The organism is Gracilibacillus dipsosauri, assembly GCF_003176895.1.
Classification (GTDB): domain Bacteria; phylum Bacillota; class Bacilli; order Bacillales; family Amphibacillaceae; genus Gracilibacillus; species Gracilibacillus dipsosauri.
Window position 1 is genome coordinate 1 of sequence record NZ_QGTD01000009.1, and the last position, 57,057, is coordinate 57,057.

The 57,057-nt window shown below is 36.5% G+C and carries 66 protein-coding genes (1 of these 66 only partly in view); 16 read left to right on the forward strand and 50 right to left on the reverse strand.

All coding sequences use genetic code 11. The annotated features are described in order from the left end of the window. Positions 1-196 precede the first annotated feature (196 nt). From DLJ74_RS11750 to DLJ74_RS11765, 4 genes are all read right to left on the reverse strand, one after another. Positions 197-886 carry an ATP-binding cassette domain-containing protein gene (locus tag DLJ74_RS11750; RefSeq protein WP_109984621.1) on the reverse strand — a complete coding sequence of 230 codons (690 nt, stop codon included), beginning with the start codon at positions 884-886 and terminating at the stop codon, positions 197-199. Further along, positions 883-1,254, reverse strand: coding sequence for a GntR family transcriptional regulator (locus DLJ74_RS11755; RefSeq protein WP_109984622.1), 372 nt, complete (start codon positions 1,252-1,254; stop codon positions 883-885). Before DLJ74_RS11755 ends, DLJ74_RS11750 begins: the two co-directional genes overlap by 4 nt. 1 nt (position 1,255) lies before the next feature. Further along, the gene (locus DLJ74_RS11760) at positions 1,256-2,005 is read right to left on the reverse strand and encodes a hypothetical protein (RefSeq protein ID WP_109984623.1); all 750 of its coding nucleotides are present in this window, start codon (positions 2,003-2,005) and stop codon (positions 1,256-1,258) included. Between the two features lie 139 nt (positions 2,006-2,144). Further along, positions 2,145-2,429 carry a DUF2524 family protein gene (locus tag DLJ74_RS11765; RefSeq protein WP_054787489.1) on the reverse strand — a complete coding sequence of 95 codons (285 nt, stop codon included), beginning with the start codon at positions 2,427-2,429 and terminating at the stop codon, positions 2,145-2,147. Positions 2,430-2,555: 126 nt separating this feature from the next. Here DLJ74_RS11765 and mnmM point away from each other — a divergent pair, with 126 nt between their 5' ends. Beyond that, complete coding sequence (gene mnmM, locus DLJ74_RS11770; RefSeq protein WP_054859629.1) at positions 2,556-3,116, forward strand: tRNA 5-(aminomethyl)-2-thiouridylate-methyltransferase MnmM; 561 nt, start codon at positions 2,556-2,558, stop codon at positions 3,114-3,116. A 37-nt stretch (positions 3,117-3,153) separates the two neighbouring features. On the opposite strand, the gene DLJ74_RS11775 is transcribed toward mnmM, so the two are convergent. Both DLJ74_RS11775 and DLJ74_RS11780 read right to left on the reverse strand, forming a co-directional pair. Beyond that, a complete protein-coding gene (locus tag DLJ74_RS11775) occupies positions 3,154-3,828 on the reverse strand; it encodes an HD domain-containing protein (protein ID WP_109984624.1) in 675 nt (224 codons plus the stop codon). A 9-nt stretch (positions 3,829-3,837) separates the two neighbouring features. Further along, positions 3,838-4,902 (reverse strand): tetraprenyl-beta-curcumene synthase family protein, encoded by a 1,065-nt coding sequence (locus DLJ74_RS11780; RefSeq protein WP_109984667.1) that lies wholly within the window; start codon positions 4,900-4,902, stop codon positions 3,838-3,840. 82 nt (positions 4,903-4,984) lie between these two features. On the opposite strand from DLJ74_RS11780, the gene DLJ74_RS11785 reads away from it, so the two are divergent. Continuing rightward, on the forward strand, positions 4,985-5,500 hold the full coding sequence (locus DLJ74_RS11785) for a gamma carbonic anhydrase (RefSeq protein ID WP_109984625.1): 516 nt from the start codon (positions 4,985-4,987) through the stop codon (positions 5,498-5,500). A 61-nt stretch (positions 5,501-5,561) separates the two neighbouring features. Then, a complete protein-coding gene (locus DLJ74_RS11790) occupies positions 5,562-6,416 on the forward strand; it encodes a C39 family peptidase (RefSeq protein ID WP_109984626.1) in 855 nt (284 codons plus the stop codon). Here the strand turns inward: DLJ74_RS11790 and asnB are convergent. From asnB to DLJ74_RS11820, 6 genes are all read right to left on the reverse strand, one after another. Continuing rightward, positions 6,407-8,311, reverse strand: a complete 1,905-nt coding sequence (gene asnB, locus DLJ74_RS11795) for an asparagine synthase (glutamine-hydrolyzing) (protein ID WP_109984627.1) — start codon at positions 8,309-8,311, stop codon at positions 6,407-6,409. The genes DLJ74_RS11790 and asnB overlap by 10 nt on opposite strands. 248 nt (positions 8,312-8,559) lie before the next feature. Then, positions 8,560-9,762 (reverse strand): methionine adenosyltransferase, encoded by a 1,203-nt coding sequence (gene metK, locus DLJ74_RS11800; RefSeq protein WP_109984628.1) that lies wholly within the window; start codon positions 9,760-9,762, stop codon positions 8,560-8,562. 445 nt (positions 9,763-10,207) lie between these two features. After that, the gene (gene ytkD, locus DLJ74_RS11805; protein ID WP_109984629.1) at positions 10,208-10,702 is read right to left on the reverse strand and encodes an RNA deprotection pyrophosphohydrolase; all 495 of its coding nucleotides are present in this window, start codon (positions 10,700-10,702) and stop codon (positions 10,208-10,210) included. Between the two features lie 16 nt (positions 10,703-10,718). After that, positions 10,719-11,291: a hypothetical protein gene (locus DLJ74_RS11810; RefSeq protein WP_054859632.1), complete on the reverse strand. Its 573-nt coding sequence runs from the start codon at positions 11,289-11,291 to the stop codon at positions 10,719-10,721. A gap of 149 nt (positions 11,292-11,440) precedes the next feature. Continuing rightward, positions 11,441-11,755: a hypothetical protein gene (locus DLJ74_RS11815; RefSeq protein ID WP_054859633.1), complete on the reverse strand. Its 315-nt coding sequence runs from the start codon at positions 11,753-11,755 to the stop codon at positions 11,441-11,443. Between the two features lie 118 nt (positions 11,756-11,873). Further along, on the reverse strand, positions 11,874-12,713 hold the full coding sequence (locus tag DLJ74_RS11820) for an ABC transporter ATP-binding protein (protein ID WP_054859634.1): 840 nt from the start codon (positions 12,711-12,713) through the stop codon (positions 11,874-11,876). 269 nt (positions 12,714-12,982) lie between these two features. On the opposite strand from DLJ74_RS11820, the gene DLJ74_RS11825 reads away from it, so the two are divergent. Next, a complete protein-coding gene (locus DLJ74_RS11825) occupies positions 12,983-14,230 on the forward strand; it encodes a DNA polymerase IV (RefSeq protein ID WP_109984630.1) in 1,248 nt (415 codons plus the stop codon). On the opposite strand, the gene DLJ74_RS11830 is transcribed toward DLJ74_RS11825, so the two are convergent. From DLJ74_RS11830 to DLJ74_RS11850, 5 genes are all read right to left on the reverse strand, one after another. Further along, positions 14,227-15,696 carry an o-succinylbenzoate--CoA ligase gene (locus DLJ74_RS11830; RefSeq protein ID WP_109984631.1) on the reverse strand — a complete coding sequence of 490 codons (1,470 nt, stop codon included), beginning with the start codon at positions 15,694-15,696 and terminating at the stop codon, positions 14,227-14,229. The two genes, DLJ74_RS11825 and DLJ74_RS11830, sit on opposite strands and share 4 nt — an antisense overlap. A gap of 102 nt (positions 15,697-15,798) precedes the next feature. Then, a complete protein-coding gene (gene menB / locus DLJ74_RS11835; RefSeq protein WP_054787497.1) occupies positions 15,799-16,617 on the reverse strand; it encodes a 1,4-dihydroxy-2-naphthoyl-CoA synthase in 819 nt (272 codons plus the stop codon). Further along, positions 16,614-17,426 carry a 2-succinyl-6-hydroxy-2,4-cyclohexadiene-1-carboxylate synthase gene (gene menH / locus DLJ74_RS11840; protein ID WP_109984632.1) on the reverse strand — a complete coding sequence of 271 codons (813 nt, stop codon included), beginning with the start codon at positions 17,424-17,426 and terminating at the stop codon, positions 16,614-16,616. The genes menB and menH overlap by 4 nt, the downstream gene beginning before the upstream one ends. Then, positions 17,416-19,161 (reverse strand): 2-succinyl-5-enolpyruvyl-6-hydroxy-3-cyclohexene-1-carboxylic-acid synthase, encoded by a 1,746-nt coding sequence (gene menD, locus DLJ74_RS11845; RefSeq protein WP_109984633.1) that lies wholly within the window; start codon positions 19,159-19,161, stop codon positions 17,416-17,418. The genes menH and menD overlap by 11 nt, the downstream gene beginning before the upstream one ends. Continuing rightward, positions 19,148-20,551: an isochorismate synthase gene (locus DLJ74_RS11850; protein ID WP_109984634.1), complete on the reverse strand. Its 1,404-nt coding sequence runs from the start codon at positions 20,549-20,551 to the stop codon at positions 19,148-19,150. Before DLJ74_RS11850 ends, menD begins: the two co-directional genes overlap by 14 nt. A 264-nt stretch (positions 20,552-20,815) precedes the next feature. Between DLJ74_RS11850 and DLJ74_RS11855 the strand changes: the two genes are divergently transcribed. Then, positions 20,816-21,757 carry a 1,4-dihydroxy-2-naphthoate polyprenyltransferase gene (locus DLJ74_RS11855; RefSeq protein ID WP_054859703.1) on the forward strand — a complete coding sequence of 314 codons (942 nt, stop codon included), beginning with the start codon at positions 20,816-20,818 and terminating at the stop codon, positions 21,755-21,757. Positions 21,758-21,778: 21 nt separating this feature from the next. Further along, positions 21,779-22,162 (forward strand): hotdog fold thioesterase, encoded by a 384-nt coding sequence (locus DLJ74_RS11860; RefSeq protein WP_109984636.1) that lies wholly within the window; start codon positions 21,779-21,781, stop codon positions 22,160-22,162. Between the two features lie 48 nt (positions 22,163-22,210). On the opposite strand, the gene DLJ74_RS11865 is transcribed toward DLJ74_RS11860, so the two are convergent. Next, positions 22,211-23,266 carry a M20/M25/M40 family metallo-hydrolase gene (locus DLJ74_RS11865; protein ID WP_109984637.1) on the reverse strand — a complete coding sequence of 352 codons (1,056 nt, stop codon included), beginning with the start codon at positions 23,264-23,266 and terminating at the stop codon, positions 22,211-22,213. A 79-nt stretch (positions 23,267-23,345) separates the two neighbouring features. On the opposite strand from DLJ74_RS11865, the gene DLJ74_RS11870 reads away from it, so the two are divergent. Further along, positions 23,346-24,344 (forward strand): potassium channel family protein, encoded by a 999-nt coding sequence (locus DLJ74_RS11870; protein ID WP_109984638.1) that lies wholly within the window; start codon positions 23,346-23,348, stop codon positions 24,342-24,344. 37 nt (positions 24,345-24,381) lie between these two features. On the opposite strand, the gene DLJ74_RS11875 is transcribed toward DLJ74_RS11870, so the two are convergent. Together DLJ74_RS11875 and yugI are read right to left on the reverse strand one after the other, a co-directional pair. After that, positions 24,382-25,728, reverse strand: a complete 1,347-nt coding sequence (locus DLJ74_RS11875; protein ID WP_109984639.1) for a glucose-6-phosphate isomerase — start codon at positions 25,726-25,728, stop codon at positions 24,382-24,384. 188 nt (positions 25,729-25,916) lie between these two features. Beyond that, complete coding sequence (gene yugI / locus DLJ74_RS11880) at positions 25,917-26,276, reverse strand: S1 domain-containing post-transcriptional regulator GSP13 (protein ID WP_054859704.1); 360 nt, start codon at positions 26,274-26,276, stop codon at positions 25,917-25,919. Between the two features lie 316 nt (positions 26,277-26,592). On the opposite strand from yugI, the gene DLJ74_RS11885 reads away from it, so the two are divergent. Together DLJ74_RS11885 and DLJ74_RS11890 are read left to right on the forward strand one after the other, a co-directional pair. Beyond that, complete coding sequence (locus tag DLJ74_RS11885; protein ID WP_109984641.1) at positions 26,593-27,402, forward strand: alpha/beta hydrolase; 810 nt, start codon at positions 26,593-26,595, stop codon at positions 27,400-27,402. 144 nt (positions 27,403-27,546) lie between these two features. After that, positions 27,547-28,722: a MalY/PatB family protein gene (locus DLJ74_RS11890; protein WP_109984642.1), complete on the forward strand. Its 1,176-nt coding sequence runs from the start codon at positions 27,547-27,549 to the stop codon at positions 28,720-28,722. A gap of 16 nt (positions 28,723-28,738) precedes the next feature. On the opposite strand, the gene DLJ74_RS11895 is transcribed toward DLJ74_RS11890, so the two are convergent. The 3 genes from DLJ74_RS11895 to DLJ74_RS11900 all read right to left on the reverse strand — a co-directional run bounded on the left by DLJ74_RS11895 (position 28,739) and on the right by DLJ74_RS11900 (position 30,110). Beyond that, complete coding sequence (locus DLJ74_RS11895) at positions 28,739-29,329, reverse strand: superoxide dismutase family protein (protein ID WP_054787502.1); 591 nt, start codon at positions 29,327-29,329, stop codon at positions 28,739-28,741. 61 nt (positions 29,330-29,390) lie between these two features. Continuing rightward, on the reverse strand, positions 29,391-29,561 hold the full coding sequence (locus DLJ74_RS20465; RefSeq protein WP_181397541.1) for a hypothetical protein: 171 nt from the start codon (positions 29,559-29,561) through the stop codon (positions 29,391-29,393). A gap of 288 nt (positions 29,562-29,849) precedes the next feature. Next, positions 29,850-30,110 carry a phosphocarrier protein HPr gene (locus DLJ74_RS11900; protein WP_054787503.1) on the reverse strand — a complete coding sequence of 87 codons (261 nt, stop codon included), beginning with the start codon at positions 30,108-30,110 and terminating at the stop codon, positions 29,850-29,852. 210 nt (positions 30,111-30,320) lie between these two features. On the opposite strand from DLJ74_RS11900, the gene deoD reads away from it, so the two are divergent. Both deoD and DLJ74_RS11910 read left to right on the forward strand, forming a co-directional pair. Further along, positions 30,321-31,028, forward strand: a complete 708-nt coding sequence (deoD, locus tag DLJ74_RS11905) for a purine-nucleoside phosphorylase (protein ID WP_109984643.1) — start codon at positions 30,321-30,323, stop codon at positions 31,026-31,028. Between the two features lie 276 nt (positions 31,029-31,304). Continuing rightward, complete coding sequence (locus DLJ74_RS11910; protein ID WP_109984644.1) at positions 31,305-31,781, forward strand: divergent PAP2 family protein; 477 nt, start codon at positions 31,305-31,307, stop codon at positions 31,779-31,781. An 84-nt stretch (positions 31,782-31,865) separates the two neighbouring features. Here the strand turns inward: DLJ74_RS11910 and DLJ74_RS11915 are convergent, their stop codons facing one another. The 3 genes from DLJ74_RS11915 to DLJ74_RS11925 form a co-directional block, all read right to left on the reverse strand. Continuing rightward, the gene (locus tag DLJ74_RS11915) at positions 31,866-32,555 is read right to left on the reverse strand and encodes a 3D domain-containing protein (protein ID WP_181397542.1); all 690 of its coding nucleotides are present in this window, start codon (positions 32,553-32,555) and stop codon (positions 31,866-31,868) included. Between the two features lie 92 nt (positions 32,556-32,647). Further along, complete coding sequence (locus DLJ74_RS11920) at positions 32,648-32,959, reverse strand: YuiB family protein (RefSeq protein ID WP_054787504.1); 312 nt, start codon at positions 32,957-32,959, stop codon at positions 32,648-32,650. A 170-nt stretch (positions 32,960-33,129) separates the two neighbouring features. Next, positions 33,130-34,347 (reverse strand): NAD(P)/FAD-dependent oxidoreductase, encoded by a 1,218-nt coding sequence (locus DLJ74_RS11925; protein WP_245902325.1) that lies wholly within the window; start codon positions 34,345-34,347, stop codon positions 33,130-33,132. 319 nt (positions 34,348-34,666) lie between these two features. Between DLJ74_RS11925 and DLJ74_RS11930 the strand changes: the two genes are divergently transcribed. Further along, positions 34,667-35,650: an NAD(P)/FAD-dependent oxidoreductase gene (locus DLJ74_RS11930; protein WP_054859642.1), complete on the forward strand. Its 984-nt coding sequence runs from the start codon at positions 34,667-34,669 to the stop codon at positions 35,648-35,650. Between the two features lie 51 nt (positions 35,651-35,701). On the opposite strand, the gene DLJ74_RS11935 is transcribed toward DLJ74_RS11930, so the two are convergent. From DLJ74_RS11935 to DLJ74_RS11955, 5 genes are all read right to left on the reverse strand, one after another. Then, a complete protein-coding gene (locus DLJ74_RS11935) occupies positions 35,702-36,895 on the reverse strand; it encodes an MFS transporter (RefSeq protein ID WP_425454583.1) in 1,194 nt (397 codons plus the stop codon). Beyond that, the gene (locus DLJ74_RS11940) at positions 36,888-37,304 is read right to left on the reverse strand and encodes a MarR family winged helix-turn-helix transcriptional regulator (protein ID WP_054859645.1); all 417 of its coding nucleotides are present in this window, start codon (positions 37,302-37,304) and stop codon (positions 36,888-36,890) included. The genes DLJ74_RS11935 and DLJ74_RS11940 overlap by 8 nt, the downstream gene beginning before the upstream one ends. Before the next feature lie 268 nt (positions 37,305-37,572). Further along, a complete protein-coding gene (locus tag DLJ74_RS11945) occupies positions 37,573-37,932 on the reverse strand; it encodes a HesB/IscA family protein (RefSeq protein WP_109984647.1) in 360 nt (119 codons plus the stop codon). Between the two features lie 57 nt (positions 37,933-37,989). Continuing rightward, positions 37,990-38,853: a diaminopimelate epimerase gene (gene dapF, locus DLJ74_RS11950; protein ID WP_054787506.1), complete on the reverse strand. Its 864-nt coding sequence runs from the start codon at positions 38,851-38,853 to the stop codon at positions 37,990-37,992. A gap of 10 nt (positions 38,854-38,863) precedes the next feature. After that, positions 38,864-39,112 carry a DUF1450 domain-containing protein gene (locus DLJ74_RS11955; protein ID WP_054787507.1) on the reverse strand — a complete coding sequence of 83 codons (249 nt, stop codon included), beginning with the start codon at positions 39,110-39,112 and terminating at the stop codon, positions 38,864-38,866. Positions 39,113-39,410: 298 nt separating this feature from the next. Here DLJ74_RS11955 and DLJ74_RS11960 point away from each other — a divergent pair, with 298 nt between their 5' ends. After that, on the forward strand, positions 39,411-39,641 hold the full coding sequence (locus tag DLJ74_RS11960) for a NifU family protein (RefSeq protein ID WP_054787508.1): 231 nt from the start codon (positions 39,411-39,413) through the stop codon (positions 39,639-39,641). A 219-nt stretch (positions 39,642-39,860) separates the two neighbouring features. Here DLJ74_RS11960 and thrB read toward each other — a convergent pair whose 3' ends face one another. The 4 genes from thrB to DLJ74_RS11980 form a co-directional block, all read right to left on the reverse strand. Next, positions 39,861-40,778 carry a homoserine kinase gene (thrB, locus tag DLJ74_RS11965; protein ID WP_109984648.1) on the reverse strand — a complete coding sequence of 306 codons (918 nt, stop codon included), beginning with the start codon at positions 40,776-40,778 and terminating at the stop codon, positions 39,861-39,863. Next, entirely contained in the window at positions 40,775-41,836 is a 1,062-nt protein-coding gene (gene thrC / locus DLJ74_RS11970) for a threonine synthase (RefSeq protein ID WP_109984669.1), read from the reverse strand. Before thrC ends, thrB begins: the two co-directional genes overlap by 4 nt. 5 nt (positions 41,837-41,841) lie before the next feature. Beyond that, positions 41,842-43,134, reverse strand: coding sequence for a homoserine dehydrogenase (locus DLJ74_RS11975; RefSeq protein WP_054859649.1), 1,293 nt, complete (start codon positions 43,132-43,134; stop codon positions 41,842-41,844). Positions 43,135-43,317: 183 nt separating this feature from the next. Beyond that, positions 43,318-44,289 (reverse strand): protein kinase family protein, encoded by a 972-nt coding sequence (locus DLJ74_RS11980; protein ID WP_109984649.1) that lies wholly within the window; start codon positions 44,287-44,289, stop codon positions 43,318-43,320. 268 nt (positions 44,290-44,557) lie between these two features. On the opposite strand from DLJ74_RS11980, the gene DLJ74_RS11985 reads away from it, so the two are divergent. Further along, positions 44,558-45,073, forward strand: coding sequence for a phosphatidylglycerophosphatase A family protein (locus DLJ74_RS11985; protein WP_054859651.1), 516 nt, complete (start codon positions 44,558-44,560; stop codon positions 45,071-45,073). 35 nt (positions 45,074-45,108) lie between these two features. Here DLJ74_RS11985 and DLJ74_RS11990 read toward each other — a convergent pair whose 3' ends face one another. The 9 genes from DLJ74_RS11990 to DLJ74_RS12030 all read right to left on the reverse strand — a co-directional run bounded on the left by DLJ74_RS11990 (position 45,109) and on the right by DLJ74_RS12030 (position 51,157). Beyond that, positions 45,109-45,495, reverse strand: coding sequence for a YbaN family protein (locus tag DLJ74_RS11990; RefSeq protein ID WP_054859652.1), 387 nt, complete (start codon positions 45,493-45,495; stop codon positions 45,109-45,111). Then, entirely contained in the window at positions 45,482-46,093 is a 612-nt protein-coding gene (locus DLJ74_RS11995) for a molybdenum cofactor guanylyltransferase (RefSeq protein WP_109984650.1), read from the reverse strand. Before DLJ74_RS11995 ends, DLJ74_RS11990 begins: the two co-directional genes overlap by 14 nt. Then, entirely contained in the window at positions 46,081-46,602 is a 522-nt protein-coding gene (mobB, locus tag DLJ74_RS12000) for a molybdopterin-guanine dinucleotide biosynthesis protein B (protein WP_054787513.1), read from the reverse strand. Before mobB ends, DLJ74_RS11995 begins: the two co-directional genes overlap by 13 nt. Positions 46,603-46,608: 6 nt before the next feature. Further along, a complete protein-coding gene (gene moaD / locus DLJ74_RS12005) occupies positions 46,609-46,842 on the reverse strand; it encodes a molybdopterin converting factor subunit 1 (protein WP_054787514.1) in 234 nt (77 codons plus the stop codon). Next, positions 46,835-47,314 carry a molybdenum cofactor biosynthesis protein MoaE gene (locus tag DLJ74_RS12010; RefSeq protein WP_109984651.1) on the reverse strand — a complete coding sequence of 160 codons (480 nt, stop codon included), beginning with the start codon at positions 47,312-47,314 and terminating at the stop codon, positions 46,835-46,837. The genes moaD and DLJ74_RS12010 overlap by 8 nt, the downstream gene beginning before the upstream one ends. Before the next feature lie 21 nt (positions 47,315-47,335). After that, a complete protein-coding gene (locus DLJ74_RS12015; protein WP_054859657.1) occupies positions 47,336-48,562 on the reverse strand; it encodes a molybdopterin molybdotransferase MoeA in 1,227 nt (408 codons plus the stop codon). A gap of 12 nt (positions 48,563-48,574) precedes the next feature. Next, the gene (locus tag DLJ74_RS12020; protein ID WP_109984652.1) at positions 48,575-49,588 is read right to left on the reverse strand and encodes a ThiF family adenylyltransferase; all 1,014 of its coding nucleotides are present in this window, start codon (positions 49,586-49,588) and stop codon (positions 48,575-48,577) included. Positions 49,589-49,602: 14 nt separating this feature from the next. Continuing rightward, complete coding sequence (gene moaA, locus DLJ74_RS12025; RefSeq protein ID WP_109984653.1) at positions 49,603-50,619, reverse strand: GTP 3',8-cyclase MoaA; 1,017 nt, start codon at positions 50,617-50,619, stop codon at positions 49,603-49,605. A 100-nt stretch (positions 50,620-50,719) separates the two neighbouring features. Then, positions 50,720-51,157 (reverse strand): DUF86 domain-containing protein, encoded by a 438-nt coding sequence (locus DLJ74_RS12030; RefSeq protein ID WP_054787515.1) that lies wholly within the window; start codon positions 51,155-51,157, stop codon positions 50,720-50,722. A gap of 128 nt (positions 51,158-51,285) precedes the next feature. Between DLJ74_RS12030 and DLJ74_RS12035 the strand changes: the two genes are divergently transcribed. After that, positions 51,286-51,552 carry an SAV0927 family protein gene (locus tag DLJ74_RS12035; RefSeq protein WP_245902326.1) on the forward strand — a complete coding sequence of 89 codons (267 nt, stop codon included), beginning with the start codon at positions 51,286-51,288 and terminating at the stop codon, positions 51,550-51,552. 62 nt (positions 51,553-51,614) lie between these two features. On the opposite strand, the gene DLJ74_RS12040 is transcribed toward DLJ74_RS12035, so the two are convergent. Beyond that, complete coding sequence (locus tag DLJ74_RS12040; RefSeq protein WP_054787517.1) at positions 51,615-51,890, reverse strand: YutD family protein; 276 nt, start codon at positions 51,888-51,890, stop codon at positions 51,615-51,617. Positions 51,891-51,973: 83 nt separating this feature from the next. On the opposite strand from DLJ74_RS12040, the gene DLJ74_RS12045 reads away from it, so the two are divergent. After that, complete coding sequence (locus tag DLJ74_RS12045; protein WP_109984654.1) at positions 51,974-52,954, forward strand: M23 family metallopeptidase; 981 nt, start codon at positions 51,974-51,976, stop codon at positions 52,952-52,954. Between the two features lie 37 nt (positions 52,955-52,991). On the opposite strand, the gene DLJ74_RS12050 is transcribed toward DLJ74_RS12045, so the two are convergent. From DLJ74_RS12050 to DLJ74_RS12070, 5 genes are all read right to left on the reverse strand, one after another. Then, positions 52,992-53,093 (reverse strand): methionine/alanine import family NSS transporter small subunit, encoded by a 102-nt coding sequence (locus DLJ74_RS12050; RefSeq protein WP_109984655.1) that lies wholly within the window; start codon positions 53,091-53,093, stop codon positions 52,992-52,994. Between the two features lie 47 nt (positions 53,094-53,140). After that, a complete protein-coding gene (locus tag DLJ74_RS12055; protein WP_109984656.1) occupies positions 53,141-54,622 on the reverse strand; it encodes a sodium-dependent transporter in 1,482 nt (493 codons plus the stop codon). Positions 54,623-54,818: 196 nt separating this feature from the next. Beyond that, positions 54,819-55,595, reverse strand: a complete 777-nt coding sequence (yunB, locus tag DLJ74_RS12060; protein WP_109984657.1) for a sporulation protein YunB — start codon at positions 55,593-55,595, stop codon at positions 54,819-54,821. 93 nt (positions 55,596-55,688) lie between these two features. Then, the gene (locus tag DLJ74_RS12065; protein ID WP_054787518.1) at positions 55,689-55,994 is read right to left on the reverse strand and encodes a YunC family protein; all 306 of its coding nucleotides are present in this window, start codon (positions 55,992-55,994) and stop codon (positions 55,689-55,691) included. Between the two features lie 62 nt (positions 55,995-56,056). Beyond that, positions 56,057-57,057, reverse strand: partial view of a bifunctional metallophosphatase/5'-nucleotidase gene (locus DLJ74_RS12070; RefSeq protein ID WP_109984658.1) — the 3' portion only. 385 nt of this gene lie beyond the right edge of the window; the window shows 1,001 of its 1,386 coding nt (coding positions 386-1,386); its start codon lies off the right edge, out of view; the stop codon is at positions 56,057-56,059.

The window sequence follows — 57,057 nt, forward strand, 5'->3', positions numbered from 1 at the left end:
AAAAAAGCAGGAGCAACTTGCAATAATATCTGCGCAGATGCAAAAAAGCAGGAGCAACTTGCAAAAATATCCGCGCACACACAAAAAAGCGGGAGCAACTCGCAATAATATCTGCGCAGATGCAAAAAAGCAGGAGCAACTTGCAATAATATCCGCGCACACACAAAAAAGCGGGAGCAACTTACAAAAATATCTACTATTGTACGGAATAATTATTTTCTAGCCATTCCTGAACACTTTGGCCATTCACTTCTCTAATCTCTTCTACATCCTTTTGATCGATAATTGTTCCCTCTTTCATTATTACTACCTCATCCAATAAAGACTCTATTTCTAACAATTCATGTGTTGTCAAAATCACGGTTTGATAATTAAGATCAATAAATTGAATGATACCTTGTATAATTTTACTTTTTACCATTGGGTCTAAACCGGCAAGTGGTTCATCTAGTAATAAAATAGGTGCTTCACGTGCAAGTGTTACCGTAATTTTCACTCGTCCTAATTGACCTTTAGATAAGTATTGAATCTTCTCATTAGAGTCTAGCTGAAAAAAATTTAGTAAGTCCTTTGCTTTTTCTAGCTGAAAATCATCGTATTGAGACTGGTAAAAATTTATTAATTCTTGAACAGAAAAGTAAGAATAAAAATACTCGTTATCTGGACTATAGGCAATGATCTGACTTCGGTCTTTTATATTGGAATCCAATGAAACAGTTCCACTAGATGGATGAAGGATCCCTGCCATTGTTTTTAAGAGGGTAGTTTTGCCACTACCGTTCTCTCCAATAATACCAATTATTTTCCCGATCGGTATTGTCATATTACAGTTTTTCAATATAGATTTCCATCCCATTTTTTTACTTATGTTTTTTACTTTAATCACGAGTCTCCCCCCCACTTCTCATCCATCATATTTTCTTTAATCTCTTCTAATGAATAGCCAAGAGCTTCCATAGCCTCTATAAAATCATAAATATACCGTTCTTTCAGCTTTTCTTTCCATTTAGTTATCATTTCTTGCTCCTCCGTTACAAAGGTTCCTTGGCCTCTTCTAGATATAGCCATTCCTCTCGATTCTAATTCTCGATAGACTCGTTGAATTGTATTTGGATTTACACCAAGGTCAATCGCAAACTCTCTTACTGATGGAAGCTTATCCCCTTTTTTCCGTTTATTACTGACAATTTCTTGGATTACTTGGTCGACTATTTGGAGATAAATTGGTTTATCTGATTGAAATTTTCCCTTCATGCTAAACCTCCACTTTTTTTTCTAAAAGCAAAGTGAATAAGTAATAAAGTAGCCACAAGATCCCCACCGTAAAGATAAATAAGCTTAGAGATATTTGGTTATATTGTGTAATAAAAATTAAATCCAGTGCCAGATCTTCAAAATAACTGAAGGATATTGTCCATAATGACCCGATCCAATTAATGAAGGGCTCAGACCAGCTGAACAATTTGCTGAATAAAATAGCTAAACCAACTAAACAAAGTATGCTGATAGGAAAACCTACCCTTGTGATGAGCATTCGATGAATAACCCATGCAGCATAAACAATGACATTTAACCATAATCCGATCATAAAAGTGTAATGGAATAAAACGAATAAGATACTAATTAAAGTATTCGAAGTAACCTCTAAATAATTTATCCACTTTAATACAAACAAAAAGATAGTCATCCAGCCAAAGAACACAAGGGTTACCCTAATACTATGGAGAAACTTAACCTGTATCGTCCTAAAAATAGCATTTCGATTATACAGTAATAAGGACAGCTGATGTACCTCCATATTTAGACTAAACAATAAGGTTGCTGGCATTAATACTAGCCCCAAGTTTAATATAGCAATCACTTCCCAAAAGTTTTGGAAATTGTCCGAGTCATTGTTTAAAAACAGTGACCAGAATATCATGCCTAGCATCACTATAATAACAACTAGTTGAAATCCCTTCATCATTTTCATTTCTTTATTCCATAAACCTTTGTAATTATTCATTGCTCCACCCCTCATTTGTATTAGTGTACTATTTAAATAGTACACTAATACAAATGTTTAATCAATATCTATTTCATACATGGAATATTACCTACTCCACTTCTAAATCAAAAAAACTACCTCAGAGGTCTGAAGTAGTTTAATCATCTAATTCGGTTAGGTCCACTTGATCCATAATCATATCATTCAATTTTTCATTCACGATTAATTGAAATCGATGAAGCTGTTCTTTTTGTTGGGCATTAGCACTGTTCAATACTCTTTCTATTCCTTGGGCTAGCTTTTCTAATTCCAATTGTGCATTATAATAATCTTCGTTCATTTCAAATTGATTTCGATTTGACATATCTAACTGCTCTTCTGCCTGCTGAATGATATGCTGTCCTTCAATCAATAAGTTCTCGATTGAATCTCTCGTCGTCATTTTTATCACCTCATGTTTATTGTGAGGTAATTTTTATTTTTCATACTTCTTTTATTTGTTAAAATAAATTGGAAGATAGCCATTTTTTCAAAATTTCATCAAGTAAAAATTAGGAGAAGAAATAATATGAAAAAAATATTAGCTTATTCACATCATTTGTTAGAAGAGGTTGTCAGACAAGGGGATACTGTAATGGATGCAACATGTGGTAATGGAAATGATACCTTTTTTCTCAGTCAACTAGTTAAAGAAGACGGGAACGTTTTTGCATTTGATATACAAGAAAAAGCTTTAGAAAACACCTCCACACTATTATCGAAAAATAATATACAAAATGTAAAACTGATACATGACGGCCATGAAAATTGCGAAAAATATATTCCTACAAATGATGAACTTGCAGGAGCCATATTTAATCTTGGCTATCTGCCTAAAGGAGACCATCAAATTATTACGACTCCACAAAACACTATTCGTGCCATTCAATCCATTTTGACACGACTTCGTCCGAATGGAAGAATCGTTATCGTTGTTTATCATGGACATATGGGTGGGAAGGAAGAAAAAGAAAAAGTACTCGATTTCTGTGGCAATTTAGATCAATCCTATTATCAGGTATTACAATATCAATTTATCAATCAAATAAACCACCCACCTTTTATTATTGCCATTGAGAAATTATGCTAGAGCTAAATAAGGACATGTATCGATTTTCCACATGTCCCTATTCCCTAATAAAATCAACGATATTTGTATCATTCAGCTTAAATTCCTTTAAGAATTGCTTTAAGTATTGCTCTATATATGCATGTCTTTCAATAGCTAGCTGATATCCTGTTTTCGTATTCATTAGATTCTTCAGTTTTAGTAGCTTCTCATAAAAGTGGTGAAGTCCACTAGACTTTCCTTTTCTGTATTCCTCTACTGTCATTTCTTCTCTTATCTCGATAGTAGGATCATACATGGCAGTTCCTTTTTTCCCGGCATAAATAAAGCATCTCGCGATTCCGATTGCACCAATCGCATCGAGTCTATCTGCATCCTGTACCACCTTAGCTTCCAAGGAATTGACAAGCTGGTTATTCCCTCCTTTAAAGGACATTGTACTTACAATCTGTATAATGTGATCACAATCTACCTCTCGTATATTAAAATCTTTTAACCATGCTTGTATATTATCCATTCCCTCTTTTTCATTGGCAACAACCTTATCATCAGCCAAATCGTGCAATAGAGCAGCTAAAGTTACAATAAAAATGTCTGCATTTTCTTCCATAGCAATTTGTTGAGCTAGTTTTGTCACACGTTCTATATGATACCAATCATGGCCTGTTCTCTCGTTTGACAACCGATCTCTAACCATTTCCTCTGTTTTTGCTATTATTAACTTTTTATTCAATCGATCACCTCAATATCTCCCCGCTAAACGGTTATATAGCTTTATGTTCCAATGGAAGAATTGTGATTTCCTACCGCTTGCCTTGATCAATTTTTTGACTGTCGAATAGGCTTGTTTCATCTTTTTTACCTTTGGATCCGCTAGATATAAGCCTACAAGGCCATGCTGAATCATTTCATGAAAGTAAGCATCTGGTAGTTTTTTTACTTGATTATTTGTTTGTTCCACGAAAAAAATCAGACGTCTCTCCAGTTCTTCTTCATTTTGATAATAGCTGCAGAAATTCAAGTCACCCTCTTCTGCATCCTCTTGTTGATCAATAAAATAATCTAACATAATATGTAACCCTTGTAGATAAGGAAAATAACTCTCGAAAATAACTTCAGCAAGCTGATCTGTCATCTCCCCAGCCAAAGCATAGGATGTCATACAGAAAATACCTAATGTGGATCCAGTACATGCAGAAAACTCGTACCAGCTTAGCATTGGCCATTTGGATTGATAGGTACTAAACCATTTTTCTAATCTTGGAATTCGTTCTTCGTGACAAACGTGTTTATGTACTTGTAAGTCACTATACAATGCTTCAAGCTGAATCATAAGTCCTTGTATATTTTTATAGTTACTTATTCGACTAACTATTTGTTGACACGTCTTTACCAGATCAGTCAAATAGTCCGCATCCTCTTGTTCTTCTCGGTATTGATAATAATTTTTTAGCTTTACATTTGGTGATAAAGCATCCTCCATTGATAGGTGAAGCATTCTAAAATCCTCCGGGTCTAATGAAGTACTTCGATCACATAGATTGTCAAGATAATCACTTATTGTTTGATAGGCTACAATAAATCGAATAGCTTCTTTCCATTGTTCCCCTGCTAATAGACTATACACACTTCCACCTTGGCAATGGAACTTTTTAGAACGAATACTTGCCAACGCTTGTGTTCGTAATTCTTTATTCGGTATTTTTTTAGCTCTTTCCTGCCAATAATCGAGCTCTTTATTTACTTGTGGAAAAACTTTCTGATAAACCTGTTTTAATAAAATTGGGGCATTTGTTGGGATTGTAATAGACAAAATGGTTCCCTCACTTTTCTTCATTTCTATTTCATATGATATCATATTATTAACTATCTAGCAGGAGGTTCATACGATGATTTTAGAATACAAAGGAAAAATACCTAATATTCATCAACATGCATTTATCGCACCTGATGCTGTCATTACAGGGGATGTTGAAATTGGAGAATTTACAAGTGTTTGGTTTAAAACCGTTATTCGAGGTGATGTAGCGCCTGTTAAAATTGGGGCATATGCTAACATCCAAGACCTATCTCTCCTACACCAAAGCCCAGAACTGCCACTTATTATTGAAGATTATGTTACGGTTGGGCACCAAGTTACTTTACATTCTGCCATTATTCGTAAGCATGCGCTCATAGGGATGGGGTCTATTATTTTGGATGGGGCAGAAATAGGCGAAGGTGCTTTTATTGGGGCAGGAAGCCTTGTACCACCTGGCAAAAAAATCCCACCAAACACACTAGCATTTGGAAGACCAGCTAAAGTAATTCGTAATCTTACCGATAAAGATATTAAGGATATGAATCGTATCCAAAAGGATTACGTAGAAAAAGGAAAATACTATAAAAACAGGATAAGCAACTGATTCTATAAATCATGGTTGCTTTCTCGCTATTTCGAATTTCTACAGTTTGATGGAGGGCAAAATGCTTACAACCCTATTTATCATTTCCATTTTTATGTTCTTCTTTTTATTATATTTTTATAAATCTTATCGAAAAAAAATTATTCAATATATGGCATTGCTTTATATACTGCTATTCGGAACGATAAGTATTGGTACAGGGGGCTACTTACTATATACGGCTGATATTGAATGGGTTTATGCAACAGACTATCAGACAAAACTCTTCACGACACATGCCAATCACCATCTTACGCTTGATACGAAAGTAGAGCATAGTGTTAAGCTAGATGCACCAATGGTCTATCAATTACCAGAATTACCGAGAGGCTGTGAGGTGACTACTTTATCTATGCTTCTTCAATATCATGATATAGATGTCGACAAACTTACCCTTGCTTCCCAAATTGTAAAAGATACAACAAACTACAAGCAAGAAAACGGACAAATATTTTTTGGTAACCCGCATGAAGGCTTTGTTGGAGATATGTATAGCTTTGAAAATCCAGGGTATGGGGTCTATCATCAGCCGTTAACAGAATTAGCCAAATCTTATGTTGGTAATTTAGCTCAGGATCTAACAGGCTCTGATTTTCATCGTGTTATCGAATCTATTTCTCAGCAAAAGCCCGTGCTTGTCATCACAAATGCTACTTTTCAACCATTAGCAGAAGAAGCCTTTGAAACATGGCAGACACCAGAAGGACCTATTAAGATTACAATGAAAGAGCATGCTGTACTAGTAACTGGCTATGATAAAGATTTCATCTATTTCAATGATCCACTTAAAGGAAAACAAAAAAAGGCTCCCAAACATGCTTTTATTAGCGCTTGGGAGCAAATGGGCAAGCAGGCTATCACCATTGATTATGATTGATGTAGCTTGCTTGCTGCTTTATCCTCTTGTTTTAATAATTCGGTATCGAATTTATTTTCAATAAAAATTTGATGCCAGAGCATAAACATAAACACTGTCCACAATTTTCTACTATTATCTGCTTTATTTGCACAATGTTCCTCTAACAATTGAGTAATAATGGTTTTATCCAATAAATGATCTGTAGCACTTTCTTTAATTAGATCTCTTGCCCATTGATTCAATTCATTTTTCAACCAATGACGTATTGGTACAGGGAAACCTAATTTTTTTCTATCAAGGATATGGTCTGGTACGATACCTCTAGATGCTAATCTTAAGATATGCTTCGTCGTGCCTTCTGCTATTTTCATGTCTACAGGTATTTCGCTCGCTACCCGGAATACTTCCTTATCTAAGAAGGGCACTCGTAACTCTAAAGAATGAGCCATTGTCATTCTATCTGCTTTTAACAAAATATCCCCGCGCAACCATGTTTGGATATCGACATATTGCATCTGATTAACTGGATCAATACCTTGAACATTTTGATAAAAAGGTGCGGTAATCTGTTGATAATTAATATTCGATTGATGAGTTTTTAATAGTTTTTGCTTCTCTTTTTCTTCGAACATCTTGGCATTACCAATATAACGATCCTGGAGCGGGGTTGTACCTCTCTCCAAGAAGCTTTTCCCTTTCACACCTTCTGGTAATATTTGCGCTACACGTGCCAATAAATCTTTAGCTGGTGTTGGAATAGATTGAAATACTTTTAATGATTCTGGCTCTCGATAAATATTATATCCACCAAATAACTCATCTGATCCTTCTCCAGATAGAACAACAGTTACATGCTTTTTCGCTTCTCTTGCAACAAAATATAATGGGACACAAGCTGGGTCAGCAAGTGGGTCATCGAGATGCCAGATAATTTTAGGTAATTTCTTGACATACTCTTCTGGCGAAATGATATAAGAGTGATTCTCCACTCCAAGTTTATCTGCTGTTTCCTTTGCAACATCCACCTCTGAATATCCCTCTTGCTCAAATCCTACAGAGAATGTCTTGATATTCGGATGGTATTCCTTCGCCATCGCAACAATTAAAGATGAGTCTATTCCGCCAGATAAAAATGATCCAACAGGTACATCACTTCGCATATGCACCTTAACTGAATCATACATCACATCTTGAATCTTTTTGATCAGTGCTTGCTTGTCCTGATCAACAGGCTGGAATTGTGCATGAAAATAACGTGTAAAGGTGATTTCTTTATCAAGAGGCTTGACAAAATAATGGCCTGGATTTAGTTTCTCTATATTTTCGTGCATTGTCATAGGCTCAGGAACATATTGAAAGCTTAGATAGTGCTGTAATGCTTCTCTGTCAACCGTGCCCTCTATATCTCCTAGCAAGCTTTTTTTCTCTGAAGCAAAATACATTCCTTCTTCCGCGTTTTTGAAGAATAGTGGCTTAATTCCAAATGGGTCTCTTGCCCCATAAAGGACCTGATTTTCTTTATCCCAAATTAGGATCGCAAACATTCCTCTTAATTGTTCAAATGCTTTTACACCATACTCTTGAAACATGGCTAAAATCACTTCTGTGTCGGAATCAGTTGTGAAGGAATAACCCTTTTTTTGTAATTCTTCTCTAAGTTCAATATAGTTATAAATTTCACCATTAAACACCATCCAGTACTGTTCATCATGGTATGTAAACGGCTGATGTCCACTTTCAATATCTATAATGCTTAATCTTCTAAAGCCAAATAAAACGTGATTATCTTCATAATAGCCTTCATCATCTGGACCACGGTGATAAATGGCTGTATTTTTATTTTCGAACTGTTGTCTTTGTTCACTTTCCCACATTTTATTATCAGATTTTAATATACCAATAAACCCACACATAATTTATTTCCTTCCTTCTTTTCCCTTCTATTATAGTAGACGAATTTTACCCTACTGAGGTTACTTCTCCTATTGTTATATATTCGCTCTTTTCCACTATAAGAATGGGTGTAATTTCATGATGATTGTTTAAAACCGAGCATGTACTATTACTCTTATCACCTAATACGTGAGACCTTATTCATCAGAAAAGGTCAAGTCCTCACAGGCACTTGACCTCATCTCAATTACTCTATTTTATCTGTTTCTTAGCCTTTTGACAAGTAAGATCTTAATTGATCGACCTTATTTGTTTTTTCCCACGGGAATTCTGTGTCTGTCCGTCCGAAATGGCCATATGCGGCAGTTTGACGGTAAATTGGTCTTCTTAAATCAAGCATTTTAATAATACCTGCTGGACGCAAATCAAAATGCTCGCGAACTGCTGCAACAAGTTCTTCCTCCGTATATTTCCCCGTACCAAATGTATTTATGGAGATGGATACAGGCTGTGCCACCCCAATTGCATAAGCAAGTTGAACTTCACATGCTTCCGCTAATTCAGCTGCAACAATATTCTTTGCTACATAGCGTGCTGCATAAGCGGCAGAGCGATCCACTTTTGTTGCATCCTTTCCACTGAATGCTCCACCACCATGACGTGCATAGCCACCGTAAGTGTCTACAATTATTTTCCTTCCTGTAAGTCCTGCATCTCCTTGGGGACCACCAATTACAAAGCGGCCTGTTGGATTGATAAAGTATTTTGTCTCCGTATCTAAGAGTTCTGCTGGAACAATTGGGTTAATAACAAATTCTTTTAAATCTGCTTGAATTTGCTCTAGTGTTATATCCTGATGATGTTGAGTAGAGATAACAATCGTATCAATTCTAATTGGTTTGTCATTTTCATCATACTCAACGGTGACTTGTGTTTTACCATCTGGTCGCAAATAACTCAGCGTACCATTTTTTCTTACGTCAGATAATTGCTTAGCTAACTTATGTGCCAAACTAATTGGAAGTGGCATTAATTCAGGTGTTTCATTATTAGCATAACCAAACATTAATCCTTGGTCTCCTGCACCAATTGCCTCGATCTCATCATCTGACATTTTACCTTCTCTTGCCTCTAATGCAACATTAACACCACCAGCGATATCTGCTGATTGTTCATCAATGGCTGTTAGCACTCCACACGTCTCTGCATCGAAGCCATATTTTGCTCTTGTATAACCGATTTCTTTAATAGTATTGCGAACAATTTTAGGAATATCAACATACGTGCTTGTAGAAATTTCTCCAGAAACAAGAACTAATCCTGTTGTGACAGTCGTCTCACAAGCTACTCTAGCATTGGGGTCATTTTTCACTATTTCATCTAAAATCGCATCAGAAATTTGATCACAGATTTTATCAGGATGACCCTCTGTGACTGATTCTGATGTGAATAATCTTCTATTTTCTGGCATTATCATTTTTCCTCCTTCAACACTTTCCATTCCAATTGAGCACTTTGATTCTGTCTTTTCTATTTATGAATTCTTAATGTTCTCTTCTAACTCTCTATCTACTACTATACCGTTTTTATCGACAGAATGCACGAAAACCCAATCACAATTAAACCGATTTATTTAGTTGGTTATAAAAACATTATTTTAAGCTAATCAAACACAATGAAGAGAAACCTACTCCAAAATAAGTACGCTTCCCTTTATGGCATACGTCTCCACACTGTTTTATCGTATCGGAAGTGGATAATAAAGTCAATTTATTTTTAGTAACTAGCTTCTTTCTGATGGTTGCTGGAACGATGTCTATCTAAAAAATCCGAGCCTTGTTAAGACTCGGACAAAAAAAGAGGCCTGCTCGGATAGCAGTGCGCTGACGGACATTAAATACTTAAATAAAGCAAACTTAGCTTCTTGATTGATTTGAATTAATCAAAAGCTTTTCTTTCACATACTGAATGCTATAGGTTAAAACATCATCTTTCATAATGAAACTAAAGGCCATATTTGATTGAATATCTTCTGGTAACGAATCTAATAAAACAGGTCCTGCTGTTTCAAAATAATGATCGTTTTTGGCTAAGCCACTTATTTCAGCATAATAAATATTTTTGGTTAGTTGATCATGCTTCCCTTTGACATAATATTGCCCAATATAGGTTAACTGATCAACCTCTCCTCCCGTCTCTTCATGTACTTCTCGAATAGCAGCCTCGGCTGCTGTCTCATTCTTTTCTACTTTTCCACCAGGAAACTCTAGTCCACGATCGAGGTGTTTCGTTAGTAGCCATTTGGATTGATAGCGACAGATAACCCAAACATGTTTTGGATTTTTATTAAAGGGATGATCCTCAAAGGATAGCTGTATCTTATTGTGATAATAATCATAAAAAGTTTTCATACATCTATTTTACCTCTTATGAATCTACATGGCTAATCTTAACTATTTTCCATTGATTATTGATTTTTTTAAACTGAATATTAATCATATAATTGCCATATAAATCTGTTTGATTTTGTTGACTTATTTCTACTATATTCCCATCTAATCTTGTTCTCTCATAGTTGTTTTCCTTTTGGAACCATGGTGGTGTTTCCGTTGGTACAATATATAAGCCATCTTGCTTTTCTTGATAATAGTATTCTACATAAGGCAAGGCTACTTCTTTTGTCGTTATTTTTTCAAAAGCTTGAATCAGCTCTTCTTTTGTTTGATAGTGAATAATCTTGTTGTCGCCATCTATTTCCTGTACTAATGTTTGCATAAATTTATCGGTTAGCTCGACAATGGTTTCATGGGATAGTTCTGTTTGTTTTTCTTCCTTTACTAGTTGCTTGATATCCTCAAAGTTGGCATTGTTTAAACTTTGTTGTTTGTAGGCATTGTTTTTTCCAGTTGCTAGACTTTGATCGGTGTTGTATTGGCTAACAATCATGATCGCAAAAATAAGAAGTATTCCTGTTGTCAATGTTACCAATAATTTCTTCAATGCTCTCCCCCCCCATCTTATATTACTATTACCTTTTTTCCTATTAAATTAAACCTTTATTACTAGATATTTATTTAAAATGAATACTTTAATTAAAAAGACGATTTAGAGAGAGAAAATGTTTCATTTTTTTATTTATTATTAATAAATCAGTTCTCTTTACCTATATTGTATTTATCCATAGCTGCTTTCGTCTCTTCATCTGCTAGTTCATATATCATTTGATAAACACCTTTTATCCCTTCATCATATGCATCGTTTTGTGGATCATTATGATAAGGGGTAAAAGGGATATGTGCTCGTACATAAGTGCTTAGATCTGCATCATGTATTTCATCAAATTTTAGTCTAAGTAATGTGATTTCTTCATCGTTTGCTTGAATCACAAATTCTGCATTACCACCATATGGGATGTGAGATATTTCTTGGGTACCTATATTAACATAATATTTTTTCTTTTCCATTGTTTTCACTCCTTCTCGATAGTTATATGTTAGAAGAGGGAAAACATACTTAGTAAAACTTGCCTTTCTAAAGGCATAAAAAATCCTCTATCTCTAAACAGATAAAGGATTTTCTTTATTACACAGTTTGCATTTGCTTTTGTTTGGATTCTTCGACTGCTTCTTTAATTAAGCAGCGTCCACGTCCATGTGGTATACACATCGGTGTTCCGAACATTGGGTCATACATCACATCACACTTCATTTGAAAAACATCATGTACTAAGCCACAATTAATTATTTCTTCTGGCTTACCTTGCGCGTAAACCTGCTTATCCTTAATTGCCACAATATGGTGAGCATAACGACAAGCTAGATTTAAATCATGTAGAACCATTACAATCGTACTTTTTCTTTTTTCATTTAGTTCAAACAATAAGTCTAATATTTCAATTTGATGAGTCATATCAAGATAAGTCGTTGGTTCGTCCAATAAAACCGTATCTGTACCTTGTGCCAAAGTCATCGCAATCCACGCACGTTGACGTTGCCCGCCTGATAAGGAATCCACCTCACGATCTTTTAATGCCGTCATATTCGTTGCCGATAAAGCTTCATTGACTGCCTGCTCATCTTCTGGAGACCAACGCTTGAACATCGTCTTATATGGATGACGTCCTTGCTTCACTAATTCTTCAACGGTTAATCCTTCTGGACTTGTTGGGCTTTGAGGCAAAATCGCTAGTTGTTTTGCTACTTCCTTTGTAGGTATTTTGGCAATGTCTTTTCCGTTAAGTACTACATCACCATCTTTTGGCTTTAATAAACGCGCTAATGATCGTAATAATGTTGACTTACCACAACCATTTCCGCCGATAAAGACAGTAATTTCACCCTTTGGAATAGCAATATCTAAATCATCTATAATAATTTCTTCTCCATAACCTAATGTTAAATCCTTTGCTACTAATGTTTCCATTCTGGAACCTCTCCCTCGCTTACGTTCGTTCGCAAACCTTTGTGTTATTCCTTAAATGGTTAATCGTTCCATTCTCTAAGTATCTTCTACTTTTTAGTGTAGTGGGTTTCTGCAAAAATGTCAATGATAATCTTTATCAATTATGAAGGAGTTTTTTATTAATATTTAATTTCCATATTTTGTTTCTTCTTATTTCCACTTCTTTGTACTATACTAATAGAGAACACACGTTCCTTTTCGTGTTAAAAATCCAAGAGGAGAGAACATCAATGGATTATCATACTTTTCCGAGAAATAACATCCTATGTATTGATATGCGTTCCTTCTATGCTAGTGTCGAGTGTGTCAAGCTAGGGCTTGACCCCATGACGACAATGTTAGCAGTCGTTGGAGATAAAACAAGATCCGGTAGCATCATACTAGCTGCTTCTCCAGCATTAAAACAGCGGTATGGAGTAAAAAATGTCAGTCGCTATTTTGAATTACCAGAGGATCCAAATATTCATATCGTGCAAGCAAGAATGGGGGATTATGTAAAAGTATCGATTGAAATTACTAAATTACTCTATCGCTATGCTCCACGTGAAGCTATTCATCCATACTCTGTCGATGAAATGTGGTTAACCGTTAATGGATTGGAAAAGATATATGGTAATGCCTATCAAATTGCACACATGTTAAAAACAGAAATTTACGAAACGATGGGACTCACTTGTGCTATTGGGATTGGTGATAATAAATTTTTAGCAAAAGTAGTAATGGATTTATATGCAAAGAAAACGGGGATTGCTACATGTCGATATGAGGATGTCGAAGCATTGCTTTGGCCTGTAGAAGTAGAAAAAATTTGGGGGATTGGCAGTAGACTCAAAAAGCACCTTCAACGCATGGGGATTTTGACATTAGGACAATTAGCACAACACCCTTTAGAACAATTAAAGAAACGCTTTGGTATTATGGGAGAGCAACTATATTGGCATGCTTGGGGGATTGACCTCAGTCCTATTTATACCGAAGCAGAAAAGGAAGAGCAAAAAGGCTTTAGTCATGGAATTACATTATTAAGAGATTATTCCGAAGAAGAAACCTATGTCTGCATGTTAGATTTATGTGAAGAAGTAGCAAGACGAACTCGAGCGAGCAAAAAGGCTGGACGCACAATCCATTTAAGCATTGGATATGCAAATAATCTTGGCGGATTCCATCGCTCGCGTTCTCTTGACTTACCTACTAATGTTACGATGGACATTTATCATGTTTGTTTACAGCTTTTCCATGAATTCTATGACCATCATAGTAAAATCCGCCGTGTCACCGTTAGTTTAAATAATTTATATGATGATATAGAGACACAGCTCCAGCTATTTGAAGATAAAGGAAAGAAGAAGGATATTGGTTATGTGATGGATACCATCCGTGATCAACATGGGTCCACCGCGATTTTGCGTGCAACTAGCTATACAGATGCGGGTATTACGATCGAACGCAGCAAAAAAATCGGTGGTCATTATGCTTAACCATTTCTCTCCTCTATCCATTTCTTCAGTTGGTGGCGCTGCAATTTATTGGTAGCATTACGAGGAAGAACATCAGTAAAAAATATTTGTTTCGGTATTTTAAACCGGGCTAGTCGGCTCCGACAATGTTTTACAATATCGTCTTGAGTCAAAGCCCCATCCCTTTTAACAACAAAAGCAACAGGGACCTCTCCCCACACTGGATCAGGAATACCGACAACCCCGGCTTCTGCAATAGTAGGCATAGACAATAGGCAGTCCTCAATTTCAGCAGGATAAATATTTTCCCCGCCAGAAATAATAAGATCACTTCTTCGATCAACGACATACAAAAAGCCTTCCTCATCTTGATAACCGAGATCACCTGTCAAAAACCATCCCTCTTGAAAGGAAGCAAGATTCGCTTCTTCTCGCTTATAGTAGCCATCCGTGACCATTGGACCTCTGACAACTATTTCTCCTATCTCATTCACAGCTGCCTGTTTCCCATTTTTTCTAATCTCTAAGCTAGCAGAGAATAAAGCGTGCCCTGCAGACCCAATTTTTCGCAAAGCGTCATGCTCATTTAATGTTGCAATTTGCGAAGAAGTCTCTGTCATTCCAAAGGTTTGTACAATCGGAACATCAAGAGCGCGGGCTTTTTCTAGTAATGGCTGCGGAGCCGGTCCACCTCCAAGAAGCATGCAACGAAAATTTTTAGGGTAGCGTTGCTTACCTAGTAATTGTAATAATCGCATACACGTCACGGAAACAACAGAGACAATGGAAACACCCTTGTCTATAATAGCCTGATGTACTATTTGTTCATCAAACCTTTCTAAAAGGTAAACTGGCATTCCATAAATAATCCCTTTTAGAATAATCGATAAACCACCAATATGAAATAATGGTAAACAGGCTAACCACTTATCTGTTGATAATAATCCTAAATTCAAAGCTGATGCAACCGCACTTGCCCAATGATTCTTATAGCGATGCATGACAGCTTTTGCCGTTCCTGTGGTCCCTGATGTAAACATCATCGAACAGAGCCCCTCCATTTTAATCGAAGATGGAAGCGATATAGACATTGTTTCTAATTCTCTTATTTGATTAAACGTATACGAGGTAGTCGATAATTGCTTGGCTTTAGATCGATAATAAGTACTAGTAAGCAATAAATCAACATCAGCAGCCTGGCACTGTTTTTCGATTTCCTTTTCCGTAAGCCGTGTATTTAGAAAAACAACTGGTGCTTGTATATAGGTACAAGCTAAAAAGGCGACGACCATTTCAACCGAATTGCCTGATAATATGCCGATATGTTTTTGTTTACAAGCGACATTTGCGAGTTTTTTTGCAAATAGTTTTGCTTCTTGCTGTAACCGAAAAAAAGTCCATTGTTCTCCTTCAGGCGTTTCAATAGCTAAAGCATCTGGGCTTAATGCTACCCTTTTGTCTAACCAATGCTCCATTACCTCACTCATAGGAACCCTCCTTTATTATCGTCATAGATAAAACCTAGTTTCATACTTATGAAACTAGGTTTCGTCTTTCGGTTTACCATCTAAGAAGACGGAATCATGTTATTAAGGAAAACGTGGGAACTTTTTGAAGTCTGGCTTACGTTTTTCTTTAAACGCATCGCGTCCTTCTTTCGCCTCATCTGTTGTGTAATAAAGTAAAGTTGCATCCCCGCCCATTTGTTGAAGTCCTGCAAGTCCATCTGTATCTGCATTAAATGAAGCTTTTAGGAAACGTAAGGCAGTTGGAGATTTCTCCAGCATTTCTTCACACCATTGAATGGTTTCTTCTTCTAATTTTTCTAATGGGACGACCGTATTTACAAGTCCCATATCTAGTGCCTCTTGTGCGTTATACTGACGGCATAAATACCAAATTTCACGCGCTTTCTTGTGTCCCACTATACGAGCAAGCAACCCCGCACCATAACCAGCGTCAAAACTACCGACTTTAGGGCCTGTTTGACCAAAAATCGCATTGTCTGCAGCAATGGTTAAGTCACAAACAACATGTAATACATGCCCGCCTCCGATAGCAAAACCTGAAACCATTGCAACAACCGGTTTAGGAATGACACGAATAAGTCGTTGTAGGTCCAAGACATTAAGGCGAGGAATTTCATCATCCCCAACGTATCCTCCGTGTCCGCGCACCTTCTGATCTCCACCGGAACAGAATGCTTTGTCACCAGCACCTGCAAGAACAATGACACCAATGCTTGCATCATCACGAGCATATGTAAAAGCATCGATCAATTCATTTACTGTGTGAGGACGGAAAGCGTTACGTACCTCTGGCCTGTTAATGGTTATTTTGGCAATACCATTGTAAGTTTCATATAAAATATCATCATATGTGCGTTCACTAGTCCATTCGACTGTCATAAGATGTCCTCCTTCTTGAAATAGAACTCATCTACTATTGTACCAAAAATCTCTGATTGTTCCACATGAATTGCATGTCCACTGTTTGGCACAACATATAAATAACTATTTGGTATCCTTTTCTCCATTTCTATGCCAATCTGAACAAACTTTTGATCTTTTTCACCAACTATAATGGCTACAGGACAGGTTAGCTCACCTAATTGTTCCCACCAAGAAGGCATCACTCCTGTTCCCATTGTTTGTAACGATTGGGCTAGTCCATGACTGGTTTGACTTAATCGTTCCTTTCGTATCCGCTCTTTCATAGATAGAGGAAGAGACTTTTGGGAAATAAATAGTGGAATTTCTTCCCACGTATCAATAAATGCTTTCAAAGAGTTTGTTAAAATAAACTTAGCTTGCTTTTCATCCTTTTGAACACGAGCTTTCTTTTCCTGTGAATCTGCAATACCTGGTGTCGCGCTCTCTAATACAAGTGTGCGAACTCGTTTGGGATAAAGGAAAGCAAATGATAGAGCAGTCCTTCCTCCCATAGAATAACCTAACAGATGAACAGTAGACAATTGCAATTGATTAAAGATTTGTGCCAAATCATAGCAACAATCCTCCATAGAATGAATATTGGGAGTAGTTGATTTCCCATGACCTGGCAAGTCTATTTTTATGATTTGAAATTTGTTAGCCAATTTTTTTGTTAATTCACCCCAAGTATGGGTAGTCCCAGTAAAACCATGAAGCATAACAAGTGGCGGTCCTTCTCCAACCTTTTCCACCCAGTAGTGATTACTATTTACCTCAAAGAACATCGTCAGAGCCCTCTAATTCATGTAGCAAGTACTGTTTTATCAGATCCCATTTTTGCTGATGCCAGCTAACATTTTCTGTACGATCGGTTTCCACTTCGACAATAGTTAGCCCACCTCTTTGGTACGAGTTTTCCAAAGTCCTAACATAATTGGTCCAGTTTTCTGGTTTTTCGTAGCTTGCATCATAAGCCGCTGCAAGTTTTTGTATATCAATATCTTGAGGTGTACCAAACAGCAATTCATAATGCTTACTCTTATCCTTAGCCTGAGGTAAAAAGGAAAAAATACCCCCACCATTATTATTAATTAATACAATAGTTAGGTTTAATCGATAATTTTTAGCCAACAATAAACCATTTAAACTATGCAGAAAAGAAACATCTCCAATCAAAAGGGTGGTATGCTTATCAGTGGCACTAATGCCTAAAGCCGTCGAGATAATACCATCAATCCCATTTGCACCACGATTAGCTAAAACTTTCACTAGCTGTTGGTTAGAGAACCAAAAGGTGTCTACATCTCGAATCGGCATACTATTACTAGCAAAGAGAACCGTATGATCGGGAATAGTTTGTTGAATACCTATTACCGCAAGTCCTTCTGTTAATCGATCTTGTTTCTCCATCAACACTTCTTTCGTGTACGTATTCCATTTCCTCCAATTAGCTGACCATTTCTCATCGATTTTGATTGGATAGCTTGCCAAATCACGACATAAATGAACCCCATCACAATGATTAAGAAAATGAGTAGGCACACCAACAGGCTCTCGATATCCTTCTCCTTCTTCGACGACAATGTGTTCAATACCTTGCTTTTCTTGTAATAGCTGTAAATAAGCCTTAGAAACTGGCATAGCACCAAATCGAATAATAAAGTCAAGCTCTAGCAAATCGCGAACAGCCTTTGATTTCAGGATCGCATCATAGCCTTCCACAATCCATTTATTCGAATGTTTACCATTACGTAATAGAGATAATGGATCAGCAAAAATAGGAATCCCCCATGCTTCTGCTAGGTCAACGATAGCTGATCCTAGCTCTGTTCGATCCTGAGGACCACAGACTAGGATGCCCCGTTTTTTATTTTTTAATTTATCTATTAGTAGCTCTACATTCGGTTGCGATAACTGACTAACCGCTCGAAGGGTAAGACTCTTCTCTTCTTCCCCCCATATATCCTGTAACGTAAAGTCAGGAACAAGTGGCTCGCGTAGTGGAAAATTGAGATGAACAACACCACAATTGGGACGTAACGCGGTTTGGATAGCACGTTTTGCTTGATTCCTTGCATAGCGAAGCATTTCTACTGTTGCACTAGGCAACGCCATTTCGTGAAACCATTTAGGATAATCTCCAAAGATTTTTAATTGATTAATCGTTTGCGGTGCTCCGACATCCCGCAATTCATGTGGTCGATCAGCTGTTAAAACAATTAACGGTATTCTGCTATAATGTGCCTCAATAATGGCTGGATAATAATTGGCTGCTGCTGTACCAGACGTACAAACAAGGACCACTGGTTCTCTCGTTTCTTTTGCCATACCTAATGCAAAAAAAGCGGCAGACCTTTCATCAATATCTACCCATAATTGGAAGCGATCATATTCAGCAAAGGTTAAAGACAACGGAGTAGATCTTGACCCAGGTGAAATAACCACATTTCTTACACCACTTACATATAATTGATTGACAAAATTCGCAATATATTTCGTCAATGATTCACGATAACTCATAGTGTCCTCCTAATGCCTGCAGCATTGGGGTGAATTTGATACTTGTTTCCTTATATTCTTGCTCTGGATCGGAATCCTCCACTACACCACATCCAGCAAATAGAGATACCTTGTTTTCTCGCACTAGTGCTGAACGTATAGCCACAGCAAATTCCCCATTAAATTGATCATCCATCCACCCAATTGGAGCTCCATACCACCCTCGTTCTAGTGTTTCAAATTCACGTATAAAGGATAAGGAGGTTTCGCTCGGATAACCACTCAATGCCGGGGTTGGGTGTAATTTAGCAACAACATCTAAGATGGTATGCCCTCTCTTTAACTCTGCCTGTACTGGTGTATATAAATGTTGTAAATTTTTTAATGGATACAAAATTGGTTTGTCAGGAATATGAACTTTTCGAGCACAGGAAGTAACAGCTCCTCGAATCATATCTACCACAAATTGATGTTCTTTTTGATTCTTCTCATCTTGGAGCAATGCTTGGCCAATAACATCATCATCTTTTTTGTCCTTGCCCCTTGGTGCCGTGCCAGCAAGACAAGTAGAAAATAGTTGTTTTTTATTCACTTGAACTAGTCTTTCAGGTGTTGCACCAATGAAACATGCATTATTCTTTTCCCACGCAAACACATAACTATTTGGTTGCATGATTAACAGATTCCTTAAAACTTCGGTTAAATCACAATTATCCTTTAGCTCTATTTGTAGCTCTCTAGCTAGTACAATTTTATCCACTTTTCCTTCTGAAATATCATTCGTCACCTTCTGAACTAAATCTTTCCACTGTTCTGGATCTACCTCATGCTGCAGGTGAATGGCATTCGTATAAGTTATCATTTCTTTCCCATTGAGCAATTGCTGACTTTCAATCTGTAATTGTTGCTCCAATTGGCTTGTATTACTATTTGGTTCTACGAAGACATTAATGGTGAAATAATACTTTTCCTTATCTTTTGTAAGCATAAAGCGTGGTAGGCGGAATTGACTACCTTCAAACCCCTTCCAAAGTGATAGATCCTTTTCATTAGCTTGATCAAAAGGAAAACCGCCTAGCACAATTGGCCCTGCACTACTGTTAGGATATGGATTATCGATAATAGCATCATTAATCAGTTCCTGCCACTGCTGCTTTATTGTCGTATATGGCTGATTAATTGCTTGCATGGTATAGGCATTGCCCACTCCAACAAAATATATAGAACGATCGGTATTAGTCCAAAACGTTCGGGTTAAGCCAAGATACTTACCTGTATTAAAAAAAGCAAGTGGATCCAACTCTTCTATCTGTTCCGTTATACTAACAAAGGCTGGTGTTTGCTTTTTATTTGCCTGTTTTCTTGCTGTTTGTAATACACCATCTATATTTAATTCCTTTGTTTCAATCATTAGAAAACCCTCCAATATAATAGGGCATTTTTCATAAACGCTATCCATTATAGTACAAAATCAAATAATTTTAAAGAACCTAACGTATAGATGCCTCACCTTAATAGTATATCAAAAAATAAATCAATAAGGGTGATAATCGCATTTCACGAAGAATATTGACACATATTGAAGTATTCAATAAACTTATAATGTTGTATTATATACTTTTAGGCTATATTTCTAGCCTTTATTTTAAAATCAAGGAGATACTTTAAAATGGGAATGAATAAACCATCGCGAGAAGCGAATCATTTAAACGAAAAACCTGGGTTTCATGTATGGTGGCGATTATTAAGACCACATACTTTAACCGCATCCTTCATTCCAGTCTTTGTCGGAACAATGCTTGCCGTATTGGATGAAAAATTCCAACTATTATTATTTATCGTTATGCTAGTCGCTGCCATCCTTATCCAAGCAGCCACTAACATGTTCAATGAATATTACGATTATGTCCGTGGACTAGATAATGAAGAGTCTGTAGGAATTGGTGGCACTATTGTTCGAGATGGTATTAAGCCAATAGTCGTGAAAAGGCTAGCCTATTTATTTTTTGCCATTTCCGTTGCTTTAGGTGTATACATTTGCATCGAGTCCAGCTGGTGGATTGCTGTAATTGGCACACTTTGTATGCTGATAGGTTATCTATATACAGGAGGACCAATTCCCATCGCCTATACACCATTTGGAGAATTATTTTCTGGCTTACTGATGGGAACAGTCATTATCGGCATCAGTTATTATATCCAAACATTAACGTTAACATGGGAAGTCATTATCATTTCTATTCCTATCGCTATCTTGATTGGTTGTATTTTACTTGCCAATAACATTCGTGACTTAGACGGGGATAAAGAAAATGGAAGAAAAACAATTGCCATATTAGTCGGGCGTAATCGGGCCATTTCTTTATTAAAATGGTTAATCATTATTAGTTATTTACTAACTGGAATTTATATCTTAATGGGACTTTTACCTATTTATAGTGTGATCAGTTTTCTAAGCATTAAAAAAGCAAGCCATGCCATTAAAACCTTTAAAGAGAATACAACAAATGTTGGAATGATTCCGGCAATGGCTGCTGTTGCAAAAACGAATACCATTTATGGTGCACTTATTGGAATATCATTATTGCTCCATATCTTTATTCCTTTATCATTATAGCCTAGAAAGAAGTGGATAGAAATGGCTGAAAATTTAATGGATGCACTAAGTATAAAGACAGTAACAGTTTCTAAGGAATTAGTGATAATGGAAATGCCAATCACTAATACAGTTAAGCAGCCAATGGGATTCCTTCATGGGGGAGCAACTGTGGCACTTGCGGAAACGGCAGCAAGTATCGGTGGATTACAGCATATTCATCCTAATGAACAATCTATTGCAGGCTTAGAAATAAACTGTAACCATTTGAAAGCAAAAAAAGAAGGATGGATACAGGCAAAAGCCTCGCCTATTCATGTGGGAAAAAAAACAATGGTATGGGAAATCAAAATAGTCGATGAAAAAGAAGACCTTATTGCGATTTCACGCTGTACACTTGCCGTTATCCAGCTTCATCATCCATAAAACAGAGAAGAACCGTGTGACAAGATGATGTCATACGGTTTTTTTCTTTTATTCCAATGGGTTTAAGCTTTCTGTGCCATTCAAAGATGTAATCAGTTCTACTAGTAAAGCAATTTCTTCTTCTATATCCTTAAGACTAGCAGTTTCCACAGGTGAGTGCATATACCTTAATGGTAAGGAAACTAAACTAATTGGTACCCCTTTTCCAGTAAACCTCATTTTATCAGCATCTGTACCAGTTGCTCTCGGAGTAAGCTCATATTGGAGATTGATGGATAGCCTTTTAGCCGCTTCTTCCAGCCATTGATTCATTTTTCGATTAATCGGTGCACCTTTTGCTAGTACAGGGCCCCCTTCTAGCTTTACATCTCCATGCTTTCTTTTGTCAACACTTGGGTAATCTGTTGCAAAAGTTACGTCACATGCAATAGCACAATCAGGATGTAAACCAGCTGCAGCAAAATACGCTCCTCCCATATTCGTTTCCTCATTAACCGTACTTACGGCATAAAGACCTATATTGACTTTTTTCTCTTTCAATTGTTTAACTACCTCTGCCACGATAAAAGCGCCTGTGCGATTATCTAAGCCACGCCCAGATATATACCGATCCATCAGTAATTCCGATTTTCTACGATATACGACCAAATCACCAATTTGTATCGTTCGAGTTACCTCTTCCCTTGACTGTGCACCACAATCAATAAATAAATCCTCTACATTAAAATCATCCTTCATCCCCCCATGATGTTGCGCATTTACCCCGATAACACCAGGTAAAATTCCTGATTCCCCGATAATTTCTACCTTCATTCCTATAGCTGCTTTTGGGTTAATTCCACCCATTTTTTCAACAAAAACATATCCATGGTCATCGATCCGATTCACGACAAAAGCAATCTCGTCACAATGTCCAGCAAGCATAAGATGAAAATCAGCATCCTGATTTACAATCGCAATAGCGTTCCCAGCATGATCTGTTCTTATTTCATCGGCAAATGGTTTGACGTAATCGATCCATTTTTTCTGTATCTCCATTTCTAAACTAGATGGAGATGGTGTATGTAATAAACTTATTAAAAATTCTAAGCTATCCTTTTTCAATGTCAATCACTCCTGTTTTTAGCATAATGTTACTATTTTAGCTCAAACTAAACGAAAAAATACGGAAGGGTGGTTTTACATGCTTTGGAATAAATGGATCCAATTTTATTTTCATCTTCCAATAATTGTTCGTCTACTTCTCTCAGTTTGTCTCATTATGACAAGCTTTGGATTTATCATACATATATTAGAACCCATACATTTCCCGACGACTTTTGACGGGATTTGGTGGGCTTTTGTGACAGGCTCTACTGTAGGTTATGGTGACTATGTTCCATTAAGCAATATAGGAAAAATCATTGGTATCATATTGATTTTGGCAGGTGGCGGTCTCGTTACTTTTTATATGGCAACACTCTCAGCAGGTACAATTAAGCATGAGAAAAGCTTAACAGAAGGGAAAATCTCCTTCAAAGGAAGTGGTCATATTATTTTAATTGGGTGGAACGAAAGGACCAAGCAATTAATTAGGATGATGAAAGATAAACAAATGAAGACAGATATTGTTTTAATTGATCATTCTTTAAACAAGCTTTCCTATCGAAATAATATGATTCACTTTATACACGGACAGCCCACCTCTGATGAAATATTATCAAAAGCAAATATTGAAAAGGCTCATTATATAGTGATTACTGCAGACCCTTCACTATCAGAGGATGAAGCAGATCGTCAGACAATCTTAAACATCATCGCTGCACGTGGTAACAATCCATCTGTTCATATTATTTCCGAAATCCTAACGGAAATACAGCAAAAGAATGCCCTAAGAGCTGGCACTAATGCTATTATTCGTTCCAATGATTTTATGAGTTCCTTAATTTATCAAGCCCTATTTCAGAAAGATATCCAGGTTACAGACATTATAGCAAAAACATTGGAAGAACAGCAATTTTGTATCAATCCAATTGATAACAATATGATAAATCAGAGCTTTTATCATTGTACAAGACAGTTTTTAGAGGATGGAAAATCGTTAATTGGTATAGTTAGAGAGGATGAAATCATTTTACATCCACCATTCTCATTTATTACTGATAAAGCAGACCAATTTATTTTTTTAAAAGCAATAAAGTAAGGCAAGGTTAAATTTAACCTTGCCTTACCTAATGCTCTTATAAGCGTTTTTCTAGCTTCGCTTTTTCTTCTTCAAATCCTGGCTTACCTAGTAGGGCAAACATGTTTTTCTTATATGCTTCCACCCCAGGCTGATCAAATGGATTAACGCCTAATAAATATCCACTTATTGCACAAGCTTTTTCAAAGAAGTAGACAACGTATCCGAATGTATAAGCGTCTAATTTCGGTAAGTGAACGAGTAAATTCGGTACTTGTCCATCTGTATGTGCAAGGAGTGTACCTTGGTATGCTTTCTCATTAACAAAATCTAATGTCTTTCCTGCTAGGTAGTTAAGACCATCAAGATCTTGCGCTTCTTCTTCAATCGTAATATTAGATTTTGGTTCCTCTACATGAAGCACTGTTTCAAAAATGTCTCTTCGTCCCTCTTGTACATATTGTCCTAAAGAGTGCAAATCTGTGGAGAAATTAGCAGAAGAAGGATATATACCTTTGAAGTCTTTACCTTCACTTTCTCCAAACAATTGCTTCCACCATTCAGCAAAATATTGAAGGGAAGGTTCATAATTGATTAGCATTTCAATTGTTTTCCCTTTATTGTAGAGTACATTACGAACTGCAGCATATTGATAAGCAGGGTTTTTGTCTAGGTCTGCTTCACTTAGTTCCCCTTGAGCCTTTTGTGCCCCTTGCATCATTTGGTCAATATCCACACCGCTAACTGCAATAGGAAGTAAACCAACAGCTGTTAGGACAGAGTAACGTCCACCGACATCATCTGGAATAACAAAGCTTTCATACCCTTCCTCATTTGCTAATGTTTTCAATGCACCCTTTGCTTTATCTGTCGTTGCATAAATACGGCCTTTTGCTTCTTCGACCCCATACTTTTCTTCTAAAAACTTACGGAAAATACGGAAAGCAATGGCAGGTTCTGTTGTTGTACCACTCTTAGAAATAACATTAACAGATACATCCTTGTCCTTTAAGACATCAAAAAGGTCGTTAATATAAGGGGCACTGATACTATTACCAACAAAGAATACTTGCGGACTATTGCGTTGCTCTTTAGAAAGTTCATTATAGAAGGAATGATTTAGCATTTCGATCGCAGCACGAGCACCTAAATAAGAGCCACCAATACCTACAACTAGAAGAACATCTGAATCTGATTTGATTTTATCTGCAGCTTTTTTAATGCGTGAAAATTCTTCTTTATCATAATTAGTTGGAAGGTCCACCCAACCTAGAAAGTCATTTCCCGCACCAGTTTTATTATGTATCATTTCATGAGCTAGCTTAACTGGTTCTTTTAAATAATCTAATTCATGCTTACCAAAAAAATCTAATGCTTTTTCATAGTCAAACCGTACATGTGTCATTTTTTACCCTCCATTAATTTTTATCACCTTTTTAATGTACCGAATCCTCTCATTTAAATCAAGAGCTGAGCTACCTATTTTGTCGAAAACTTATCAATATTTATCACAGTATGGATAGTAAAAAATAAAATGGCAGAGACAGAGTAAAACTGTTTCTACCATTTTATTCAAATGGAGTGAGAGAAGAGTTATTCAGATTGCTTTATCCACTCCTCAAGCTTGTCCTTTAACGTGTTAAAGCCATGCTCGCCCTCTTTTTGTTGAATATTTTTTGCTACAACTCGTTCCTCTTTTTTAGGTTCTATTGCACGAATAGATAGAGAGTATTTATTATTTTCCTCGTCTACTTCTAGTATCTTAACATTGACTTTGTCGCCTTCCTTCACATGATCATGGATATCCTTGACGAAGCCATTAGTTAATTCCGAAATGTGTACTAGTCCTTGAACATCTTCGTCTAGTGATACAAATGCTCCGTATGCTTGAACTCCTGTCACAGTACCTTCGACAATATCGCCTTCTTGAAATTTATTAGACACTTTTTCCATCTCCTTTCCTAATGAATTAAGAAATCTACCTGCAATGATTACGAACGAAACAAACAAGTTTTTCTTATAGACAATAAGTAATATTAGCATAAATTGATTTAAAATGGCAAAAATTTATCTTTTTATCATTCTAAGGTTTAAGGGGTAAATTTTTGGGTAAATCTATTAATGTAAGACTTTCTCGTATTCCCCCTGGATAGCAAAGCGAAATTTTAATTCGCTTTGCTTTTTTTATTATTGGATTTCTCTATTGGGATAAATTTTGCTCTATAGTACAACCTATAACAATCACACCTTGAAGGAAGGGTCTTACTCTATGGGGCGTTATTTTTGGTTTAAAGGACATGCTATATGCTATGAATTTCATCCTTCTTCACTTGCTAATAGTGACCACTATATTGTCCTGCTACACGGTTTTCTCGCCTCTAAATATTGTTTCCGACAATTAATATCTCCACTACAGCGAAAATATCATGTGCTCACAATTGATATTCCACCATTTGGTGATAGCTCTAAAAGTAAAGAATGCTTATATGAATATGACCATATTGTAAAGGCCATTGTATTCCTACTAGATCAGTTAGGTATCGATAAAACCGAAATACTAGGACATTCAATGGGTGGTCAAATTGCTTTGCGTTGTGGCTATTTTTATCCAGAGCGATTCTCTAAGCTGATACTGCTTTCCCCATGTTGCTTTATGCAACAATCTCCTCTATTCGCAAAAACAATGGGCTGGAATCCATATGCCCCTTTCATTGCAAGAGGATTGCTACGACATAAGGGTGTTTTAGAAATTTTACGACATTGTCTATATGATGATACACTCATTACTGATGAGATGTTACAGAAATATAAACAACCATTTCTAAACAGAGAGATATATCCATCCATTGTTACATGGTTAAAAGATCATCAAGAAGATCTTCATGAAGAGCAGTTGCAAAAAATCATGCATGACTGTACTATTTTTTGGGGGAAACAAGATTTAATCCTACCATACACATTAGGCTACGAATTATTGAAATTTCTTAAAAACGCTAAATTAATCCTTCTTGATGAAACAGGACATTTTATACCTGAAGAAAAGCCGAATTATATCCAAGCCTATCTACTCCAGTCCTGAATTCTTTAAACTTCCAATTTCTTCTTCATTATGCTTAAATAAAGGGAGACTTCATCAGTCGGAGATTCTTCTCCAACTGATGGTTACCATTGTGAAAATAAGGTAATAGCAGAAGATGCCAAAAAGAAAGTCGAGGGAATCAAAATGGAGCAATATTTTAGTGAAATAACCGAAAGAAAAAATACGAGAGCGGTAAAATGGGACCTTGTAAAGACGCTTTATGGTGCTGATGATATTCTTCCAATGTGGGTAGCGGACATGGATTTTAAGGTTCCTCCCGCTGTAACTGAAGCCTTAGTAAATCGCGCCAAGCATGGTATCTTCGGGTACACATATACAGACAAAGCCTACAACAAAATTGTCACCGATTGGGTGCAATATAAACACCAATGGGCGATAGATAATGGGTGGATCCTCTATAGTCCAGGCGTTATCTCTACCTTAAATATAGCTATTCAAGCTCTAACAGAGGAAGAAGATAAAGTCCTTATCCAAACACCTGTCTATCCTCCTTTTTATAATATAGTCCAAAACCATAATAGAGCACTTGTTAAAAATGAATTAATTTATAAAGACAATAGCTATCAAATTGACTTTGAAGATTTTGAAGCAAAGCTGAAAGAAGGGGTGAAAGTATTCATCTTATGTAATCCTCACAATCCCGTTGGTAGAGTGTGGAACAGGTCTGAGCTTGAACAGATTCTTGCATTGTGTAAAAAATATCATGTGTTCATTTTATCTGATGAGATTCACGCAGATATTATTCATGAACCAAATAAGCATATCCCTATCGCTTCATTGGATGAAGAAATGTTACATCAAACCATTACGTGTATGTCACCAACGAAAACCTTTAATCTGGCTGGTCTTCAAGCTTCCTATGCGATCATTCCCGATCAAGAAATACGCAAAAAAATCAGCCAAGCCTTTGAAAAACAAGGGATCCACGGTATTAATACAATGGGAATTACAGCATTAGAAGCCGCTTATACAGAAGGTAAGGACTGGCTACATCAGCTAATGCTTGAATTAAATAGAAATATCGACTATGTAATGAAAGAGTTGAGTAGGTTAGAGGAAGTAGATGTAACCAAACCAGAGGGAACCTACCTAATTTGGTTAGATTTCACGAAGCTAAATTTATCCCAAAAGGAATTGAAAAAATTTCTCGAACAAAAGGCTAAAGTAGGCTTAAATGATGGGGTAACATTCGGTGAAGAGGGTACTGGTTTTATGAGAATGAATCTAGCTGCACCTTTTCAGCTCATAAAAGAAGGTACAGATCGAATTAGAAGAGCAATCGAAGAAAGAAAAGGGTAAGTAGCCTCTAGCAGGCTTACTTACCCTTTTTCTCTTCCTCTTTATCAACCTCAGTTGGATCAGTAGGCTTATTTTCTTGATTCGATTCATCTAAGGAAATAACTCCACAAACAACTCGATTACCAGCATCGCCCGCAGGCTGAGAAATCCCATCATCTTGTTTCTCATGAATAATGATCGACGTCCCATTCTCACGTAATAATGATGTATTACCATCCATCAAGGTTGCTTCAGGAATATCTAATTCAACATCAACCGCACCACTGGGGTCTGCCTCAATATTAGGCATATCCCCTAAATGTGCTCCTTTAGGATTCATTAAGCCATGATCCTTTCCTTTCGGATTGAAATGGTTGCCAGCTGTTTGAAAATCTGGCCCTTCACAAGCTGGATATTCATGTATATGGATACCATGAAATCCGGGCGTTAATCCCTCTGCTGTTACATGAACCGTTACTTTATCAGCCTGTTCTTTAAATGTTGCTGTTCCTACTGCATCATTATCTGCATTGTACAATCGAACCTCAAGCGGAGAACGTGTATTATCCTTACAAGCACTTAGAATACATAAACTAAATATGAATAATAATATAGGAAATCTTTTCATACGTATATCCACCCTTCTTCTATATATTAGTATGGACAAACGATGAAAAGTTAATCAGATATTATTTTGAATTTGTATTCTTATATTTCTGATCAAACTTCTCTTCTTCTTTTTTGGAGGCTTTCCTAATAAAGTGCATGGCTACAAAAGCTCCAATCACGAAGACAATTAAACTAATAACAGCTGGAATATATTCTGCCTTATCCTCAGGAAAATAAAGAAATTCCATCATTGTCTATCACTTCCTTTGTTAAAGTTACTATTAAACATATCATTAAGTTGTTTTAGTTTAACCATTCTAAACTCGCCTTAAAAGTTACCTATTTAAATAGTACCATAGCTGTAGCCTCTCAACAATTAATCGTAGTAACTATGAGGAGTATGGAAAATTTATGTAATATGAGATAATAGAATGAAATCATTGGCTTTGATAAAATTAGTCATAAGAAAAAAAGCTAGTCAAAGCTAGCTTTTTTCTCCATAAGTATTTGAGATAAAGTATGTGTAAGTAAGCAATCTACTATCCTAAGTGTTCTTGAATAGTTTCTGCAATCCCTTCCAATGCTTGATCTTCATCATTTCCATCAACCGTAATCCGAATCTCAGCGCCTTTAGGAACACCTAAAGACATAACTCCCATGATCGACTTTAGATTAACTGTTTTTCCATTATAATGTAGTTCAACATGTGATTCATACTGTCCTGCCTTATTAACAAGTAAAGTCGCTGGTCTTGCATGAATACCTGTGTCACTTTGGATTGTAAAGGTTTGTTCTTTCATTCCGTATTCCTCCTCATCATCTTCGTCATTACATTGTATAAATAATTACCAATAAAAATGCAGCTACTAAATCTTATTATATACGAAATATTTCAAATTAGAAACAAAAAACAAAAAAAATTTAAGAAGCCCGAGGTTGCATTTGTAATTCCTTCTTTTATGTGCTATTTTCATAATACACAAGCATTGTTAAGCTAAGGAGGATTTTAAATGAGTATACATATTGGTGCCCAAAAAGGCGATATTGCAGATACAGTTCTGCTTCCAGGTGATCCGCTTCGTGCAAAGTACATTGCTGAAAATTTCCTCGAGGAAATGGCTTGTTATAATGAAGTTCGAGGAATGTATGGGTATACTGGAACATATAAAGGAAAGAAAATATCTGTTCAGGGAACAGGGATGGGAGTACCATCCATTTCTATTTACGTCAATGAACTAATTCAGAGCTATGATGTGCAAAAACTAATCCGGGTTGGTACGTGTGGAGCGATCCAAAAGGATGTCAAAGTAAGAGACGTCATTTTAGCTAGCACCTCTTCTACTGATTCACAAATGAATCGTATGGTTTTTGGCGGAATTGATTATGCCCCTACAGCTGATTTTTCTTTATTAAAAAATGCCTATGACACAGGGATCGAAAAAGGATTATCAATACAAGTAGGCAATGTTTTTACGAGTGATAATTTCTACCGTGATAATAATGAGGAATTGCTTGCCTTACTAGATCAATATAATGTACTAGCTATCGAAATGGAGAGTACAGCACTTTACACACTAGCAGCAAAATTCAACCGTAAGGCACTTTCCGTATTAACGGTATCTGACCATATGATAACAGGAGAAGAAACTTCTGCAATGGAAAGACAAACAACCTTTAACGATATGATTGAGGTATCCTTAGATGCCGCAATAAAGTAAGACTTCTATTTGTGAGGTTTTATCATCTAATAGATAATAAATGAGAAAAGGATCTCGTTCCTTTTCTCATTTTTTTCCTAATTAATACTCACTTCAAGGAGGGGCTTTTCACCTACAGATAAATCCTTTATAAATTTGTTGTTAATTTTATTCACCTGTTATATATTGAGAAAAAGCTGTGCTATAATGTTACAAAGTGAGTTTTCATTGTTCAAGCTTAACAGTTGGTCTAAATCGATAAATTCAATCCTATAGAAAGAGAAAGGATGTATACATTTGGAGCTTTTTTCTAATTTTCCTCTTTGGTCTGCTTTAATCGCCATAGTGTTCGCACAAGTAGTAAAAATCCCACTCCATTTTTTTGCAACAAAGGAATTTAAGCCTGGTCTTGCCTTCAGTACAGGTGGCATGCCGAGTAGCCATTCCGCTGCTGTAACAGCTGTGACAACTGGAATCGGCATTGAACATGGCGTATCTTCTGGTTTATTCGCGATTTCCTGCATCACGGCAATCATTATTATGTTTGATGCAACAGGAATTAGAAGACAAGCAGGAGAACAAGCCATTTTATTAAATATGCTGGTAAAGGATTTTCACCGTTTTGTTACAGAGGCAAAGGGCTGGGGACAAAAAGGAGAATATGAAAAACAAAAAGAATTAAAGGAACTATTAGGACATCAACCTATCGAAGTCTTTTTTGGAGGATTAACTGGAATATTCCTTGCCTATCTACTATACCCATTTTTTGCATAATATCTATTATAAACGGATGATTTGCGCGATGAAAAAAGGTAGCTCCTCTAAAAAGTGGGAACTACCTTAAGAAATTCTTTAATTTTATTCCGATTTTGACTGATATTGTGATCGAAAAACTTGTAAAGCTTCATTATTATTTAAATCTGCCATAACCTCTTCTGTTAACTTTCCTTCACCATATTCTATCACGTAAACATTTACTTCTTTCTTTCCCCATTTTTCATATACCTCTTCTACCGTTGGATAATACAGATCTATCTTATTACCTTTAATTGCACTACCTGTATCAGCCACTACCCCGTAACCATATTCCGGGATGAACAATACGGTACCTAAAGGGAAAACATCTAAATCAGCCGCAATCGTAGAATATAAATCTCTTTTTACCTTTACTCCGGAGAAAGTAATCCCATATGCCGGATGATCAGGAGATTTCCCTGTTGATTCCACACCCGCAGTATAGCCTGTTGCCATTACTTTTTTTTGTTCATATTTCTCCAAATTCAGCGTTTCCTCTAACGAAGCTGGGGCTTCGACCTGTTGATTAGAAATATAAGTTGTTTTATTATTTCTGTATTTAACATATTTCTTTTTATCTACTAAAGATTTGCCTGATACATCTTGGGAGTAACTAGTATCCTTTTCTAGGTGGTCCTGCACACCTAATAAAACTTCTTTAGCAGATACATTAGAAACTACTGTAAAAGTGGAAACTAAAGCCCCAACAAACAGTGCTATCATTAAGCATCTTCTACAAAATTTAACTAACATAAAAAAGATCACACCTTTCTAGGTGTCATCTTTTCCATTCTAACTTTTTTTATACATCCACTCACAAAATCAAATCTATCCAACTATCATTATCAAAACATTTGATAGCCATTTTTCCGCAAAAATCGAATAACAAATCCTGCAACAAGAGTACCAACAAAACCTGATGCCAAAATAATCATATCCTGTATTCCTAAGGCCATAAACTCCTCACCAAGTGTTGTAAATGCAAAGGAAGGATCAGTGAAATAAGTGCTGAAGGAAAAAGTATCGACAATAAAAATAACAATGATCGGAAATACAAAGCACATCAGCCATGTCTGCCTTAAAATCATATTTAAGATAAAGCTTATCCCAAAGAATAATACGAAAAACAATAACACGGAAATAAACAATTGAATCATAATGGTTCTCCCTTATGTATCGATGTAATCACTCTTTTTATTCTATTATTTGCCTCTAGCTATTTCAAGAAATACGCAGAACAACTGATTATCACAGTGAGTGTTAACTTATCGGAGCAAGGCATCTACGCTTACCAAAAAAGCAGAGGGAAAACTCCTCTGCTCTTTATTTAACCAAAGATATTAAACTTACCTTTTTTAAGTACTAAGCCAACTCCACCAATTTTGAATAGTGCTCGGTTGTCAATCACCTTTTTCATAAAGGATGCTGACCAACCAAATAATTTCTTACCACCAAAGATGGATCCCATTGCATCTTTATCACCTAAAGAACACACGGTACCTCTGTTAATGAATTCAAATTCCTCTAGCTCGCCACCTTTAACAAGTGCAATTAAGTTATGTGCACAGACTTCTGCTTCTTGCATGGCAATTTGAGCTGTTGGAGGATATGGACGGTCAATTTCTTTGTTCCAAATTAAGGCACAATCACCTACAACAAATACATCTTCATGTGATGGTGCTCGTAAATGTGGAGTTACTTCTACTTTACCACGATTATCTTCAAGACTAGATTCTTCTACTAAGTGGTTTGCACGAACACCTGCAGCCCATACCGTTGTTAAAGTTGGAATATCTTCTCTTTCCCCATTTTGCTCGATCGTAATTCCATCAGGACGGCATTCTTTTAAAAAGGCTCCCAGCTTGAATTCAACACCACGTGCTTCTAATGAATTCATCGCATATTCGATTAGTTCTGGATCAAAGCCTGGCATAATGGTTTCCATTGCCTCGACATTGATTAATCGAACCTTACTTCGATCAATATCATATTCCTTACAGAGCTCTGGTACACGATTTGCAAGTTCTCCTAAAAACTCGATACCTGTAAATCCACCACCACCGACAACGATATTTAAGCGCTCTTGTTTCGGTTCAGGTTCATTATTATACTTAGCAAATTGATAGTCAATATGCTCACGAATTAATCTTGCTTGGTTAATGCTACCAATAGTGAAAGCATTCTCTAGTAGACCAGGAATTCCGAATGTTGCCGCCTCGAATCCTAATGCTACTACTAGATAGTCATAATCAAGAACGCCATTTTGTAATTCTACCTTTTTATCATCTGGTTTAATAGCTGTTACCGTATCTTGGATAAATTCTACTTTTGCTGAATTGATAAGATCACTAATTTTGACACGGCTTCGATCATGATGAAGAGTTCCAGCTGCTGCTTCATGTAACCAAGTAGATTCATAGTGATAGTCATGCTTATTAACTAATGTAATTTTAGCATCATTGACACCTAATTTCTTTTGTAGCTTTGCTACAGTGGTTAGTCCACCATAACCCGCTCCAAGAACAACAATTTTTGGTTGATTCATCTTTCTCACATCCATTTACATTTTTTTTAATTCGATTACGTGATATTTTTCACGTACGATCTAATACTTTTAATTCTAATTAATTAGTCCATATTATATGTTATTCTTTTTTCCGACATTTTTCAACCCTTGAGTTCACTTTTGTTAAAAAATCTAGCAAACTGTTTGTAATTAAAGGATAATTTCTATCCAAAACATCTTGTATGATTCAAAACCATCCAATCCCAATATAAGTATATGAAAACAAAGTTCTATTTATTTTTTGTAAAATTATGATAAAATAATAGCCATTGATGTAACTTATTAGGGGGAATCTATAGTGTCTCATGAAGTTTATGATATAACGATTATTGGTGCAGGTCCTGTTGGGCTATTCACCGCTTTTTATGGTGGGTTAAGACAATCGTCTGTTAAAATAATAGAAAGTTTACCACAAATTGGTGGACAACTAAGTGCATTATATCCAGAAAAATATATTTATGATGTAGCTGGTTTTCCGAAAATTCGTGCACAAGAATTAGTAGATAATTTAAAAGAACAGGCAGATCTATTTAGTCCAGAAATTGTCCTAAATCAATCGGTTGAACAAGTAGAACGATTAGAGGACGATTCTTTCCGTATAGTAACAGATTCAGAGGAACATTATTCAAAGGTCATCATTATTACAGGTGGTAATGGTGCCTTTCAACCAAGAAAGCTAGCGCTCGATAATGTAGATCAGTTTGAAGATCAAAACCTTCATTATTTTGTAAACAATTTAGATATGTTTCGTGATCAACGGGTAGTACTTTTTGGTGGTGGTGATTCGGCAGTGGATTGGGCTTTAATGCTTGAGCCAATCGCTAAAGACGTCACACTTGTTCATCGTCGTGACCAATTCCGTGCACACGAAAGCAGTGTCGAAACATTAATGAATTCAAATATTCACATTCTTACACCATATGTGCCTGAAGCCTTAATCGGAGAGAATAAAATTGAACAAGTAAGACTCCAAAAGGTAAAAGGAGAAAGTGAAATTGTACTCGATGTCGATCATGTCCTTGTCAATTATGGCTTTATTTCATCGCTTGGTCCAATCAAAGATTGGGGACTTGAAATAGATAAGAATAGTATCGTCGTTAACTCGAAAATGGAAACAAACATACCTGGAATTTACGCAGCCGGTGATATTTGCACATATCCTGGAAAAGTGAATTTAATTGTGTCTGGCTTTGGTGAAGGGCCAACTGCTGTAAATAATGCCAAAGCATATATGGATCCAAAAGCAAGAATTCAGCCGAAACACTCGACTAGTATGTTTTAAAAAGATAAAAAAGTTTGTGAATTAACTGTTCACAAACTTTTTTATTTAAAATTATGATACTTTTGGTTGCTTCTTAAATAAAAGTAAAAACAGAAAAGTTACCATAATCACGAATCCTGCTAAGAGAAAGAAGAGATTAACAAAACCAGTATGTGCAACAATGATTCCTAATAGAAACGATCCGAGCGCTATACCCGAGTCATAAAGCGTAAAAAACGTGGCCGTTGCATGTCCACTTCGATGGGACGGGGATCTTTCCACAACAACGGAAAGCATAAAAGGTAATAAAGAACCATAGCCAATCCCGATAACCCCTGCAGAAATTAAAAACAGTGTAGCCGTAGTAGACAAGCTTAGTCCCACGAAACCAAGTGCAAACAATATCATGCAAGGAATAATTACAGGTAATGCTCCATATGTGTCAAACCATCTTCCCAAATATGGTCTAGAAATTAACATCATAAGGGCAAAAACAAGAAAGAAATAGCTTGATGCACTACTCAGCCCCAAATCATTAGCATAAACGGATATATAGGAAATGATACTTGAATAAGCAAACGAGATAAGTAATCCAATAAATGAAGTAGATAAGGCATTTTTTTCAAATAAATCTTGTAAGCTGAGTTTTTTTGTGAGTTTCTCTTCCTTCATCTCTATATCCTTACTAGCCTTATGATGGTCCTTCACTAGCAATGCTAAAAACACGCTTATAATCGTAAAGATATTAAGAATAATCACCATCGTTTTGTAGGTAACAAATTGGGTAAGTGTTAAGCCAAGGAACGGACCAATCACGATTGCTAAATTCATCGACATGGTGAAATAACCGAGACCCTCTCCACGCCTTGTCTTAGGAACAATATCTGCTGCCAAAGCAGAAGTTGCAGTCGTCAAAATCGCAAAAGGTATACCATGCCAAAAACGTAAGACTAATAGCCCTGTAAAATTCTGTATGAAGACATAGACAATAACCGAAAGTGCAAAAAGAATAACCGTAAGAATTAACATTTTCCTTTTGCCAAAACGTGACAGAATATTACCTGATAATGGTCTAATAACAATAGCGGCTAGTAGCATAACCGTCACCACTAAACCGCCCTTTGCTTCTGTAACTCCCCATTCCTCCATTACATATAAAGGTAGTGTTGTAAGTAAAGCATAAAAAGTAGTGAATACAAATAAATTCACCAATGATATACTAATAAAATTTTTCGTCCAAATTTTCTCTTTTGTCAAATTATTCATCTCTTTCTAAATCCAATTTTGATAAAAATTCATGAAGTTTTATTTGTTCGGCATTGGAAAGTTTATGAAGAAATCTATCTTCACATTTTTTAACGGTATCTAGAATAAGTGGAATTTGTTGGGTAGCCTTCTCTGTCAATTCCACCATTCGTTCTCGCTTATCACTTCCAGCTTTTCTTCTAATCCAGCCATTTTTCTCCATTCTTACAAGTGTTCTCGTTGTTGTAGGAGCCTCTACCTTTAAATATTGCCAGATTTCGGTCTGTGTCATTTTTCCTCTTTCGTGTAATGTGTAGAGAATAGTCCATTGAGAAGCATATAAATCAAACTCCTGGAGGATTTCATTTAATTCCTTAGTAAACAATCTTAATTTTTGATTGAATAAATGGAGTAATTCACTCGTATTCATCCTTCGCCCACCTAGTATTTTATTAGAGTAAAGTGTTTTCCTATAACCTTTTATTTACCTAGGTAAATATATTAACTTATTTTCGCGCTGATGTAAAGAAGAACTTGAACCAGTTTATATTAGAAAAACTCGCATTCGCTCGTCTTTTAGCGGATGCGTAAGCTTATCTTATACTCTGAACATCAAAAATTTTCGCTTCCTAGCTTTAAATTTATACTTTTCTAACGTATAAAAAAAGCTGATAGCAACAATGCTACCAGCCTATTATTTAGCAATTTTCCGGTGTGCCTTCTCTTTCTTTCGCTTTAAAGGAAGAACCACAACCACAGGAAACAATCGCATTGGGATTATCGATCGTGAATCCCCCACCCATCATGTTTTCTTTAAAATCTATGGTCGTACCTTCAATCACATCTATATCGAATTTTTTTATCGTTAATGGAATTCCATTCGATTCCTCTGTATGGTCTAATTCCTCATTTACATCATAATCAAAGCCTAATGAATAAGAAAGTCCACTACAGCCTCCACCCTTCACCCCAAAACGTAAACGAACAGTGTCTGCATCCTCTTCCTTCATCATTTCTTGTATCTGATATTTCGCATTATCTGTTATTTGAATAATCACTTAAAAAACTCCTTTAAGCAGAATTTTCTTTTAGTATACTAACTTATAGTAGAAAGTTCAATTATTACGCTCCCAGTAAAAGACTCCTTCCACTGTGGTCTTCGCTTCGCCTCTCATCCACACTCTTCCATCCATTGCCCATGTAATAAATAAATCTCCACCAGCTAGATGAACAGTGATTTCTTTTTCTTTCTCTAATTGGTTATTTAATACGGCTGCGACTACTGCGGCACACGCACCTGTACCACACGCTTGTGTAATACCCGAGCCTCGTTCCCATACACGGAAATGAAGTTCTTTTTCATTTACTCTTTCGACAAATTCGACATTTATCCCTTCAGGAAAGCGCTGATCTTGTTCTATGATAGGACCGAGGGTTGTTAATGGTGCCTCTTCTATCTTATCAACAAAGAAAACAGCATGAGGGTTTCCCATGGAGACGGCTGTTACTTCTAATCTCGTATGATCGATGGAAAAAGCTTCAGCCACAACCTTTTCCTTATCCTTTCCAATCATAGGAATCTTACTTCTTTGTAAAATCGGCTGGCCCATATCAACGGTAATTTCCTTAATAGATTCTCGATCACCATGTACCTCTGCTTGAACATTGCCGGCTTTTGTTTCAATGGCAAAATTCTTACTTTCTACTAAGCGATTCTCGTAAGCATATTTTGCGACACAGCGTAATCCATTCCCACAGTTTTTACCTTCTGAACCATCTTTATTAAAAATTCGCATCCCAACATCTGCTTTATTAGAAGGATGAATAAGGATGAGGCCATCTGATCCTATTCCAATATTCTTATCTGCAATTACTTTCGCCAGATCCGGTAATTCTTCTTCTTTTATGGAAAATTGATATAAATTAAGGTAAATATAACTATTTCCAAGTCCATGCATTTTTGTAAAAGGTATTTCCATTTCATTTCCCTCACATTTCTTCTAAAAGAACATCCTCTACGTAGGTATGAATATTATCTAGTAATTCATTAGGAGAATCTGCTTTAATTGGTTTACCATTAACAATCGCAACATAATAATTACGACAGATTCCACAATAACTAGTACAGCCATATTCACTCACATTAAAATCAGGATCCCTTAACAGTTCCTGTTTTACTATTTCTGATCCTTTAGCTAAATTTTTCACACAAAAGCCAATGTTTATCGTTATCTTCATTATATCACACCTTATAAATAGGATCGTTAAAGAACGATCTACAACCGAGAGTCTTTCTATATTATATTTACAATACAGAACTATTTACAAATGATACGAATAAAGATAAAATATTATTGAGATTGTTTATCACCTAAATGATTATATGACATAGCTTTTGTTAAATTTAGCTTTTAATAAAGGAAGCTTCCATCAGTGGTGAGTTTTTTATCTCTTACTGAATGGTTGCGCAGCGATAAAAAACTCGGCAACTAGAGCCGTAGTCGCACTTATTAAGGTTTGAAAGGAGATAATAGTAATGGAACAACAAACAGAACAAGTGCAAGAAGTATTAAATAAATTACGTCCTTTTTTACTACGTGACGGTGGAGATGTGGAATTAGTAGATGTTGAGGATGGCATTGTTCGCCTCCGACTAATGGGAGCTTGTGGAAACTGCCCAAGTTCAACGATCACACTGAAAGCAGGTATTGAACGTGCCCTTATGGCTGAAGTCCCTGGTGTCACTGAAATTGAACAAGTATTCTAATTACGATAATGAAATAAAAACGTTCTGAACACGAACGAATAAAAAAGCATTGGTGCTCAACTCTTTCGGCATCAATGCTTTTTTCACTGATTATTTTCTGTTTTACCTATTCTTCATTGTATTTCATCATTTGTGCTATAAGCTAAATAAAAATCCGGACTTTAACTAACAGAAAGCCCGAATTTTGTCTTACATAAACTGTTTCTTTCAAAGTTCGTTTTAACCATCGTGACGTATCATTGATTCCTTACGTGTCTCCACATAGGAGCCTCCGTTCTCTACTTGAAGAGAGAGCCATTCAAACTCTGGAAATTCCGAACGCCATTTTTTCAATGCAGTGAATACGTTTTTGTCATCCACTATAGCAATCATCGTAGGTCCTGCACCACTCAAAAATACACCAAGTGCACTTTCATTTAAATAATGTAATAAATCATCATAATGAGGAATTAAAGACTTACGATATGGTTGGTGAAAGTGATCCTTCTTCATCATTTCACCAAGCAATCTCCAATTCCCTTGGCAAATTGCGGCAACACTAACATTAGCTACACTACTCGCTTGGACACTTTCTTTAAAGCTAAAGGAATTTGGCAAAACGGCTCGTGCATCTTTCGTTTTCAATTCAAAATTTGGAATAATTGCAACAAATGTGACACCCTTAACAGGTATTTGAGTATAAGCTACCTCTCCATCATAATGGCCAATCACACAGCCTCCTAAGAGGGACGGTGCTACATTATCTGGGTGACCTTCAATTTCTGTAGCAATTTCTAATTTCTCATCCTGCTCTAAATCAAGATTCAATAATAGATTAGCTAATTCGATCCCTGCAATAATCGCGGTAGCACTACTACCCAAGCCTCTTGCTAATGGGATATCACTTTTCATCTCCACTCGGCATGGAGTAAGGTCATTTATCCGATCATGCCTTTCGGCAACACGTTCCACAATTTCATAAACTAAATTATCCTTGCCAGAAGGAATTCCTTCTAAACATGAAGAAGTAGGAATAAACTCCCATTTATCTGATTTTGCAACAGCTAATTCTAAATAAAGATTTAACGCTAAACCAATGGAGTCAAAACCAGCACCTAAGTTTGAGGTACTGGAAGGTACTCGAATGAACCAACTCATGCTTGTACACTACCTAAAATAGCTTTCATAACAACCTCTTCTTCATTAGGAAGAACAGTTGGTTTGACGTCACTATAGTCAATAGCGGTATTTGGATCCTTCAATCCATTTCCAGTAAGCACATTTACAACCGTTGCACCTTTCTCTACGATCCCTGCCTCTAACTTTTTAAATAAGCCAGCGATAGAAGCACATGATGCTGGTTCAGCAAAAATTCCTTCATTTTGTGCGATCCATTTATAGGCAGCAATCATTTCCTCATCAGTCACTTCATCAATTTCTCCATTGGATTCATCACGAGCATTAACCGCACCTTGCCAACTAGCAGGATTTCCAATACGAATAGCAGTACCTACCGTTTCTGGATTCTCAAATACGCGATTATGTACAATCGCAGCAGCACCACTTGCTTCAAATCCCATCATTTGAGGTAAGCCAGTTTGCTTTAATTCATGATATTCTTTAAACCCTTTCCAGTAAGCAGTAATATTACCTGCATTACCAACAGGAATAAATAAATAATCCGGAGCTGTACCTAATGCATCACATACCTCAAATGCAGCCGTCTTTTGTCCTTCAATTCGATATGGATTAACTGAGTTGACAAGCGCTACTTCTCCTGTTTCAGCTAATTTACGAACAATTTTTAATGCATCATCAAAATTTCCTTGAATCGAATAAATCTCAGCACCATACATGACTGCTTGAGCTAGCTTACCTTGAGCAATTTTACCCTCTGGAATGACCACAATACATCTCAAGCCAGCACGTGCAGCGAACGCAGCTGCTGAAGCAGATGTATTTCCTGTAGATGCACAAATCACTGCTTTTGCCCCATCCTCTACAGCTTTAGCCATAGCCATTACCATTCCACGATCCTTAAAAGACCCAGTAGGATTTAGTCCTTCGAATTTCGCATAGGCATTAATACCGAATTTTTTTGATAATTTTTCTAATTTAATTAGAGGAGTGTTCCCTTCGTGTAAACTGATGAGTGGTGTCTTATCCTCAATTGGTAAATATTCTTTATATTCCTTCAACAATCCTTGCCATGCCATAAACATTAATCCTCCCCATCGACGCGGTAACAGCTAATGATCTCGTTAACTACGTCTAATCCTTTTAAATTTTCTCTACTATTTAATAATTGTTGCTTACTAATCTTATGTGTGATCATCACGATCTCTGCTATTTTTTCCTTATCAGAAGGTAACTGCAAAATTTTCGCAAAACTAACATTTTCATCTGTAAACACATTCGTAATTTTTTGGAATGTTCCAGCTGCATCGTCAACTTCCATACGAAGAAAATACTGCATATATTTCTCGTTATCTTCTTTTAATTGCTTCTCATATTGCGGAGTAATATATTCATTACCAGTAATACCTAATCGGATATTCTTAGCCACGTCCATAAGATCAGATACGACAGCAGTTGCAGTCGGTAAACTTCCAGCACCTGGTCCATAGAACATCGTTTCTCCTACTGCTTCTCCATATACATATACTGCATTGAATTCATTCTTTACAAGAGCTAATGGATGCTCCTTTGGTAATAAAGTCGGTTCAACACTTACTTCTACTTTACCATTATGAATCGATGCAATCCCTATCAACTTAATAGTATACCCTAAACTTGTCGCAAAAGTAATATCTTCCTGGGAAATTGTTCGAATTCCGGAAACCTCTACATCATCGAGACCAATCTCCATTTTAAAAGCTAAATTAGCTAGGAGCACCATCTTACGTGCAGCATCTAGTCCATCCACATCAGAGGTTGGATCTGCTTCTGCAAAACCAAGCTCTTGTGCTTCTTTTAACACAGGCTCAAAAGCAAGCTCTTCATCCGTCATTTTTGTTAAAATGTAATTGGTAGTACCATTCACAATACCCATAATTTTTTGGATTTTATCTGAGGCTAACCCCTCGGTTAATGAGCGAATGATCGGAATTCCACCAGCAACACTTGCATCATATAAAATGTCACACTGGTTCTCTTTGGCAAGCTTTAATAGCTTTTGTCCATGTACCGCCATCAAATCCTTATTTGCTGTGACGATATGCTTCTTGTTGCGGATTGCCTTTTCCAATAAAAGATTTGTATCTTCAATTCCACCCATTACTTCAATAATTATATCAATATCTGCATTATTGACAAGCTCGTCTGGATCTGTTGTTAGCCATTCACGGCTAATCGCAACATCCCTAGCCTTATTTAAGTCATGAACGAGGATTTTCTTTATATTTAGTTCACTACCTACTTTATATTTAATTTCATCTGCATGGTTTTGTAGAATCTTGACAACACCTGTGCCAACTGTACCTAAACCACACAGCCCAACATTTACTTGACTCATCTGATCATCCCCCAACTGTATATCCTAAGAATACATTTGTTTGTATATAGTGGACATTATACATGGCTATCCCCGGTTTATCAAGAACCAATTGCCCAAAAATAAAGAAAAAATTGGTTTATCACCCGAGGTTCTGGTGAAAACCAACAATCCTTCACTATAACTAAGCCTAATGCCACTTATTTAGTCTAATAGCCAATCTAATTGTATTATATCCATATCTCTAAATTCAACAGCAAATAAGGAAAAAAATTGTTTTAAATTCTGCTCATAATACACTTGATCTTCAACAAGTCGATGCCATGCTTTCTCGCCAAGGTCACTATCCCGATATTGGTCGATCTTATCAAATAAATGAATAGGTAAAAGAAGTCGAGCATATAGTAATTTCCAAGCAAATGGTGATAAAGGACAAATCGCTAAATATTCTCCCATAAATTGTTGAAATTCTTTATCGTCTAATCCTCTTTCCTTTAATAAAAATGGTCTTATCGATTCTGCCACATCACGAATAGGATGATCGTAAACAATTTCATGTATCCAGATGAAATCATCCATACATTGATTGGAATAACGTGAGAATGTAAGGGTGGCTTGATCGTTCATATGATAATTTTTTTCTTCTTCGGCTATATTTAAATATTGAACCGCGTTCTCCGCTAACCCTACCATATAAGGAAAAACATCTGCTAGCACCCGCATAATGGGTTGGGTTGGCTGCTGTTTATAATACGTTTTGTACAGCGCTTCATATTGATCAATTTTGTTAACCCATAAATTTTTCCAATTACCATACGTACTAATGGTTTGTGGCTGGTATGGAAATTGGAAGCCAGTTTGGTGAAAATGAGCGAGCTTTTGACCTGGAGAGGAATCTAACGTTTGTTTTTTTCTGGCGAAGCATAAAAGAAATTTTTCTTTTCCTACCGTTGTTACAAATTGGTTATGTATATTTCTTATCGGTTGTGTAACATTGGTAAAGTTATTTTGATGAAGGTGGTTGGATATTACGTATTTTTCCCAAATCGCATCCTCTTCTTGCTGAATTGGAATAATAAAGTAATAATTGTTCTGATCGACATATGTCGGGTATGGTTGTGCATTTATTTGTTTACTAGGCACAGAAATAGGGTAATGTAGAAATATTGGATGCATCTTGCGTCCCCCTAACGAATAATTATTTATTTTTGGTATAATAATTATATGTAAATCTTTCTATTAAAATGTTATCACAGTGTGATAAACTGCGAGGTAGTTGACCGGTAAAGCTTCATTGTTGATAATACAGGTCTTATTGGTCACAAGTTGTGGTGTTTTAGTCTATACCCTTTGGCAATACCAGGAAACAATGTCGTTTTGTAATATCAAGTTGCAGGATTTATTATGATGATAGTGGAATTAAAATAATATAGGATGTGATGAAATGACTACGGAACGTCAAATGACAGATTTAGAGAAAAAAGCAAGAGAATTATTGAAGCAACGTGGTGTTGAACTTCATGATATAGCAGAATTAGTTTTTTTTCTCCAAAACAAATATCAGGAAAATTTAACAATGGAGGATTGCTATGAGAATGTTAATAGTGTCTTAATGAAGCGCGAGGTCCAGAACGCTATCTTAACAGGTATTCAATTAGATATTCTGGCAGAACAAAAAAAGCTAGATCACCCTCTACAAGAAATTATTGCAACAGATGAAAGCCTTTATGGGATTGATGAAGTTATCGCCCTTTCTATCGTGAATGTATATGGTTCGATTGGATTTACCAACTATGGATATATTGATAAAGTAAAGCCAGGCATCCTAGAGAAGTTAAATGACAAGACAGATGGAGACTGCCATACCTTTTTAGATGATATTGTAGGAGCAATAGCTGCAGCTGCTTCCTCACGTCTTGCTCATAGAGCAGTCCATGATGTAAGCATAGATGATGAGTAACAAAAAAACTTGCTAGAACCGATGATAAAGCCCTCTTACTCGTGAGGGTTTTTTGGTTTAAGCAAGGAAGATGTAAAAATAAAAATGGTAACAAAAATAGCAACGAGGATCATCAATATTTTAACAAGGACTAATGGTATGATGATTAACGTAAAACCAACACTTATCCAAACTATAAGTACAGCCATCCATTTAATTCTAAAGGGTACTCCATTCCCTTTTTGATAATCTAATAAATAGCGACCAAAATAAGGATTTGTCAAAAGCCAATGGTGAAGCTTAGGAGAGGATTTTCCAAAACAAAAACCTGCAAGTATGACCAATGGAGTTGTTGGCAAAATCGGAATGACGATTCCAATCAACCCTATAATTAAACTTAAGGATCCAAAGAATATCCAAATAAATCGATTAAAGCCTGTCATTTATTACACCACGACTAGCTTGTTGTATTTTTTTCCATTCCTTGTGATCATTGATATTAATAAAATGAAAGCTATCTGCTTCAGGGAAGTGAACATATTTCACATGAAGCTTTTCTAATAATGCTTTCATCGATCGTTGCTTCCGTTGCAATTGCATCATTATCAAATTTTTAACGGAATGATGATATAGTGCAATTAGCGGTTGGTTGACACCATTGACAATGGGAATGATTGCTTGATATTGACCATCACTTTCTTCTATTAGCTTAGCTACATGTGCTAAATGGATGAAAGGTGTATCAATAGGTAATACTACATACCAGTTGCTTGTTTTCTGATTCATAACAGTATAAAGTCCAGCTAGTGGCCCTTCCCCTAAAAAGTCAGGGTGATCTTCCATTAGAAGCTCTTTCTTTCGCAGATTAAACCTGTCGAAATCTTGCTGTCTAGCAACAACATATACGGAACTACAAAGCCTCGAAAGTATTTGAACTGGATAACAATAAAAAGGAACACCGTTTAGTTCAGCAAATGCCTTTGGTGATCCAAACCTTCTAGATTTTCCACCAGCTAACACTATTCCGATTATCGTATCCATTTCGGCAGCTCCTTCACTGTAAAGTTAGCTAAATTATGTTGACAATACTCGAATAATGTTGACTTATCATCAAATCCAAATGAATCCTTTATTTCTCTCAGCGGATTTGTGCATAAATATGCCTGCACATTTGTTAACTTTAATAATTCATCGAGTTCTGTACTATCCTTCGATAGAACAATCTTTGGTAAAGGGTATTGTTTATAGCCTTCAACAAAAAGAAGATCTACGCCTAATGATTGATAGAAGCTGATCATTCGATCAATGGTTAAGTGATTTAAATCTGCTTGCATTTGAACTGTCTCTTCTCCTATTACTGCTGACATAGTCGCCCCTGCACGAAAATGCTGAATAGAATCTACTTCGGCAATGACGTCAGGCTCACCTCCATGACCATGGTGCTTTAATGTGGCAATACGATAGCCTAATCCTTTTAATAATGGAATCCACTCTGTGATGAGTGTAGTTTTGCCACTGTTTTTATAGCCTACGATTTGGATAATAATCATATCTAATTAGCCCCCGCTCACTGGAGGAATAATTGCAACAATATCACCTGAATGGATTTCATCTGAATCAAGTGCATATGCTTCATTTATCGCAACCATTGATTGTTCTACTTGTAATAGCTGATATTGTGTAATTAACTGATTCTTTAATTTCTTTACCGTCCATCCATCACCATCGATTAGAAGTTTATCCGTACCCGCATCCTCTTGCAGTTGGGCAAATAATAAGATTTCAATCATTATTTATACCTTCCTTTATTTCTGGTTTTCCTGTTGGGTAAGAGATATTTTCAAGCTGATTACCAACCCATTCTTCTCCATCTTCCCAACGTTCTTTTTTCCAAATCGGGACCATTTCTTTTATCCTCTCTATCGCATATTCATTTGCTTGATATGCTGCTTTTCGATGTGGAGAAGATACTACGATCACAACAGCACTTTCTGAAATATCTAGCTTACCAATCCTATGGCTAATTGCTATTTCTGTATGAGGCCAGTTCCTTCTAACTTCCTCCCCAATTTTTGCGAGCATTTTTTCTGCCATTGGAATATATGCTTGATACTCTAGGTAGATCGTTCGCTTCCCTTTCGTAAATTCTCGAACAGTACCAATAAAGGTTGTAATCGCACCTGCTTCTCTTCGTTCTACCTTCTTAATCATTTCTTGAACAGAAATTGGTTTCTCCACCACTTCAAAAAGCTTTTCATTCATATTCATTCTCCTCAGATTCTCTTAATCTAATAATAATATATCGACGATACTCCCTTTTTTGTACCCTTCTGTCCCACCTAATAGATGAATAAAACAATTTACATTGGCTAAAGAATGAACCATATTTGATTTATCCTTTCCTGATGGCTTCACTTCTAGTTGATGATTGACATTATTTACATGGCCACGAATAAAACGATCAAATGGATTACTTTTCGGGAAGTCAACAGCTAATACTGCATGCGCCCTTTTAAGACCAATCATTTGTTTTTGTAAATAGCTATCTATAATTGGTTTAGCGAACAATTCAAACCCTACATAGCAAGCTGATGGATTACCAGATAATCCAAATAATAGCTTACCATCTAGCTGAGCAACAGTGGTCACACTGCCAGGTCTCATTGCGACCTTATTAAAAAGCACTTCCGCGCCAAAATGATGATATATCTCAGGAAGTAGATCAAAATCGCCTACAGAGACACCACCTGTTGTAATGAGAAAATCTACTTCGTTTAGTATCTCTCCTATTTTTTTAATACTTTTATCTAGATCATCCGACAATTGGCCAAAATATTTGGCTTTGCCACCTGCTCGCTCAATTTGAGCAATAATCATATAGGCATTACTATTGCGGATCTTTCCTTTTTCTAAGGGTTGATGGATCTCCAGTAACTCACTTCCTGTAGCTATTACCCCAAAAACTGGTCTTTTGCTAACTGGCACTTTTTGATAACCAAAGGTTGCAAGTAAAGCAATGATACCTGGATTAATTTTTGTCCCTTTACTAACAAGGACAGAGCCTTTTTCCACATCCTCTCCTTGAAAGGATATATTTTGGTGGAAATTCATTTCCTGGGAAATTTGTACAGTATTATCATCGTTTGTATTCGTATCTTCTAACATAATAACCGCGTCAGCACCATTAGGTATTTCAGCACCTGTCATAATGCGAACTGCTTCCATTCGCTTGATTTCTTTATCAAATACACTTCCCGCTCCAATATGGCCAACGATGTTAAGTGTAATTACCGTATTCACGCTAGCTCCCAATGTATCCTTTGCACGCACTGCATATCCATCATAAGGAGAGCGATTAAATGCTGGTACATCGTGATCAGCTATTAAATCTTCCGCTAGAATTCTTCCATTAGCTAATTGTATATCAATGTATTCTGTTTCCCCAGTTACCCTGCATTGTATTACACGTTCAACCGCTTGATCTACTGCAATCGGAGTTCTCTTTTCCATTTTTCTCCCTCCTTAACCGACCATTTGATAATATATCTTCTTTGCTTCCTTAATCGAATTGGTGCCATGGATAAAGGTTCTGCCATCCTGAAAAAAGACGATTCGATGAGCTTTTGTCTGTACAGAGACAAGGAATGGATTCTGGTTTACCTCACCAAACCTTTCTAACTGTTTAGCAAGCATTGTTAGCTCAAATTTCTTCCCTCTAATTTGCACCGTATCACGACCACATAAAATCTCTGTCTTCGTACTATTCTTATAGGTCAAAGCTGGATAAGACGCATCCGTACCACAGCTTTTGCAGTCTTTGGCTTTTGCTTTTGATACATCGATCATCTGATATTGATTATGCCAAAGATCAAAGATGACCAAGGTAGATCGCAAATTCCCTTCTGCCCCCACTAAAATCTTCAGAGCTTCGGTCACTTGATGAGCTACAACCATTTGAACGGCTGGACTGATTACCCCTACAGCATCACATGTTGCCCCAAACATTGGGGCAACCTTTATCAAACAATCCAAGCATGGGGTTTTTTCTGGGATAATTGTAAAGGATAGTCCAGAGCTAGCTACACATGCTCCGAATATCCATGGGATAGAATGCTTTTGTGCAATATCATTAATTAAAAAACGAGTATCAAAATTATCGGTTGCATCCATGATGAGATCTACATTGTTCACAAGGTTAGGTAAAGTATTTGCATTCCCATCCATTACATGTGCCTCAATCGTAACCTCCGCATTTATCGAGTTCAAAGCAGACTGTGCCGCAATAACTTTAGGTAATTTCTTTTGCACATCTGCTTCAGTAAAGAGATGCTGTCGTTGCAAATTAGATATTTCGACATAATCACGGTCTATTAAGGTTAGCTTACCGATACCGGCTCTTGTTAGCATCTCAGCAATGGAAGATCCTAATGCTCCACATCCGATAATTAACACATGCTTTTCTCCTAATAGAGCCTGTCCATGTTCTCCGATAGGCTTAAAAAGCATTTGTTTATGGTAACGATCAAATTCCTTCATTTTTTATCCCTTCTTTATCCACCAATATAGGACATTTCAATTTTCTTTCGCTTGCGTGCCGTTTCCTCTGTCCGTTGATCAGAGTAACGATCTTCTCTCTTATTCCACCGGGATATGATGATGTCCCTAAGCTCCGCATTGGTTGCTCCAGAACGAATAATTTCCTTTAGGTTTAATCCAGTCCCCGCAAATAGGCAAGTATAAAAATGACCATCTGCTGCAATCCGTGCTCTCGTGCAAGAGGAACAAAAGGATTCAGAAACCGATGTAATAAAGCCTACTTCGGTATTTGTGTTTTTATAGCGATAACGTTTTGCTACCTCTCCGACATAAGCAGGATCCATTGGTTCCAGTTCATAATTGGCAGCAATTTGCTGATAGATTTCTTTCTTTGTCACGACATGTTTGAAATCCCATCCATTGGTCTGTCCAACATCCATAAACTCAATATATCGAAGGGTAATACCCCGCTCCTTAAAGAATTCCGCCATTGGTAGTACTTCATGATCATTCATTCCTTTTTTTACTACCATATTCACTTTTACATTTAATCCCGCAGCTACTGCCTTATCAATACTCGCTATAATGGAGTGGGAAGAGATCTTACTATCGTTAATAGCCATAAACGTTTCTTCATCTAGCGCATCTAGACTAACATTTACTCTCCTTAGTCCAGCTTCCTTCAGCTCTGGTGCCATTCGCCCAAGAAGTACACCATTCGTTGTGAGACCGATATCCTCTAATCCATCTAACGATGCTAACCTTTTTATCAGGTCTGTGATGTTACGTCTAAGTAATGGTTCACCACCTGTTAATCTTATTTTTTTTACTCCAAGCTCAAGAAAGGCCTTCGCAATACGTTCTATTTCTTCAAAATCTAACAAGTGTTCTCTCGGCAAAAACTGGAAGTCCTTTCCAAAGACTTCTCTTGGCATACAGTAACGACAGCGAAAATTGCAACGATCTGTCACCGAAATACGTAAGTCCTGTAATAAACGCCCTAATTTATCTGTAATGACTTGATCCTGCATACTATCCCGCCTTTTTTAGTATTATATATGTCGATGTAAATGGGAACCATCTGACTTGTGAAGAAAATCACAACCAAGAATTCAAAGAAAGACGGTTGCCTTACTTTGTAGAAAAAGTATTTGCAACCCCCATCTCATTTGCCAAATAGGTGCGAATACGTGTACTAAACTGCTTATAAATGGATAAATGAGCTATTAATAGTGTGTTAATCTCTTCATGGTCTACTTGATCATATTCCTTCACAAGCATTTTCCTCAAATGAATAAGCGACTGATATGCTTCTAGTTCTTCATTAGGAATCACTTTCTCATCCACCAATATTAAAATAATATCGACATAGCTTCCTGGGTCTCTCATCAAAAAACCATCAATCATCATATTACCTACATCGAGAATGGACTCAATTAACACCTGCGTGATCCTTTCAAGGCCAAACTTAGCAAGGTCAGACTGAAAGGATGCACCTTCTACATAAGCTAATGTTTGATCAAAGTAGTTTAATTTTGCCTTTAAATTGTTCATATCAACAAAATACATCTTCTTCGTCCCCCTAGCATCATAGTTTTATTTTACCATAAACAGGTACAGATAAGGAATAGTAAATAAATTATCTTTACTCTACGTTCTCCTTTTGTTAACATATGTGGAAAAAGGAGTGTGAAAAATTGCCAATCGAATATATAAGAAATGAAGAAGAAAACAGCAAAACGAAATTTATTAGTTATAAAGGAGATACTATCCGTTTTGATATTGCTATTATCTCCTCACCTTCTCTTCATCCCAATCACATTGTGGTAGACATGAATTCAAATAAATATACGTCTCTCTCATTAAGTAATATCGATAAGAATAACTATATCGAGCATGCATTACAATATAATGAAATAGAAGCAGAGGATTTTCGCCATTTTATTAGAAGCCATTTATCATGAATACTTCTAGGTGTAAATGCTATTAATGATCAGCTCTCCATTAAAAAGGAGCTGATCTTCTCTTATTGGACAATTTGTTTGACAATAAAATAACGACAACCGAAATTACAGTATTCATAAAGATAATCCTCACTTGTGCTTATCTTTGTATCAAAACTCGCTTTCGGGTTTTGGTCATCATAAAAGCCTTTTAATCTTAATTGATCATATCCCCAATCCCCAACAATAAAATCATACTTGCCCAATACATCACTATATCTTTCTTTAAAGGCCTTTTCATCAAAGCCTTCTCGATAATTTTGTATAACTTCGTAGGTTTTCCCTTGTACTTCAAACATGAACGGACACTCCAATCTTTCTAACCCCCATCTAAAATTAACATATCTTGGTTGCATGAAATAGCAGTTACTAACTCACAATAATGATATCAAAAAATGCAGAAAGGAGGAATTTTCTTTTGTTAAAGCGTACAATAATCCTCATTTTATGTAGCTATTTTCTTCTTACTACTATAGCACATGCAGAGGAAAAAGTGGATGAGGATCAACAAAAAATCCAATTGTTCAAACAAATGGAAGTCTTAACGTTTATTCCTTGGTATTATTATGCTGCCATTAATCAATATGAATCTAATCTAATCGATGATAAACAGCTTATTCATATTACGATACCTGATGAAAAATGGTATGGTTTAGCGCCAATTCGTGAAAAAACTAATGCCAGTATCATCTCCATGTTTGGTGGCATGGGCATGGATGGGGATGGGGACAGGATCGCAGATCCCAAGAATCCTCGAGATACTCTATTAACAATAGGCACCTACTTACAGCAATTTGGCTATACAGAGCAAGATATAAAAACAGCATTATGGCATTATTACAAAAGAGAGCTAACCGTACTTTCTATTATGAACTATGCGAAATTATTTAAGAAATATCAATCTATAACGTTCGATACGACTGCATTTCCAATACCTAAAGGTTATAACTATAGCTATAGGAACACCTGGGGAGATGCCAGAGGTTTTGGGGGCAGAAGAATCCATGAAGGAACAGATATTTTTGCTGACTACGGGACCCCAGTAAGGTCTACGCAATATGGAGTCGTTGAACTTAAAGGTTGGAATAAGTATGGAGGATGGAGAATAGGAATAAGGGATATTTATAATCGTTATCACTACTTCGCACATTTAAACGGATTTGCAGAAGGAATTGAAGTCGGTGACATCGTGGAAGCTGGCCAAACGATTGGATCTGTTGGTTCAAGCGGTTATGGACCTCCAGGAACTGCAGGAAAGTTTCCTCCCCATCTACATTATGGCCTATATAAAGATGACGGAAAAAAAGAGTGGTCATTTGACCCATATCCCTATCTAAAGAAATGGGAAAGAAATAATCCGTAGGCATTTGCACTACGGATTATTTCTTCTATGGCTTTATTTATTCCTTGGATGCCTTTCTGGCTCTCATAATACTTAGAAAAAGGCCGCCCCAAATGATCACAATTCCGATCACTGCCATTACAATTGCACTTGTTGACATTGATTGATGCCTCCTTTTTGTGTGAATGATGTTTCACAAATTAAACTTTATGCTTCATGATCCTTCGCTGGCCATTTTTTAATGGATAGTATTGCTCCTAGGAACATCGCTGCGATGGCAACAACCCACCCAAAATTAAATAGGTATTCGATCGGATAACCACTGTATGCTTCTTGTAATTCCAATTTTAAATTTTGAAGCATCATATATCCTAGTACTATTGGTGTTATTAGCCCAAGGGATAATCTCCACCATGTACCTAACTTAATATCAGAGATAGAATCGGCATGTGCTTGTAAATCCTTTAGTGATCTAGCGAACCAGGCAATCGCAACAACCTCAAATAACCCAGCTAAGGCGACACCATAGTTGTTGATAAAATGATCGACAGTATCGAGTAGATTTAATCCACCTTGATTTGCATAGAACAAGGAGGCAATAAAAGCAAGTCCTCCACCTATTAAAAGTGCTTTTCCTCTAGATATGGAGAATTTCTCCTGTAATGCTGCAATATAGGTTTCAGAGATAGAAATCATGGAAGTTATCCCTGCTAATACTAAGGATGCAAAAAATAGAAAACCAAAAAGACTAGAGCCAGGCATTTGACTAATAATTTCTGGGAAAACCATAAAGGCTAAGCCCACACCACCAGCCACTACATCTTCAATAGGTTGAGAAGATTGGGATGCCATAAATCCTAAGACAGCAAAAACACCAATCCCTGCTAATAACTCGAATGATGAATTTGCAAACCCAGTAATAAATGCATTATTGGTAATATCTGACTTTTTAGGTAAATAAGATGAATAAGTAAGCATAATTGCAAAGGCAATAGATAAACTAAAGAATATTTGTCCATATGCTGCAATCCATACTGATCCTTCTGTTATTCGACTCCAATCTGGTTTAAAGAAGGCATCTAACCCTTCTAACGCACCTGGAAGCGTTACAGCACGAATAACAATCAAAATAAAGATAATGAACAATGTTGGGATAAAGATTCGATTTGCAAATTCAATTCCCTTTTTAACCCCTCTTCCTAGGAAGAAGAACACAAATACCCAAACAAATAAGAGTGGGATTAGTACACTAGGAACCATTGAACCAAAGGTCCCTGCAGCCTCTACGTTTAGAAAATCTCCAGTAAAGAAGGCAGTGGTATCTTCCCCCCATTTCGTTCCAATTGAAAAATAGGCATACATGATGGACCACGCGATAATAATTGGATAATACGTAGAAATGACAAATGAAATAAGTATTTGCCACCAACCGATCCATTCCATTCCTTTACTTATCTTTGAAAAACTTCTTGGTGCAGAGCTACGATATTTATGACCAATCGTATATTCCATGATTAACAACGGTATACCAGCTGTTAATAATGCGAATAAATATGGTACAAAGAACGCACCTCCACCATTTTCGAACGCTGTTGTTGGAAAACGCCATATATTACCCAATCCAACAGCTGAGCCGATCGCTGCAAGCAAGAAACCCAATCTAGTTCCCCATTGTGATCGCTTTTCCATTCTTTTTTTCCCCTTCCTTTTCTCAATAATTATTATTAAGAAGTTATTTGTTTAGTTTTATATCTTTCGACCTATGGCATTATACCGGACTTCAGAAGATTCTGTCAAATCTGAATTTAAGGAAAACAAGAGATTCACTAGATCTCTTGTTCCCGTCTCTTCCATTATTATTTAATTGCCAAGAAAAATCAATAACTTAATTAAGAGGATCTAATGGGATAGAAAGATTAGAATCACCTTCTCCTCCTTGATAATACTCTGGAACTTCTCCCGGATGAAACATTCTCGTCACCGGAATATTTTGCTCTAAAACGACTGGGTTAGAGGCAAAAGGCATTATGATACGAACATTTACTTGAATGTATACATTAACACGAATAAGCGCACCATTTATCCCTGTCTCCACCATTTCACTTTTAACTTCAGTATATACATCACCAACAGCTTCGAGATTGATTGGTATTTTGGGGCCTAAATTTGCTAAAACCGGAACACCTAATGCTTGACCAAGTGGAACCTCAATAAGAAGTCCACGTTCTCGTATGGCTTCTAATAATTCCCTTTCCGATGGTGCAAGTTCCTCTTCTATCTCAAGCGGTGTACCTAGTTCAGGCTGTTCTCCTTTCTCTAATAATTTCATAAAAGTTTCCACTCGATATTGAACATTTCTTCGCACACGATTTTCTACCACTGTATTAAAAATATAATTTTCTACCTTTCCATTCTCATCCACTTGTACTTCAATTAAATCTCCCGCCTCAAGATCTTCTGAAATTTTTCTACTTACTGCGATACCTAGTGCTTTGCTGGCAACTTGTGATACGCGTACTTGAGCGTATTCTACCAAAACTGGCTTAATGCCTTCATTAACCACTAAAATACTCCCAACCATGGAAATAATAAATATAAAAAAAGTAATAAAGACAACTTGTCTAGCTGGAGGTGCCCCTATTCTTCTTCGTCTTTTTCGCATAAAAATCCCCCCATCTTAGTTATATGATGGAGGTGAACCATTTCATTATTAAATTTTAGAAATATTTAAAAAAGTCGCACTCGCTCCCTTAAACTACTCGGCAATTTGTAATAAAGCATCCTTCACTAACATGCCAACCTTCCATTTATATTCCTCTGATTTTACAGTAATTTTATCTAAACGAGCGTGTAATAGATCATCCAATGTCTTGACACCAACTGCGCGACCAGCAATTATTGGACGATCTTGCAATTTTTCATTTAATAGGTCCACATCAAGCGCACCACACATGACATAACCAATGTCATTCGCTATTACTAAAAGTGTGGTATGTGGAAGCTGTACTGTAATTCCTACAAAAAGATAATCTTCTATACGAATAGGCTTTACATCTATCATAATAAACACACCCCTCCTACTAAATTGTATGTCTTAGCCCAAAGAGATGTGCGTTTTTCATGTTAATTTTTTAATAAATCTATTAATAGGTCTCGTAGAAACTCTGGTAAAAAGAATTGTTTTGTCTTAGATCGTGATATTTGCGGGAACATTCTACCAAAAGTAAACATATCTGCTGTAGCAAATGTATATATTCGTTCCTCAGCTATTTCTTCTCCTTGATAGTAAACATTTTTTACATGCTCGATACCATCTTCATCTGTCATGATCTCTATATCTAAACCACTAAAAACGAATTTCCCGATCACTTTACCTCGAAATCCAAATCCCTTTAGTTCAAGCGTAATTAACGCTTGGTCATATGCCCCTCTGATTACTTCCAATAATTCAATTCCACGTAGTTTAACTGTACAAGGATTGATGGGATGTGGGCAAATACGATGGATATCACGCTTTGTAACAGGGCCTTTTTCTAAATGATCTAGTAATAATCCAGCATTCAACATAGCAATATCAGCATCGGTCCATTTTTGTAAATGATCCGTCAATTGTTGAATAATGATTGTATTCAGAAACCAGTTCACTTCTAGTCTTTGCTTCAAAACTGTTACTGGTTGTTGTAACACAATTTCTGCTTCTTTGTTCAAGTGCTCTAATTTTTTCTCTGTCTCGAGATCTTTTTTCATATGACTTGTTTCCATTGCATAAGCATGTTTTTCAATCAATTTGTTTTGATTATGATCCCATAATAAGTCAACCTCACCGACAAAATGTCCATATCTCCCTGCAGCAGTTAAGATGGATTGATTAATAGACTTTTCATTTTTCAAAAGATGGTGAGAATGTCCTCCAATAATGACATCAATAGAAGGAAAATCTCTGGCAATCATTTCATCGTCTGATAAACCTAAATGAGATAAGAGAATAATAATATCAGAATCCTGTTCTACTTTCGGTAATTCTCGCCGTAAATATTCGTAGGGAGGTTCCACATCCCATCCTAAAGGTCTATAAAACGGCGTAAAAGGTGCAGTTAACCCTAGTACGGTAATCTTTATACCTG

Coding starts and splice junctions, on each gene's coding strand:
- asnB (WP_109984627.1), bottom strand. CDS start 8,311: ATGTGTGGGTTTATTGGTATATTAAAATCTGATAATAAAATGTGGGAA.
- thrC (WP_109984669.1), bottom strand. CDS start 41,836: ATGGCATGGCAAGGATTGTTGAAGGAATATAAAGAATATTTACCAATT.
- DLJ74_RS11985 (WP_054859651.1), top strand. CDS start 44,558: ATGACTACGGAACGTCAAATGACAGATTTAGAGAAAAAAGCAAGAGAA.
- mnmM (WP_054859629.1), top strand. CDS start 2,556: ATGAAAAAAATATTAGCTTATTCACATCATTTGTTAGAAGAGGTTGTC.
- menD (WP_109984633.1), bottom strand. CDS start 19,161: ATGAGTTATCGTGAATCATTGACGAAATATATTGCGAATTTTGTCAAT.
- DLJ74_RS12015 (WP_054859657.1), bottom strand. CDS start 48,562: ATGGAAAAGAGAACTCCGATTGCAGTAGATCAAGCGGTTGAACGTGTA.
- DLJ74_RS11820 (WP_054859634.1), bottom strand. CDS start 12,713: ATGGAAACATTAGTAGCAAAGGATTTAACATTAGGTTATGGAGAAGAA.
- DLJ74_RS11915 (WP_181397542.1), bottom strand. CDS start 32,555: ATGTTAGTTAAATTTTGTAGAAGATGCTTAATGATAGCACTGTTTGTT.
- DLJ74_RS11980 (WP_109984649.1), bottom strand. CDS start 44,289: ATGCATCCAATATTTCTACATTACCCTATTTCTGTGCCTAGTAAACAA.
- ytkD (WP_109984629.1), bottom strand. CDS start 10,702: ATGAAAACTTTTTATGATTATTATCACAATAAGATACAGCTATCCTTT.
- DLJ74_RS11760 (WP_109984623.1), bottom strand. CDS start 2,005: ATGAATAATTACAAAGGTTTATGGAATAAAGAAATGAAAATGATGAAG.
- DLJ74_RS11850 (WP_109984634.1), bottom strand. CDS start 20,551: ATGATTGAAACAAAGGAATTAAATATAGATGGTGTATTACAAACAGCA.
- DLJ74_RS11990 (WP_054859652.1), bottom strand. CDS start 45,495: ATGACAGGCTTTAATCGATTTATTTGGATATTCTTTGGATCCTTAAGT.
- DLJ74_RS12050 (WP_109984655.1), bottom strand. CDS start 53,093: ATGTCAACAAGTGCAATTGTAATGGCAGTGATCGGAATTGTGATCATT.
- DLJ74_RS12065 (WP_054787518.1), bottom strand. CDS start 55,994: ATGATAGATGTAAAGCCTATTCGTATAGAAGATTATCTTTTTGTAGGA.
- DLJ74_RS11895 (WP_054787502.1), bottom strand. CDS start 29,329: ATGAAAAGATTTCCTATATTATTATTCATATTTAGTTTATGTATTCTA.
- DLJ74_RS11975 (WP_054859649.1), bottom strand. CDS start 43,134: ATGAGTCAAGTAAATGTTGGGCTGTGTGGTTTAGGTACAGTTGGCACA.
- DLJ74_RS11870 (WP_109984638.1), top strand. CDS start 23,346: ATGCTTTGGAATAAATGGATCCAATTTTATTTTCATCTTCCAATAATT.
- DLJ74_RS11785 (WP_109984625.1), top strand. CDS start 4,985: ATGATTTTAGAATACAAAGGAAAAATACCTAATATTCATCAACATGCA.
- moaD (WP_054787514.1), bottom strand. CDS start 46,842: ATGATTGAAATCTTATTATTTGCCCAACTGCAAGAGGATGCGGGTACG.
- DLJ74_RS11825 (WP_109984630.1), top strand. CDS start 12,983: ATGGATTATCATACTTTTCCGAGAAATAACATCCTATGTATTGATATG.
- thrB (WP_109984648.1), bottom strand. CDS start 40,778: ATGAGTTGGTTCATTCGAGTACCTTCCAGTACCTCAAACTTAGGTGCT.
- moaA (WP_109984653.1), bottom strand. CDS start 50,619: ATGCAGGATCAAGTCATTACAGATAAATTAGGGCGTTTATTACAGGAC.
- mobB (WP_054787513.1), bottom strand. CDS start 46,602: ATGATTATTATCCAAATCGTAGGCTATAAAAACAGTGGCAAAACTACA.
- DLJ74_RS11925 (WP_245902325.1), bottom strand. CDS start 34,347: ATGAATCAACCAAAAATTGTTGTTCTTGGAGCGGGTTATGGTGGACTA.
- DLJ74_RS12010 (WP_109984651.1), bottom strand. CDS start 47,314: ATGAATGAAAAGCTTTTTGAAGTGGTGGAGAAACCAATTTCTGTTCAA.
- DLJ74_RS12030 (WP_054787515.1), bottom strand. CDS start 51,157: ATGTATTTTGTTGATATGAACAATTTAAAGGCAAAATTAAACTACTTT.
- DLJ74_RS11765 (WP_054787489.1), bottom strand. CDS start 2,429: ATGACGACGAGAGATTCAATCGAGAACTTATTGATTGAAGGACAGCAT.
- DLJ74_RS11890 (WP_109984642.1), top strand. CDS start 27,547: ATGGAGCAATATTTTAGTGAAATAACCGAAAGAAAAAATACGAGAGCG.
- DLJ74_RS11815 (WP_054859633.1), bottom strand. CDS start 11,755: ATGGAAAAGAAAAAATATTATGTTAATATAGGTACCCAAGAAATATCT.
- yunB (WP_109984657.1), bottom strand. CDS start 55,595: ATGCGAAAAAGACGAAGAAGAATAGGGGCACCTCCAGCTAGACAAGTT.
- metK (WP_109984628.1), bottom strand. CDS start 9,762: ATGCCAGAAAATAGAAGATTATTCACATCAGAATCAGTCACAGAGGGT.
- DLJ74_RS11900 (WP_054787503.1), bottom strand. CDS start 30,110: ATGAAAGAACAAACCTTTACAATCCAAAGTGACACAGGTATTCATGCA.
- DLJ74_RS12040 (WP_054787517.1), bottom strand. CDS start 51,890: ATGTTTGAAGTACAAGGGAAAACCTACGAAGTTATACAAAATTATCGA.
- DLJ74_RS11755 (WP_109984622.1), bottom strand. CDS start 1,254: ATGAAGGGAAAATTTCAATCAGATAAACCAATTTATCTCCAAATAGTC.
- dapF (WP_054787506.1), bottom strand. CDS start 38,853: ATGGAAATACCTTTTACAAAAATGCATGGACTTGGAAATAGTTATATT.
- DLJ74_RS11960 (WP_054787508.1), top strand. CDS start 39,411: ATGGAACAACAAACAGAACAAGTGCAAGAAGTATTAAATAAATTACGT.
- deoD (WP_109984643.1), top strand. CDS start 30,321: ATGAGTATACATATTGGTGCCCAAAAAGGCGATATTGCAGATACAGTT.
- menB (WP_054787497.1), bottom strand. CDS start 16,617: ATGACAGTCGAATGGACTAGTGAACGCACATATGATGATATTTTATAT.
- DLJ74_RS11955 (WP_054787507.1), bottom strand. CDS start 39,112: ATGAAGATAACGATAAACATTGGCTTTTGTGTGAAAAATTTAGCTAAA.
- DLJ74_RS11830 (WP_109984631.1), bottom strand. CDS start 15,696: ATGAGTGAGGTAATGGAGCATTGGTTAGACAAAAGGGTAGCATTAAGC.
- DLJ74_RS11940 (WP_054859645.1), bottom strand. CDS start 37,304: ATGAATACGAGTGAATTACTCCATTTATTCAATCAAAAATTAAGATTG.
- DLJ74_RS11920 (WP_054787504.1), bottom strand. CDS start 32,959: ATGATTCAATTGTTTATTTCCGTGTTATTGTTTTTCGTATTATTCTTT.
- DLJ74_RS11790 (WP_109984626.1), top strand. CDS start 5,562: ATGCTTACAACCCTATTTATCATTTCCATTTTTATGTTCTTCTTTTTA.
- DLJ74_RS12020 (WP_109984652.1), bottom strand. CDS start 49,588: ATGAAGGAATTTGATCGTTACCATAAACAAATGCTTTTTAAGCCTATC.
- DLJ74_RS11885 (WP_109984641.1), top strand. CDS start 26,593: ATGGGGCGTTATTTTTGGTTTAAAGGACATGCTATATGCTATGAATTT.
- DLJ74_RS11855 (WP_054859703.1), top strand. CDS start 20,816: ATGAATAAACCATCGCGAGAAGCGAATCATTTAAACGAAAAACCTGGG.
- yugI (WP_054859704.1), bottom strand. CDS start 26,276: ATGGAAAAAGTGTCTAATAAATTTCAAGAAGGCGATATTGTCGAAGGT.
- DLJ74_RS12045 (WP_109984654.1), top strand. CDS start 51,974: ATGATATCAAAAAATGCAGAAAGGAGGAATTTTCTTTTGTTAAAGCGT.
- DLJ74_RS11935 (WP_425454583.1), bottom strand. CDS start 36,895: ATGAATAATTTGACAAAAGAGAAAATTTGGACGAAAAATTTTATTAGT.
- DLJ74_RS12055 (WP_109984656.1), bottom strand. CDS start 54,622: ATGGAAAAGCGATCACAATGGGGAACTAGATTGGGTTTCTTGCTTGCA.
- DLJ74_RS11995 (WP_109984650.1), bottom strand. CDS start 46,093: ATGGATACGATAATCGGAATAGTGTTAGCTGGTGGAAAATCTAGAAGG.
- DLJ74_RS20465 (WP_181397541.1), bottom strand. CDS start 29,561: ATGATGGAATTTCTTTATTTTCCTGAGGATAAGGCAGAATATATTCCA.
- menH (WP_109984632.1), bottom strand. CDS start 17,426: ATGTTCTTTGAGGTAAATAGTAATCACTACTGGGTGGAAAAGGTTGGA.
- DLJ74_RS11860 (WP_109984636.1), top strand. CDS start 21,779: ATGGCTGAAAATTTAATGGATGCACTAAGTATAAAGACAGTAACAGTT.
- DLJ74_RS11875 (WP_109984639.1), bottom strand. CDS start 25,728: ATGACACATGTACGGTTTGACTATGAAAAAGCATTAGATTTTTTTGGT.